Origin of the sequence: Rathayibacter sp. AY2B9, assembly GCF_002931595.1 — a bacterium.
Classification (GTDB): domain Bacteria; phylum Actinomycetota; class Actinomycetes; order Actinomycetales; family Microbacteriaceae; genus Rathayibacter.
This window is the reverse complement of the sequence record NZ_PSUB01000002.1, coordinates 1-57,671: the sequence shown is the minus strand read 5'-3', so window position 1 is coordinate 57,671 and position 57,671 is coordinate 1. Positions and strand designations below refer to the sequence as shown.

Here is a 57,671-nt window from a genome sequence, read left to right as displayed (position 1 = left end):
GGGCTCGACGGGGAGCTCTCGGTCGCGTCGACCGCGGGCTGGGGGTCGACCCTGTCGATCCGCCTCCCCCTCGATCCGCCGGCGCAGCCCGACGGGCTCGACCTCGCCGAGCTCAGCGCCCGCGAGCGGGAGGTGCTGAACCTGATCACGCTCGGCGCCTCGAACCAGCGGATCGCGGACGACCTCGGCATCAGCGGCAACACCGTGAAGTTCCACGTGTCGAACCTGCTGCGCAAGGCCGGGGCCCGCACCCGGGCGGAGCTGGCGGCGCTGGCGCGCTGATCGATCGGGGTGCCCCGCCCGGCAGCACGGCCCTGACAGACCCCCCGGATGCACGGACGGGCCGCGGCGGCCGCCGAGGGTCCCCCCTCTGTGGCGCCGCGGCCCGTCCGGCCGATCAGCGCGTCCCGATCACTCGCTCCGGAGCAGCCCGAAGCGGAACCGGCCGGAGCCGTCGAGCGTGTCGTCGATGCCCGAGATCGTGGAGGAGGCGATGACGGTCTCCGTGCCCTCGAGGAGCGGCACGGTGATCGCCTTCTCCGCCGCGAGGCGCTGCGCCTCCTCGATCGCCGCGGTGCGCTCGTCGCCGGGGGCCAGGCTCCGCTCGCGCAGCACGACCTCGTTGTAGGCGTCGTCCTTCACGGCGGCGCCGAGGATGGAGGGGGCCTCGTCGGTGCCGTAGAGCAGGTTCAGGTAGTTGTCCGAGTCCGGGTAGTCCGCGAACCAGCCCTGCTGGTAGAGCGGGTAGGAGGTCGACTTCTCCTTCACGTACTGCGTCCACTCCGTCGACTGCAGGTCGACCGTGAACAGCCCGCTGCGCTCGAGCTGGTTCTTGATGAGCGCGTACTCGTCCGAGGTGCTGGAGCCGTAGTGGTCGGTGTTGTACTGCAGCTTGAGATCGACGGGACCGGTGATCCCGGCCGCCTGGAGCGCGGCGGCGGCCTCGTCCGCGCTGGGACCGCCGCTCCCGTCGCCGAAGGCCTCCTCGTACGCCGGCGTCGATCCGGTCAGAGCGCTGGGGACGATCGAGTAGACCGGCGCGTAGGTGCCCTTGTAGACCTGGTCCGACAGCTCGTCGCGGTCGATCAGGTCGGCGACGGCGGTGCGGACGGCGAGCGCCTTGTCGGCGTCGGCCTCGGAGGTCGCGGAGCCGTAGGGCATGGTCTCGGGGTTGAAGACCAGGAAGCGCATCTCGGCACCGGGACCGGAGTGCACCGTCAGGCCCTCCTCGCCGCGGAGGTCCTCCGTGTCGGTCGCGTTCAGCGTGCGGTAGGCGACCGCGATCTCGCCGCGCTGGATGTCGAGCTTGAGGTTGCTCTCGTCCGCCTAGTAGCGGACGATCACGGACTCGTTGGCGGCGGCGCCGAGGAGGCCGTCGTAGGAGTCGTTGCGGGTGAGCTGCACGAGCGAGTTCAGCGTGTAGCTCGTGATGGAGTACTGCCCGTTGAAGGCGTCGCCGGCGACGATGTCGTCGTCGGTGGTGAGGGAGTCGGCCGAGAAGACGTCCTCGTCGACGATCGCGGCGGCGGGGCTGGTGAGGATCTGGGGCCAGAGGGCGTTGTCCGGGGTGGCCAGTGTGAAGACGACGGTGGAGTCGTCCTCCGCCTCGACCGAGACCATGTCCGAGAGCAGCGACGAGGGGCCGTTCGGAGCGGCGATCGCCACCTGGCGCTCGAAGGTGAAGACCACGTCCGAGGCGGTGAGCGGATTGCCGTTGGCGAAGGCGGCGTCCTCGCGCAGGGCGACGCGGTAGTGGGTCGGGTCGGTGAACTCGGCCGAGGCCGCGAGGTCCGGCACGGGATCCGTCGATCCGGGGGCGGAGGTCAGCAGCCAGGAGAAGACCTGGTTCTGCAGCGTCGCCGAGCCGAGGTCCCAGGAGCCGGCGGGATCCAGGGCGGTGACCTTGTCCGTGGTCCCCAGGAGGATCCCGGGGGGCGCCTGGGCGCCGGTGGTGCCCGGCGAGCAGGCGGTGAGGGCGACCGGCGTCGTGCCGTCGCGGTTCCGGCTACTCGAGCAGCTTGCCCGCGGTGGCGACCTCGCCGCTGATCAGCGCCTGGATCTCCTCCGGCACCGCGGGGATCTCCTCGCGCGTGATCCCCGCGGAGGGCGACCAGACGAGGTTCACCTGGAGGGCCGGGTCGATGTCCGGGTAGTCGCTGCGGTTGTGGCAGCCGCGGCTCTCCCGGCGCTCGAGCGCTGCGTCGAGGGTGGCCCGCGCGGCCATCGCGGCCGACTTGAGGTCGAAGGCGTGGGCGAGGTCCTGGAAGCCGGCGATGTCCGGGTGCACGCCGATGTCGGCGATGCGCGCCTCGATCGCGTCCAGCTCGGCGAGCCCGGCGAGCAGGCCCTCCTCGTCGCGGACGACTCCGGCGTGCTCGGTCATCGTGTTGCGGATCGCGCGCTGCAGAGCGCGGACGTTCTCGGTGCCGTCGGCCGCGAGCAGGCCGGCGATCTCGTCGCGGGCGACCTGAACGGACGCGGCCGAGCGCGTCTGGGCGGTCAGTGAGGCGGAGTACTCCGCCGCCGCCTGCCCGACGATCCGGCCGAACACCAGCAGCTCGATCAGCGAGTTGCCGCCGAGGCGGTTGGCGCCGTGCAGTCCGCTGGAGGCCTCTCCGATCGCGTAGAGCCCGGGGACGTCGGTGCTGTGGTCGTCCGAGCGCACCCAGACCCCGCCCATCGAGTAGTGCGCCGTGGGCGCGATCTCGATCGGGTCCTTCGTGATGTCGAGCATCTGCAGCTCGAGCATCGTCTGGTACACCCGCGGCAGCCGGGTCATGATCGTCTCGCGCGGCAGGTGCGAGACGTCGAGCCAGACCCCGCCGTTGGGCGTGCCGCGACCCTCCTTGATCTCGGTGTAGCAGGCGAGGGCGACGCGGTCGCGGGTCGAGAGCTCGAGGCGCTCGGCGTCGTACTTGCCCATGAAGCGCTCGCCGAGGCCGTTGCGGAGGATGCCGCCCTCGCCGCGCGCGGCCTCGGAGATCAGCGTGCCGGCCGCGTTCTCGGGCTCGATGATGCCCGACGGGTGGAACTGGACGAGCTCGGGGTCGCGCAGGCGGCCGCCGGCCTCGACGGCCAGGCGGAACGAGTCGCCCGTGTTCTCGTCGCGGCGGGAGGAGGTGCGGCGCCAGATGCGGTTGTGCCCGCCCGCGGCGAGGATCACCGCATCCGCGTGGATCAGGTAGCGGGTGCCGTCGACGAGGTCGAAGCCGTAGGCGCCGAACACGGCTCCGTCCTCGTTGACGAGGATGCGCGTGACGTACACGGTGTCCAGGATCGGGATCTCGAGCTGGGCGGCCCGGTTGACGAGCGTGCGCTGGATCTCGAGGCCGGTGTAGTCGCCCGCGAAGGCGGTCCGGCGGTAGGTGTGCGCGCCGAAGAAGCGCTGCGAGATGCGGCCGTCGCCCTCGCGGGCGAACGGCATGCCGTAGCGCTCGAGGTCCTGGATGCCGCGGGCGGCGTTGGAGGTGACGATCTCGACCGTGCGCGGGTTGGCGAGCTGGTAGGACTCGGTGATGGTGTCGGCCGCGTGCTGCTGCCAGCTGTCGTCGGGGTCCATCGTGGCGAGGGCGGCGTTGATGCCGCCGGCGGCGAGGGAGGTGTGCGCGTCCGACTTCGAGCGCTTGCCGAGCGCGAGGACGTCGACGCCCGCCTCGGCGAGCTCGATCGCGGCGCGCAGGCCCGATCCGCCGGTGCCGATGACGAGGACGGAGGTGGAGATCCGGCGCTCCGGTGCGGTGGTCTCTGAAGTGGTCATGCTTCCACGCTAGGCACGGCGCTTCGATTACTCCAATGCATAATGCTGGGCACAGCCATGCGCATAGGGTATGCATGTGGATCTCGAGCAGCTGACCGGATTCGTCGAGGTCGCCCGCCTCGGCAGCTTCACCCGCGCCGCCGAGGAGCTGCACCTCGCGCAGCCCTCGCTGAGCCGCCGGATCGCCGCGCTGGAGCAGGACCTCGGCTCCGAGCTCTTCCACCGGGCGCGTTCCGGCAGCACCCTCACACCGGCCGGCGAGCTGCTGCTGCCGCTCGCCCGGCGCATGCTCGCCGACGCCGGATCGGTGCGCCGCGAGCTGGCCGAGCTGGCCGGACTCGAGCGCGGCCGGGTGCGGTTCGGCGCGACGCCGACGCTCTGCATCAGCCTCGTCGCGGAGGTGCTGCACGCCTTCCACTCCGCGCATCCCGCCGTGGAGCTGCACCTCGCCGAGGACGGGTCGCGGAGCCTCTTCGACCGGCTGGCACGGGGCGAGCTCGACCTGGCGCTGGTGACGACCTCGACCGCGGCCGCTCCCGGCGCCTTCACGGTGACGCCGCTGCTCGTCGAGGAGCTCGTCGTGGTCTCCTCCGCCGCGGAGCCTCCCCTCGCCGCGACCGGCGCGCTCGACCTGGCGGCGGTCGCCCGCCTCCCGCAGATCGTCTTCAACTCCAGCTACGACCTGCGCCGCACGACCGACGCCGCGTTCGCCGCCGCGGGCCTGGAGCCGGACGTGGTGCTGGAGGGCGCCGAGATGGACGCGGTTCTGCGCTTCGCCGAGCGGGGCCTCGGCGTCGCGATCGTCCCGGCGATGGTGCTGCAGGGGCGCCCGGGCCTGCGCTCGATCCGCCTCGAGGAGCCGACGCTCGAGAAGCCCACGCTGACCCGGACGATCAGCCTCGCGCGCCCGGCGGACCTCGCGCCGACCGCCGCGGCGCGGGTCATGCAGGGCACCGTCGCGGCGACCGCCCGCGCCTTCGCCGCCCAGGCCGGCGGCACGATGCGCCTGGCCGGCGCCCGCTGACCGAGCTGGGGTCTCGAGGCGCCGCTGCTCGACCAGCAGTACGGCGAACATGCTGATCGAGCGGCCCCGGAGGGGCGCATCGAGATCCCCGCACGCGCAGGAGCGCCCCCGGCCCCGCTGGGCCGGGGGCGCTCCCCGGTGGTTCAGCCGTGCGCTACGAGCACGGGCGCGCCGCGTACGGAGCGCTCACCTCCGTCTCGACGGGGGCGCCGTTCATCGTGGCCGTGGCCTCGACGGTCACCGCACCGGCGGGCAGGTTCGCCTGACGGGTGGTGAAGGCGTGCGACACGGTCTTGCCGGGCGCCACCGAGGTGAACGACTTCGTGCCGGACGTCGACGTGAAGGTCACGCCGACGGGGACGTCGGAGCCGTTGCTCGCCTGGACGGTGACGATCGCCTTGCCCGCGATGCAGCGGGTCGCCGCGCTCGCCGTGATGTCGAGCGCCGGAGCAGCCTCGCCCTCGGTGAAGGCGAAGGTGTCGAGCTCGAACAGGTCGCCCGAGGGTCCGGAGTAGCTGAAGTACACGTCGTGCACTCCCGTCGCTCCGGTCAGCGCGGCGCTGACGTCGGTCCACTCACCGGTCGTCCCGTTCACCGCGACGGTGCCCGCGACGGGCCCGGTCTCGGAGTCGAGGCGGACGGTGACGGTGCCGCCGGCCTGCAGCGCCTTGGCCTTCGCGGTGAACGTCGCGGCTCCGGTGTCCCCGAAGTCGACGGCCGACAGCGCGGTCCAGTCGCCGTTGTCGAGGTCCTTCAGCACGAGGTTCTGGGTCGCGCCCGCGGCGGGGGTGCCGAGCGGCGCCGTCGCGATGCCCTTGCTCCAGCCGATGGTCTCGGCCGGGAAGGTGCGGTACGGATCGAAGTCCTTCACCTGGTCGACGCCCTTGTAGTCGCCGACCACCTGCTGCACCGTGCCGTCGGCGTTGAACTGCAGCTCCTGGATGTGCGGGCTGCGGTACCCCTGGGTGGTGTCGCCGTTGATCCGCTTGTTGAGCGTCGGCGCGTGGTAGGTGAAGTAGTACTTGCCGCCCAGCTCGAAGACCGACTGGTGGTTGTTGCCGCCGGTGCCGGCTCCGAAGAAGCGGCTCTGGTTCGGGAACATCACGCCGGCGTAGTTCTCCTTGGGCCAGGACATCGGGTCGTCCGAGATCATGTAGCCGATCTCACCGCCGCCCGGGTAGCCGGGCTCGCGGGTCTGGTTGCCGCCGAAGTCGTTGCCGCCGAAGTGGGACGAGTACGAGAGGTAGTACTTGTCCTGGCGCTTGAACACCTGGGCCGCCTCGAACGCGACGGGCGCGTCCACGACGGCCGAGGTGCCCTGGGTCGAGATCATGTCGTCGCCGAGCTCGATCACGCGGATGTTCTTCGGGTTGTTGAAGCGCTCGGCCGCGGGGAGCGCGGTCGAGGCGGGTCCGCCTCCGAAGAACAGGTAGCCCTGGCCGTCGTCGTCGACGAGCGGTGCCGGGTCGAACTTCCACGCGACCGCCTCGGCGCCCGGGGTGGACGCGTTGATGAGCGTGGAGGTGCGCTGGCTGGTCCACGGGCCCACCGGCGAGTCGCCGGTGATCACGTTGCTGGAGCCGCCGCCGTTGGCGTAGTAGAGGAAGTACTTGTCGACGCCGTTCACGGTCTTCTTCGCCATGCCGGGAGCCCACGAGTTGCCGGTGTAGGGCGCGACTCCGGTGGAGCCGGCGACCTGGATCTCGCCGTGGTCGGTCCAGTTGACGAGGTCGTCCGAGGAGATCACGGTGATCTGGTTGATCTTGCCGTAGTCGATGCCCGCCGAGACGCCCGTGGCGGGGTTCGGAGCGTAGCCCTGGGTGTCGTTCGTCATGTACATGTACACGCGGCCGTTCTCGACGAAGCCGAAGCCGTCGGCGCCGAATTTCCAGCCCATGAGCGGGTTGTGGTCGCCCGGGATCTTGCCCACGACCTCGATGGTGCGCGAGGCGGGCGCGGGCGGCGCCGCTCCGACCAGCGAGACGTCGTCGAGCTTGTAGTCCATGAGGTGCGTCTCGGGCGCGGCCGACGGAGTCGCGGTCCACGGCGTCTCGAAGAAGAGGCGCGCGGTGGCGACGCTCTGCCCGGCGGGGATGGTGAACGATCCGTTGATCGTCGCCCACTGCCCCTTCGTGGCGGTGACGCTCGCGAGGTTCGTGTAGGTGCCTCCGCCGTAGTGCATGGTGGCGAAGAACTGCTTGGTCGCGGGGCTCGCGGCGTTCTCGTACTTGATCTGCGCCTTGACCTGGTAGGTCTGGCCGGCGACGACCTTGCCGCTGAGGTCCTGCATGGCGCCCGCGCCGGTGGTCGTGCGGCCGGTGACGAGCGCTGCGGCGGTGCCGGTGCGCGCATCCGTGGTCGTCGCGATGGTGCCGGCGTCGGCGGCGTTGCCGTTGTTGACGAACCAGCTGCTGATGCCGCTCTCGAAGCCGCCGTTGACGATGAGCTCCGCCTCAGCGGCGGACGAGGTCTGGGCGGCGAAGGGGGCCACCAGGAGCGCGGTCAGCGCGGCCGTGGCCAGCAGCCTCAGCCGCAACCGCCCCTTCGGAGCGGCTTCTCGTTGTGGTGATCTCACGGATCCTCCTTGATCGTGTCGTGCAGGAGATCGTCGGCGACGGGTGCCGCTGACGCGTTCGGGGGCGGGGGCGGCCGCGCGGGCCGCCCCCGGAGTGCTCAGCCGCAGGACGCGGCCGGATGGGGCGCTCTCACCGTGGTCGTCACCGGCTCGCCGTCGAGGGTGGCGGTCGCGGTCACGACCACCTCGGCGGCGGGGACCGAGGCCGCCCGCGTGGTGAAGGCGTGGCTCGTCGTGGCGCCGGGTGCGAGCGCGGCGACCGTCTTCGTGCCGGATGTGCTCTCCATCCGGAGGGCGACGGGCACGTCGTCGGCGTTGGTCGCCCGCACGGTCACGACGACCTTCCCGGCGATGCAGCGGGTCGCGGCGGCGGCGGTCACGTCGAGCGACGCCTCCTTCAGCGTCCCGAGGCGGGCCAGCTGGTAGCTGAGCGCGCGCTCCGGGGCGTCGATCTGGTTCTGCGTTCCCGCGGTGCCGACCGCCTGCGCCTTCGCGAGGACCGACTGGAGGTCGGACCAGGCGTCGGCCGGGTAGTCGTCGGAGCGGAGCGTCGCCGCGTGGGCGACGGCCGCGTCGAGCTGCGAGCGGTCGAGCGCCTTCCCCTCCGAGGAGAGGGTGTCGCTCAGGAGGAACTCGTCGACGTCGACGTGGCCGCCGGCGGTCTTCGTCGCGTAGCTGAACAGCCCGAGGCGGTGGCCCATGAAGTGCGTGAGCTGACCGTCGAGGGTCTGCGGGCCGACGCGACTGCCGAGCTTCGTCCAGCTCGTCCCGTCGAGGCTGTACGAGAACGTCGTCCAGAGCTGTCCGGCCGGAGCCGAGAGCTCGAGATCGGCCTTCAGGCGCACCTGCGAGGCGTCGCCGAGGGCGGCGGTGGTGCCGGGGAGGAAGGACTCCACGGCCGCCTGGTCGAACGTGGTCGCGAACGGCTGACTGCGGTTCACGACGCCGACGGTGGTGACGCCGTCCACGCGCTTGACCGCGACGTAGGAGAAGCCGCGGTTGTAGGCCGCGAGGCCGGCGACGTCGCCGTCCTTCATCCCGGAGACGTCGAACGCCGCCTCCGCCGACTGCTTCGGAGCCACGATGCGTTGGGAGAGCGTGTTGCGCGCCTCCTCCAGGTACGTCATCTCGGGCGAGCCCGAGAGACGCGTGTGCGCGGCCGTTCCGCTGAGCACCTTCCCGTTGGTGAGGCGGAGCCAGCCCTCGCGCTCGGTCAGCGACCAGTAGCGGTTGTCGGGGGCGTGGTTCCACTGCCAGGGGAGGGCGAGGGTCGAGCCGTTCGGCTCGATCTCGGCGGCCGTCGGGCGCTCGAGGGTGGGAGCGGCGCCGACGAGCGAGACGTCGTCGAGCAGGTACTCGGTGCTCGAGGACGCCGGCTGCGGATTGCCCCACGGCGTCTCGACGGCGAACTTCACGCTGCCGACGTTCGCGGTCTCGGGCACCGTGTAGGTCCCCGTGATCGTCGTCCACTGCCCCTGCGTGACGGCGGCGGAGGCCATCGTCACGGGTCCCGCGCCGAAGTCGGCGCAGAGGTTGAAGCGGACCGACGCGGGGCCGGTCGTGTACTTCACCTTCGCGGACACGGTGTAGGTCACGCCGCGCTGCAGCTTGTTCGCGAGCACCTGGCTCGGGCCTGAGCCGTTGAGCGTGCGGGTGCCCACGCGGAGCGCGGCGGTGCCGGACGCCGGGTCGGTCGTGTCGGCCGACAGCGTCGCGCCGAACTGGCCTGCCCACGGCGCCGTCCCCGACTCCGCTCCCGGGTTCTGGAGCAGCTGCACGCCGAGCAGCGACGCGTCGTAGGAGGGCGCGGGCGGGATCGTCCACGACTCGTCCTGGTAGGCCTTCGCCGGGGCGTCGTTGTCGAAGTCGTCCGAGACGACGATGCTCTTCTGCCGCTCGAACAGCTCCTCCTCGGGGCTGAGGCGGATCGGCTTCGGGAAGCTCCCGCCCACCGGCACCGAGCCGTTCGTCCCGAACGTCGGCCAGCCGTCCTTCCACGTCGCCGGGATGAGCCCGGGGATGCGGCCGGTCGGGAAGCTGTCGCGGAAGAACATGCCGTGCCAGGCGGTCGAGCCGTCCTCCTTCGCGATCGGCACGAGGCTCCCCTGGGCGAACCCGCTGGAGTTCAGCACGCCCTTGCCCTCGTAGGGGTTGCTGCCGTCGGCGGTCGCGTAGCGGCCCAGCAGCTCGGACGAGCGGAACAGCGCCACCTGGCGGCCCTGGCCCGAGGGCCAGGTGATGATGACGATGTAGTACTGCCCGTCGATGTACTGCACCTGCGCGCCCTCGAACAGGCCGCCGAGGTAGCCGGCTCCCGGGTAGTCCGAGGTGCGGAGGATGTTCGGGTACTCGGCGACGACGGTCGTCAGGTCCTCGCTCAGCTTCACGGCGCTGGTGGATCCGGAGCCGTAGAAGATGTACGGCGTGCCGCCGTCCGCGTCGTCGAAGAAGAGCGACGGGTCGTGGAAGGCGCGGCCGAGGGCCGTGCGGGTCCAGGCTCCGTCCTCGATGTCGTCGGTCGAGTAGAGGTAGGAGCCGCCGAGGTTGTTGGTGTTGAAGACCGCGTAGTAGCGGCCGTCGTGGTACCGGAGCGACGAGGCCCACTGGCCGTTGCCGTAGGAGTTCTGCCCGTTCCGGAGCGAGAAGCGGTCGCCGATCTCGAGCCGGTCGAAGACGTAGTTGACGATCTCCCAGTTGACGAGGTCGTAGGACTTCATGATCGGGGCGCCCGGGCTGAGGTGCATCGTGGTGCTGATCATGTAGTAGATGTCGCGGCCCTCGTCGTTCTCGGCCGCGGGCACGCGCTCGACGCTGACGTCGGGCACGTCGGCGTTCAGCAGCGGCACGGAGTAGGTGCCGTCGCCGCGGTCCGTCGACGTGTAGGAGGCCTTCGGCGACCAGGCGCCGGCCGCGGTCGCCGGAGCCGCGCCGGAGGCGAGCAGGCCCGCCGCGAGGAGGGCGCCGATCGCCGTGGAGGCGACTGCGCGCATCGGGGTCATTCGAACAGCGACAGCGTCAGGACGGAGGAGTAGTCGCCGGGGGCGACGTCGGCCTCGGTCTTCAGGGTGAGGCCCGCGGACACGGTCCAGGACCCGTCCGTCGCGGTCTCCTGCGAGTCGAGCGACAGCGCGAGCAGCTCCTGGTCGAACAGGCCCACGGCGTCGGCGCCCTCGTCGAGGATCGTGTCGACCGGGTCGCCCTCGGACACGAGGCCCGACTCGCCGCCGTCCACGAGGACCGGCGTCCAGCCGAGGTGGTCGGAGGAGATGTCCTCCTGGTCCGCGTCGCCGGTGAAGGCGCTCGCCGAGCCGAGGACGTACCAGCCGGCTCCGGCCGGGATCTCGTCGACGGTCCGGGTGTCCGTCACGGTCACGTCGGGCAGCTGCCCCGTGAAGGCGCGCACGGTCGGGGTGGAGCCCTCCTCGGCGAGCGTGGCGGAGGTGCCGTCGATCGACATCGAGAGGGCGCCGGGCTGCTCCAGCTCCTCGATGCTGACGTTCACGTCGACGTCGTCGGAGCCGTACTCGGTGTCGGCGGCCGCGGCCGCGGCGGCGACGCCGGACAGGAGCAGGCAGCCGGCGAGAGCGGCGCCCGAGCGGACGAGCCAGAGGGGTCGGGGGGTGCGTCGCGTGGACATGGTGTTCCTCACTCGATCGGCATCGTCACCGATCAGGTCGAGCGCCGGACGGCGCGGAGTGGTGGCGCGGCCCGAGGCCGCGAGAGGACGGAGCGCGGCGCAGCCCGAGGGGCGTTCGGCCGCGCCTGGAGCGCAGGACGCGCGGAGAGCGGCGGACGGCTCGTGCGCGGCGGCTTCCACAGCGTGGCCACGCGAGCTCCAGCTCTCGACCCCCTCAGCACTGAGGGGAGAAAGGCTGCCCGATACTCGTCTCTCTCGACTGCTGAGCTTTCCCTCAGCTAGTCTTGCGGGCAATGTTACCGGGAACATTCCCGATTGCAAGGACGTGTTCTCAACCGTCCGGAGCAGCGCAGCGAGGCGATCACCGCGTTCCGCCGCGGCCGGGCGGGGACGGCGGGAGGGGACGAGGATGTCCGCAGGGGCGGCGACGGCGGAGGCCGAGCAGGAGGTCGTGACGACGGAGTGCGCGGAGCGCTCAGGCGTCATCGGCGTGCTCCTGGGCGACTTCGAGCCGTTCGGCACGGAGGTGCTGCAGGGAGTGGCGACGGCGCTCCGGGGGACCCGGTTCGACCTCCTCGCCGGCAGCGGGGCGAGCCGCCGGGGCCGGGCGGGATGGGAGCAGGAGTCCCTGCGGCGCCTCACCGAGGCGCACGTAGCGGGAGCGATCCTGGTGACTCCCTCCGGCGTGATCCCCCCGTCGGACCTGCCGCTCGTCGTCGTGGATCCGCTGACCGCGCAGACCGAGCTGCACTCGGTGGCGACCGACGACTTCGGCGGAGCGCAGCTGGCGACCAGCCACCTGATCGGGCTCGGCCACCGCCGCATCGGCTTCGTCGCGGGCCGCCCCGACCTGGAGTCGTCGCACCGGCGCGGCGCCGGCTACCAGCGGGCGCTCGCGGACGCCGGCCTCCCCTACGACCCCGCGCTCGTACGGGTCGGCTACTACCGGCACGACCCCTCCCTCGCCGCCGCCCACGAGCTGCTGCTGCTGCCCGACCGCCCGACGGCGGTCCTCGCCGCGAACGACGCCTCCGCCATCGCCGTGATCGAGGCGGCCCGGGCGCTGGGCCTCTCGGTGCCGGGGCAGCTTTCGGTCGTGGGCTACGACGACGTGCCCGACGCCTCCCGGGTGGTCCCCGCGCTCACGACGGTGAGGCAGCCGCTGCACCGCGTGGGGCGCGCGGCCGCCCGGGCGCTCCTGACGCTGATCGACGGCGGGAGCGTGGCCGAGCAGCACGTGCGGCTGCGCAACAAGCTCGTGCTCCGCGGGTCGACGGCGCCTCCCGCCGAGGGCCCGCCGTCCGGCTGACTCCTCCCCCTCCCCCAGCCGGCGGGAATACGCTCGGCGCATGAACCAGCAGCGCACTCCGGTCACGGTCACGGTCACGGGAGCCGGAGGCGCCATCGGCTACGCGCTCCTTTTCCGCATCGCCTCGGGTCAGCTCCTCGGGCCGGACGTCCCCGTCCGCCTGAACCTGCTCGAGATCCCCTCCGGCCTCCGCGCGGCCGCGGGCACGGCGCTCGAGCTGCAGGACGGCGCCTTCCCCCTCCTCCGCGGGATCGAGGCGACGGACGACCCGGCCGCCGCGTTCGACGGCGCGAGCGTCGCCCTCCTCGTGGGCGCCCGGCCGCGCAGCGCGGGCATGGAGCGCGCCGACCTGCTCGCCGCGAACGCGGGCATCTTCGGACCTCAGGGTGCCGCGCTGAACGCGCACGCCGCCTCCGACATCCGCGTGCTGGTCGTCGGCAACCCGGCCAACACCAACGCCTGGATCGCGCGGCGCAGCGCCCCGGACATCCCCGCCGGCCGCTTCACCGCGATGACGCGACTCGACCACAACCGGGCGGTCGCGCAGCTCGCCGCGAAGCTCGACGCCCCCGTCGACGCGATCGAGGGCGTCGCGATCTGGGGCAACCACTCCGCCTCGCAGTACCCCGACGCGACGCACGCCACCGTCGGCGGACGGCCGGTGCCCGAGCTGGTCGACGCCGAGTGGCTGCACACGGAGTTCGAGCCGCGGGTCGCCAAGCGCGGCGCCGAGATCATCGAGGTCCGCGGAGCCTCCTCGGCCGCGTCCGCCGCCTCCGCCGCGATCGACCACGTGCGCGACTGGGTCGACGGCACGTCGTGGACCTCGGCCGCCGTCGAGTCGGACGGCTCCTACGGGGTGGAGGAGGGGCTGATCTCCTCGTTCCCGGTCCGCTCCGTCGACGGCGAGTGGCGGATCGTCGAGGCGCTCGAGATCGACGCGCACTCCCGCGCGCGGATCGACGAGTCCGTGCTCGAGCTGCGCGCCGAGCGCGACCAGGCGCTGGCGTTCCTCGCGTCCTGACGCGCCCCTCCCCGTCCTGTCGCCACGGGATGCCACTCCGGTACGCCTCGCGCGACGTGTCGCGTACCGGAGCGGCATCTCGAGGAGGGGCTCAGCGGCGCTTCTCCGGAGTGGGGAGGGCGCCGGAGGCGCGGGCGGCCTCGTACCAGGCGTGCGCCTCCTCCTGGCGCTCCGCCTCGGCGCCGGTCGCGATCGCCGCGCGCACGTGCTCGGGCCCGTAGCCGAACGACGCGACCAGGTCGGCGGCGTGCGGGCGGATGCGCGCGAGCAGGCGGTCGATGTAGGACGTCACCGCGACCGCTCGCTGCGACGACAGGCGCCCGTGGATGAGGTACCAGTCGAGGTGCTTCTCGATCAGGCCTAGGCCGAACAGGTCGCGGAGCCAGGTGAGGACGGTGCGCGTGCCCGCGTCCTCGACGCCGGCGAGCGCCTCCGTGAACGCCTCCCACTGCAGCAGCTCGGCGTGCGCGCGCGCCGCCTCGATGAGCTCGCTCTGGTGTGCGTTGAACAGGCGGGCCGCCTCGTCGGAGGGCAGCTTCGACGCCGGGCGCAGCCGTGAGGCGATCCCCGCGACCATGCTCTCGACGCGGCCGGTGAGCAGCTCGCGCTGGTCCTCCCGCAGCTGGCCGACCGAGCGGGCCGTCGATCCGCGATCGGCGACCACCTGGGCCAGACGGCGCAGACCCGAGTTGTCGACGGTCGCCCCCGCGACCTGCGAGGCGGCGTAGCGCGCCAGCTCCGCGGGCTGGGCGCCCTTGAAGCGGCGGCCGACGTCGGTCAGGAGCCGCTTGGCGACCAGCTGGAGGAGCACGGTGTTGTCGCCCTCGAAGGTCGCGTACACGTCGAGGTCGGCGCGCAGCTGCGTGAGCCGGTTCTCCGCGAGGAAGCCCGCGCCTCCGCAGGCCTCGCGCGCCTCCTGCAGCGTGTCGAGAGCGTGCCAGGTCGAGAGCGCCTTCAGCCCCGCGGCGAGGGTCTCGAGGTCCTGCCGCGACTGCTCGGTGTCGTTCGCGCCGGAGAACACCTCGTCGAACGCCGTCAGCAGCTTCTCGTGCGCGAAGGCGGCGGCGTAGGTGGTGGCCAGGCGCGGCAGGAGGCGGCGCTGGTGCCGCTGGTAGTCGAGCAGCACCTCCTCCCGCTCGCCGCCGCCGGTGAACTGGCGGCGCTGATCGCCGTAGGTGACGGCGACCGTCAGCGCGATCTTCGCCGCGGCGACCGAGGCTCCGTCGAGCGAGACACGGCCCTGCACGAGCGTGCCGAGCATGGTGAAGAAGCGGCGGCCCGGGCTCGCGATCGGCGAGGAGTAGGTGCCGTCGGCGGCGACGTCGCCGTAGCGGTTCAGCAGGTTCTCGCGCGGGACGCGGACGCCGTCGAAGTGGAGGCGGCCGTTGTCGATCCCGTTCAGACCGCCCTTGAGGCCGTCGTCCTCCCCGCCGACGCCGGGCAGGAACGCGCCCTGCTCGTCGCGGATCGGGACGAAGAAGGCGTGGACGCCGTGGTTCACGCCCCGGGTGACCAGCTGCGCGAAGACGACCGCCGCGCGCCCGTCCACCGCCGCGTTGCCGAGGTAGTCCTTCCAGGCCGCGCGGAACGGCGTCCGCAGCACGAACTCGCCGTCCTCGTAGGTGGCGGTCGTGGCGATCGACGCGACGTCGGAGCCGTGCCCGGTCTCGGTCATCGCGAAGGCGCCCGGGATCTCGAGGCTCATGATCCCCGGCAGCCACTTCTCGTGGTGCGGGCGCGTGCCCAGGTGCAGGACCGCGGCGCCGAAGAGCCCCCACTGCACGCCGGACTTGATCTGCAGCGAGGGGTCGGCGGTGACCAGCTCCTCGAAGCCGGCGATGTTGCCGCCGTGGTCGGCCTCGCCGCCGAGGTCGACCGGGAAGGCGCGGTGCACGCCGCCCTCGGCCGCGAGCACGCGCATCTGCTCCGAGACGCGGAGGCGGTGCTCCTTCATCGGGAGGCCGTCGGTGCGGTGCAGCTCGGGGCGGGCGGTCAGGGCGCGGCTGGCGAGGCGCTGCTCGCGCCAGGCGCCGAGCAGGGTCTCGCCGAGGGCGGCGACGTCGACGGAGGGGGCGCCGTCCTCGTCCAGGCGCGCGTCGACCTCGGAGCCGAGGGAGTCCACCGGCGGCGTGGGCGCGATGGAGCCCGAGCGGGAGCGCCGGGCCCGCGTGCGCCCGGTGGCCGCCCGGTCGGCGGCGTCGGCGGCGGAGCGGGGGTGGGGAGCGGTGCTGACCATGGTGTTCGTGTCCCTTCGACCGTCTGCGGTTCGGGCCGCTCCCGGTGCGTCGTGCGCCGACGGGCGCGGCAGCGGAGGCGGTCCTCGCACGGTAGGTCGCGCGGCGGCGCGGCGGAAACGTTCCGTCGCCCGGGCACAAACGGCGCCGGGCGGAGGAGGAAGCGCGTTGTCGGAACCGACCAGGCGGGGGCGGGGCGCCTCGTCTGCGCGCTGGACGGGCTGTCCCTGCCGACAGGAGCGGAGGAGGGGGCGGCTCGTCCGTGTGCTGAACGGGCTGTCCCTACGGGCTGCTTCTGCGGAGGAGGGACGCCGCACCGGAGGCCGCCTCGCTAGTCTCTCGGCATGAGCGAGCCGCCGCTGCCTCCCCCTCCGCCCGCCCGACAGCCGGCGGCCGGGCCGCCCGCGGACGTCGCGGCAGCGCCTCCCCGGACTCCGGGTGCGCCGCCCTCGGACGTCGCGGCAGCGCCTCCCGGGCCTCCGGCCGCGCCGGGATCCGGGGTGCCGCATCGCCGTCCGGTCCGCGTCTGGGATCTGGTGCTGACGATCGTGCTGATCCTCGTGGCCTCCGCGGTGACGCTGCTGCTGTCGTTCTTCGGGCTGTTCTTCGCGATGGCCAGCGACTCGTGCGGCGGATCGAACGCCTGCGACATCGGCCTGATCGAGGGCGGGATGGTCCTCGCCGCGGGAGGAGTGTGGGTCCCGTTCGTCGCGGCGCTGGTCGTCTCGATCGTGCTGCTGGTGCGGCGGCGCATCGCGTTCTGGGTGCCGGTGGCGGGTCTCGCGGCGTCGTTCTGCTGCACGCTGCTCGGCGGGTGGATGGCGTCGACGGGCGCGGGCGGCTGAGGGCGCCCGCCGGCGCCTCGGACCGAGGACGCTCGCGTCGCTGACGAGATGGGCCCGATCGCCGACGCGGACGCCGGAACACGATCGCCCGCGCCGGCGCCCGCCTCCGTCGCGGGCGGTGAACCGCGCGCCTCAGCGACGGATCAGTAGCTGTCCCAGCCGGGCTCCCAGTCGGGCTCGTCCGGCGGCACCCAGTCGTCCTCCGGCGGCTGAGCGGCGGACACCGGCGGACCGGACGACTCGCGGCCGAACGAGGGCTTCGCCCCTTGTGAGCGGGACGACCCGCCACGGGCGGCCGGCGCGCGGCGGGGAGCGGGAGCCTCCTCACCGGGTTCCGGGACGGCGATCTCGGGGCTCTCCCCCGCGACGACGGCGAGCACGGCCTCGCCGTAGGTGAGCAGCTTCTTCTGGCCGACGCCGCCGATGATGCTGAGCGCGTCCATCGTCGCCGGCTCGGCGGTCGCGATCTCGCGGAGGGTCGCGTCGTTGAAGACGATGTAGGCCGGGACCGCCTGCGCGCGGGCCTGCGCGGCGCGCCACTCCCGGAGCCGCTCGAACAGCGGCTGAGCCTCGCCCGACAACTCGGCGACCGTGGACCGCCCGGAGCGGGAGGATCCGCTGGAGCGGGCCGGCTTCTCCGGCTCCTGTCGCAGCTCGACCTTCCGCTCGCCGCCGAGGACGGAGCCGGACGCGGGCGTGAGCACGAGCGTGCCGAAGCCGTCGTCGTTCACGCCGAGAAGGCCCTGCGCGAGGAGCTGGCGGGCGACTCCGCGCCACTGGGTGTCGCTGAGCTCGGCGCCGATGCCCCAGGTGGCGAGGCCGTCGTGCTGGTGCTGGGTGGTGCGCGGCGTGGTCTTGCCGCGGAGGACGTCGATGATGTGTCCGGCGCCGAACTGCTGATTGCGCTCGCGCTTGAGGCGGACGACCGTCGACAGGAACTTCTGCGCCGCGACCGTGCCGTCCCAGGAGGCGGGCGGCTCGAGGCAGGTGTCGCAGTTGCCGCAGGCGGTGCTCTCCTGGCCGAAGTAGGCGAGCAGGTTCACCCGGCGGCACTGGACCGTCTCGGAGAGCGCGAGCATCGCGTCCAGGTGCGCGGACATCCGCCGACGGTGCGCCAGGTCTCCCGGCGACTCGTCGATCATCCGGCGCTGCTGCACCACGTCCTGCAGGCCGTAGGCGAGCCAGGCGGTGGACGGCAGTCCGTCGCGGCCGGCGCGACCCGTCTCCTGGTAGTAGCCCTCGACCGACTTGGGCAGGTCGATGTGCGCGACGAACCGCACGTCCGGCTTGTCGATCCCCATGCCGAAGGCGATGGTCGCGCAGACGATGACGCCCTCCTCGCGGAGGAACCGCGACTGGGCGGCGGCGCGCACCCGCGAGTCGAGGCCCGCGTGGTACGCGACGGCGTCGAAGCCCGCCGAGCGCAGCGCCTCGGCCGTCGCCTCGACGCTCTTGCGGGAGAGGGCGTAGACGATGCCCGCGTCGTGCGCGTGCTCGCGCCGCAGGAAGTCGATCAGCTGCTTGCGCGGCTCGACCTTGTTGACGATCCGGTACTGGATGTTCGGGCGGTCGAAGCTCGAGACGAAGTGGCGGGCGGCGCCGAGGTGCAGGCGCGACGTGATCTCGCGGTGCGTCGCCTCGGTGGCGGTCGCGGTGAGGGCGATGCGCGGGACGTCGGGCCAGCGCTCGGCGAGCTCGCCCAGTGCGAGGTAGTCGGGGCGGAAGTCGTGGCCCCACTGGCTGACGCAGTGGGCCTCGTCGATCGCGAAGAGGGCGATCCGGCCGCGGGCGAGGAACTGCTTCATGCCCTCGTTGCCCAGGCGCTCCGGAGCGACGTAGAGCAGGTCGAGCTCGCCGTCGAGGTAGGCGCGCTCGACGCGGCTGCGCTCGCCCGCGTCCTGGGTGGAGTTGAGGAACTCGGCGCGGACGCCGTTCGCGCGGAGGGCGTCGACCTGGTCCTGCATCAGCGCGATGAGCGGGGACACGACCACGCCGGTGCCGGGGCGCACGATGGCGGGGATCTGGTAGCAGAGCGACTTGCCGCCGCCGGTGGGCATGAGGACGACGGCGTCGCCGCCTCCGATGACCTGCTCGACGATGGCCTGCTGCTCGCCGCGGAAGGAGCCGTAGCCGAAGACCTTCTCGAGGATCGCCTGCGCCTCGGAGGATCCGGAGCCCGCAGCGCCGCTCGCCGCGTCGCTCCGGACGCCGCCGCGGGACTCCGCCGGGGGGTCGGCAAGCGGCGGGGCGGGGAGGGCTGTCGAGGTGGGCTCTGTCACCCGGGGAACTCTACCCGCCGCCTCCGACGCCGCCCCGGGGGTGCGGGGAACTGTGGAGAAGGGCCGCAGGGAGCGAGCTGGGGAGGCGGCTGCGGGGAGGTCGGGGGTCTTCTGCGGCGCCCGGATCAGAGGTCGGTGAGGGTGCGGGTGTCGCCGTCCCAGAAGCGGACGCCCGCGAGGCCGACGGTGAACGGCTCGCCGAGGAGGGGGACGGCGTCGCCGAGCTGCTCGGCGCGGAGGCGGCGAGAGACGCTGATGTGCGGCGTCCAGGCGTCCGGGAGCGAGGTGTCGACGCCGCCCGGCACGAGGCGCGTGGCCCGGTCGTGCAGAGCGTCGAGGGCGGGCGAGCGGACCACTCCCCAGGCGAGGACGAAGCGCCCGGCGTGCGGGAAGAGGAGGACGGCACCGAGGTCGGCCGTCGCCGGAAGCGGACCGAGCGCGCCCGGCTCCGGGGCGGTCAGCTCGGGCCCGGCGACCAGGGTGAGGTGCGGGCGGTTGCTGGCGGACGTGTGCAGCGCGAGGCTCGGGATGCCGGCCGCCTCGAGCGCCTCCCACTGGCTGCGGACGCGAGCCTCCGACTCCGGATCGAGGAGGACTTCGAGGCTGCGCATGTCCACATTCTGCCGCGGGCAATGTGTGCTGGCTTTCGCGGACGCGCGGCCACTCGCGGGTGCGCGCGATCCTCGCCGGCTCCCGCGAGTGTGCAGGAGTCGTCGCACTCGCAAGCACGCAGGAGTTGTCGCACTCGCCCTCGACTGCGACGACTCTTGGAGACTCGACGCTCGTCCACTCGAGCGACCCTCGAGTGCTCAGAAGTCATCGTGCTCGCGCTCGACTGCGACGACTCTTGAGTACTCGGCACTCGGCGCTCGGCGCTCCCGCGAGTGTGCAGGAGTCGTCGCACTCGAGCTCGAGTGCGACGACTTCCGCGCACTCGCGGGGGCGGGGAGCGGGGCGGAGACGGGCAGCGGGCGGGCACCGCCCACCCGCGCCCCGCCACCCGCGTCAGCCGATCGTCACGAGGGCGGCGAACAGCTCCGGCGCTCGGCGGTCGACGATCCGACCGCCGACGCGGATGCCGACCAGCGCGAAGACGGTGCCCAGCACGAGGGCGGCCGCCAGTCCGATCAGGCCGAAGGCCGGGTCGCCGCCGATGAGCGAGATCGCGCCGAGGACGATCGACGGGAGCGCCAGCAGGCCGGTCGCGGCCATGCTCCCCAGCATCACGACGCTCGAGATCATCCCGGAGCCCGGCGGCGTCTTCAGCGGGCTGTCCCCCGGCCCGGGCACGGGGTAGACGACGAGCGACGAGGCGACGCTCGACACTCCGAACCCGCTGAGCACGAGGGCCAGCGCCATGCCCAGCACGGCCGGGATCGCGTCGGCGCGTCCCGCGTACAGCGCGGTGCCCACCGCCACGACGACGACCGCAGGGATGCCGATGATCGCGGCGGCGACGACGCGACCGGCGCGGTCGGCCGACCCCGTCACTCCGGAGCTGACGTGCGCCGCCCAGGCGGTGCCGTCGTACGACACGTCGGCGCAGAGGGTCACGCCGAAGATCAGGCCGACGAGCACGGCCGAGAGCAGCACGAAGGTGTCGCCCCCGCTGCCGATCGCGGAGTAGAAGACCGCGAGGACGACGACGGCGGGGATGACGAGGAGCCCGCGGCTGTAGCGCGGGTCGCGCCACCAGTAGCCGAGGGCACGCGCGGCGACGGCGCCGGTCGGGGTGCCGGGGAAGCGCCCGAACAGGCCGAGGCCCGCGGATCCGGAGGCGGAGTGCGCGCCGGACGCGGCGGGCTCCGCGAGCGCGTGCCGCAGCGCCCGGGCCCACGCCCAGACGAGGACGGCCAGCGTCGCGAGCCCGATCAGCAGGCGCGCGATCGCCGCGACCCAGTCGCCCGCGACGACGGATCCGGGGACGGCCCAGATCGCGCCGAGCGGCGACCAGCCGAGGGCGCCCGCGATCACGGGCAGGACGTCCAGGCCGTCGCGGATCACGTTCGTCAGGCCGAAGAAGAGCGGTCCGAGCAGGATGACGACGACGAGCACGACGCCGCCGATCACCTCGCGGTAGCGGCGGCTCGAGCCCAGGCCCGTGGTGAGCGCGCCGATCAGGCGGGACGCGAACACGCAGGTCGCGACGCCGATCACCGCGGCGACGAGGCCGGGCAGGATGCCGATCGGACGGCTCCACCAGGCGGCGGCGGAGGCGAGCGCCCCGAGCGTGGTCACCACGCCGGGGATGCCCGCGAGGCCCGCGGCGGCGAGCCCGAGGAGGAGGGTCCGCAGCGGGATCGGGAACGTCGCGAGGGTGGGCAGGTCGAGGCTCTGGTCGGAGCCGGACAGGAAGATCGGCCCGAGCACCCAGCCGAGGATCAGAGCGGATCCGCCGAGGACGATCGCGACGTTCGCGAACGCCGGGTCCGTGCCTCCGAGCGCGACCAGGCCGGCCGCGACCAGGCCGAGCACCGCGATCGCGTAGAGACCGCCGAGGATCACGCCGATCAGCTGCCACACGTTCCGCGTCAGCGAGTTGCGGAGCAGGAGCAGCCGCAGCCTCAGGAGATGCGCAACCATGCCGGTCCCTCCTGGTGGGTGCGGCCGCCGACCAGCTCGACGAAGCGCTCCTCGAGGCTGGAGCCGGCGCGGACCTCCTCGAGGGTGCCGGAGGCGAGCACGCGGCCGTCGGCGATGACGGCGACGCGGTCGCACATCCGCTCGACGAGGTCCATGGAGTGGGACGAGACGATGACCGTGCCGCCCGACGCGACGAAGCCGGTGAGGATGTCGCGGATGTTCGCCGCCGAGACCGGGTCGACCGACTCGAACGGCTCGTCGAGCACCAGGAGGCGCGGGGCGCGCACGAGCGCGCAGGCGAGCGCGATCTTCTTGGTCATGCCCGCGGAGTAGTCCACGACGAGCGTGCGGTCGGCCGGATCGAGGCCGAGCAGGGCGAGGAGGTCGTCGGTCCGCTCGACGACGACGGAGCGCTCGAGCCCGCAGAGCAGGCCGTAGTAGGTGACGAGCTGGAGACCGGTGAGGCGGTCGAACAGCTTGACGCCGTCGGCGAGGACGCCGATCAGCCGCTTCGCCTCGAGGGTGTCCTTCCAGACGTCGACCTCGTGGATCGTGACGATGCCGCTGTCGGGGCGGAGCAGGGCCGTGGCCATCGAGAGGGTCGTCGTCTTGCCCGCGCCGTTGGGGCCGACGAGCCCGAAGAAGGAGCCGGCGGGGACGTCGAGGTCGATGTCCTTCACGGCCTCCTTGTCGCCGAAGCGCTTGCGGAGGCCGCGGATCCGCAGGGCGACCTCGCCGTGGCGGCCGGAGGCCTCGGGGGCGGCCCACGCGGGGGTCGCGGAGTCGGTGTGCGCGGAGTCGGTGCCGTCGGCGGCGGTGCGCGCGGCGGGGCTCTCGGTGTCCGTGCCGTCCTGGGGAATGCCGGGGGGCGTCGTCCCGTCCATGTGTGTCCCTTCCGGGCCGCGGTGGGCGGCCGCTCCTCCACCCTAGGCAGGCGCTGCGGTCGGGGCATCCGTCCCGCGATGGAGTCGCGCGGAACGTGCCGGTGCGGCCCCGGCAGCTCGACGGGGCGGGGCGGGAGCACGGCCGCCTACGCTGGCCCCATGCCCACGCTCCTCCTCGTCCGGCACGGACGCACCACCGCGAACACCGCGGGGATCCTCGCCGGACGCACCGCCGGAGTGCGGCTCGACGACGTCGGACGCACGCAGGCGGCGCGCACCGGGGAGCGGCTGGCGGCGGTCGAGCTCGCGACCGTGGTGTCGAGCCCGCTCGAGCGGTGCCGGCAGACCACGCGCTTCGTCCTCGAGCGGCAGACGGGATCGCCGGCGACGGTGATCGACAAGGGCATCACCGAGTGCGACTACGGCGACTGGTCGGGGCGCTCGCTGCGGGATCTCGCGACGGAGCCGCTCTGGGCGACGGTGCAGAACCAGCCCTCCGCGGTGGTGTTCCCCGGCGGCGAGGGGATGCTCGCGATGCAGGCCCGGGCCGTGTCCGCGATCCGCCGGCACGACGCGGCGGTGGCGGAGGAGCACGGGGCCGGCGCGGTGTGGGCGGCGGTCAGCCACGGAGACACGATCAAGGCGATCCTCGCGGACGCGCTCGGCATGCACCTCGACCTGTTCCAGAGGCTCAGCGTCGGACCGGCGTCGGTGTCGATCATCCGCTACGGCGCGGGGCGGCCCGAGGTCGTCTCGATGAACACGGACGCCGGGGACCTGGGCTGGCTGCGGAAGGCGGCCCCCGTGGCGGACGCCGCCGTGGGGGGCGGGGCGGGGCACGAGTAGGCGGGGTTCCGGAGGGCCGCTTCAGGGCTCGATCGAGCGGCAGGGATGCGGGTGCTCGGCGGCTGCGGATCTCGATGCGTCCGCTTCGCGGAGGGCTCGGTCAGCAGAAGAGACGGCGACTCGATCAGCAGGCCGCCCGAGCCCGACGCGCGCAGCCACTGCGGAGGCGGGCGCTCGTAGACTGAGGGCATGCCTCCGATCGTGCACGGATTCGACTGGCCCGATCGCGTCGTCGTGGGGACCGTCGGCTCACCCGGCTCGCGCTCCTTCTACCTCCAGGCCAAGACCGGGCCCCGCGTGGTCAGCGTCGGCCTCGAGAAGCAGCAGTCGGCCCTCCTCGCCGAGAAGATCGACGAGATCCTCGACCAGCTGATGACCGCCCAGGGCAACCCGGTCAGCGTCCCCGCCGGCACTCCCCCGGAGCTCGTCGACAACGACCCGCTCGACCAGCCCGTGGAGCCCGAGTTCCGCGTCGGCGGTCTCAGCCTCGGCTGGGACCCGTCCACCGCGCAGATCGTGATCGAGGCCTACCCGCTGACCGAGGCGGAGGACGACTCCGAGGAGGAGCCCGAGCCCACCGAGATGCTGCAGGTGAAGATCCCGGTCGGCACGGCGCGCGCCTTCGCGAAGCGCACCCTCGAGGTCGTCGGCGCCGGACGTCCGCTCTGCCCCCGCTGCGGCGAGCCGATGGATCCCGACGGGCACGACTGCCCGCTCGCATGAGCGACCCGGGCGGGCTCGACGGCGAGCTGGAGCTGGCCGGCCGGATCACGATCGCCTCGAACGCGACGTTCCTCGCGCAGCTCGGCGAGACGTCCGTCGTCTACAAGCCGATCTCGGGCGAGAAGCCGCTGTGGGACTTCCCGGACGGCGTGCTCGCGGGCCGCGAGGTCGCCGCGTACCTCGTCTCGGAGGCGCTCGGCTGGAACGTGGTGCCGCGCACGTGGCTCCGCGACGGTCCGCTCGGGCCGGGCATGGTCCAGCTCTGGCAGGACATCGATCCGGACCAGGACGCGGTCGACCTGGTGCCCGCCGACGCCGTGCCCGACGGATGGCGGCACGTCCTCGACGGCAGCGACGAGGAGGACCGCGACATCTCCCTCGTGCACGAGGACTCGACGGCGCTGCGCCGGATGGCCGTGTTCGACGTGGTCGCCAACAACGCGGACCGGAAGGGCGGGCACGTGCTCGCGCTGCCCGACGGCCACCGCTACGGCGTCGACCACGGCCTCACCTTCCACTCCGAGCACAAGCTGCGCACGGTCCTCTGGGGCTGGATCGGCGAACCGCTGCTCGAGGAGGAGCTGACGGCGCTGGCGCTCCTGCGCGCGCAGATCGACGGACCGCTCGGCGAGGCGCTCTCGGAGCTGCTCACCGAGGACGAGGTCGCCGCGTTCGCGAAGCGCTGCGAGCGGCTCGGCTCCTTCGGACGCTTCCCGGGCCCGCGGGGCGGGATGCCCGCGGTGCCCTGGCCGCTGTTCTGAGCCGGGCGCGGTCGGAACTCAGGACGAACGCCTCCGGAGCGGCGGAGACGCGCTGATCCTCAGGCGCGGGAGCGGATCCCTCCTGCATCCTGAGCGGCTCAGAACCTCCAGCCGCGGCCGAACAGCTCCTCGCCCGGCGTCCCGCCGCCTCCCGGACCCGCGCCGCGAGCGCCGAGGTAGGAGGAGACGACGGCCGCTCCCAGGTCCTCCGCCTCCGGGTTCACCACCGAGCCGCCGACCCGGCGGGCGAGCGAGTCGATGAAGCGCGCGAGGCCCGGGTCGTCGCCCAGGCGGAAGAACGTGGTGTGCGCGCCGAGGCGGAGCGACGCGTCGAGCTCGCGGACCGAGACGGCGACCGTCAGCGGGTCCGGCGGGTAGTCGAAGAAGACGCCGCCGTCGGGCTCGAGGTGCGCGGTCGGCTCGCCGTCGGTGACGATGAGCAGCACCGGCTGCGCGTTCGGGTGCTTGCGGAAGTGCCGGTTTGCCAGCAGCAGCGCGTGGTGCAGGTTCGTGCCCTTGTCCCACTCGGCGTCCAGGCCCACCAGCTGCTCGACGTCCATCACCTCGGCGCGTCGGCCGAAGGCGACGAGCTGCAGCGCGTCTCCGCGGAACCGGCTGCTGATCAGGGTGTGCAGGGCGAGCGCGGTGCGCTTCATCGGCACCCAGCGGCCGTCCATCGCCATCGAGAACGAGGTGTCGACGAGGAGCGCGACACAGGCCTGCGTGCGCGCCTCCGTCTCCTGCACCTCGACGTCGTCGATCAGGATGCGCACCCCCGAGCCGACCGGCCGGCCCTCGCCGGCGGTGCGGGTGAGGGCGTTGGTCACCGTGCGGGGGATGTCCCAGGCCTCGGTGTCGCCGAACTCCCACGAGCGCGTCGCTCCGGAGCGCTCGCCCGCCGCGCCCGCGCGCCGGACGTCGCGGGCGCCCTGACGGCCGGAGACGGTCTCGGCGATGTCGCGCAGGAGCGCCTTGCCGAGCTGGCGCATGGCCTTCGGGCTGAGGGCGAGGCGGCCGTCGGAGCCGCGGCGCAGGGTCCCGGAGTCGCGCAGGGCCCGCTCCAGGCGCTTCAGCGTCTGCGCGTCGACGGAGGCGTCCTCGCCGAGGCGCTTCGCCAGCAGGTCGAGGTCGAGGTCGTCGAGGGAGGAGCGGTCCGTCTGCGCGAGCTGGTCGGCGAGGGCGTCGAGGTCGGCCAGCTCCTGGAACACGCCCGTCCCGTCGCCGAGGCCGAGCCCCTGCTCGCCGTCCATCCGCTCGGAGCCGCCCCAGTCCTCGCCGGGACGGAGCCCCCGCAGGGTCTCGTCGAGGCGGCCGAGGGACTGCATGAGCTCCGGCGTGCCGAAGGCCTCCTGGGCGAGGGCGTCGAGCTCGGCGCGCTGCTCGGCGGTCATCGAGTTGCGCATCCGCTGAGCCGCGGCCGCGCGGGCGGCGAGCGCGTCGATCAGCTCGTCCACCGACTCCGGGCCCTCGGGGAAGTACTCGCCGTGCTGCTCCATGAAGGCGTCGAACTGCTCGGGGGTGTCCTCCCCGCGCGCGTGCGCCTCGAGCAGCTCGTTCAGGTCGCGGAGCATCGCGTCGATCGCGGCGCGGTCCTCGTCGCTCGCGTTCTCGAGGGCCTGCTTCATCCCCTCGAAGCGCTGATCGAGCATCTCGCGGCCCAGGAGCTCGCGGATCCGCTCGAAGTCGGCGCGCGCCTCGGGGCTCTGCCAGCGGTAGTCGCGGAGCTCCGAGACGGCCGCGGCCGGCGAGGGCGGGAGGCTGTCGAGCTGGATCTCTGCGAGCGCGCGGTCGCCGTCGTCCATCTGCGTGTCGCGGGCGAGCTGCTTGCGCTCGGCGAGGACGGCCTTGTCGAGGAGCTCGCGGATCTCGCGGAGCGTGCCGTCGAGGTTGTTCCTCTGCGTGAGCTCGCGACGCCGCTCGGCGACGCGGGCGGCCAGGTCGTCCAGGCCCTCGCGGTCGCGGGTGCCCCGGCGGAGGAACTCGCGCAGGGCGCGCTCGGGCGAGGTGCCGCCCATCACGTCCTCGCCGATCGCGTCGAGGGCCTCCTTCAGGTCGACCGGAGGAGCGAGCGGATCGGGTCCCCCGTCGTACTTCGCGTAGCGCGCGTCGCGCTTCAGCCGCCGGTTGCCGCGCGGAGCATCAGCCATAGACGGCCTCGCCCCCGCCCGTCTCCTTGCTCAGCTTGCGCGAGAGGTAGAGGCCCTCGAGGGCGAGCTCGACCGCTCCGGCGCGGCGCCCCTCCCCCACGGCGTCGAGGCGCTCGGCGACCTCGTCGTACACGCGGGCCTCGCCCAGCAGCGGCAGGCCGGCCAGGAACTCGCGGGCGGTCACCTGCTCGCCGGTCGTGATCATCGCGCCGTTCTCGACCGCCTCGACGAGCGGCCCGAGGTCGACGCCGCGCAGGTGGGCGCGGACGGTCTCGGCGGTGGCCTGGCGGAGCAGGTGGTCGAGGATCTCGTCCTCGCGGCCCTCCTCCCCCGACTCGAACTCGATCTTGCCGCCGAGCACGTCGACGGCGGTCTCGAGGTCGATGGGGCGGGCGACCGCCTCCTCCTCGCCGCGGCGGGTGGCGCGGTGCAGGGCGGCGGCGGCGATGGTCTCGGCGCCGGCGATGGCGAAGCGGGCACTGACACCGCTGCGCTGATCGACGGAGCTCGACTCGCGCAGGGCCCGCGTGAAGCGGGCGAGGATCTCGATGAGCGCGTCGGGCACGGTCGCGACGAGGTCCGCCTCCTGCCGGATGACGGCGACCTCGTCGACGAGAGCCGTCGGGTAGTGGGTGCGGATCTCGGCGCCGAAGCGGTCCTTCAGCGGCGTGATGATCCGGCCGCGGTTCGTGTAGTCCTCCGGGTTCGCGCTCGCGACGACGAGGACGTCGAGGGGGAGGCGGAGGACGTAGCCGCGGATCTGGATGTCGCGCTCCTCCATCACGTTGAGCATGGCGACCTGGATCCGCTCGGCCAGGTCCGGCAGCTCGTTGATCGCGACGATGCCGCGGTGGCTGCGCGGGATGAGGCCGAAGTGGATGGTCTCCGGGTCGCCCAGGCTGCGGCCCTCGGCCACCTTCATCGGGTCGACGTCGCCGATGAGGTCGGCGACGCTGGTGTCGGGGGTGGCCAGCTTCTCGACGTAGCGCTCCTCGCGGGGCTTCCACCCGACGGGCAGGTCCTCGCCCAGCTCCTCCGCGCGGCGGCGGCTCTCCGTGGTGATCGGCTCGTAGGGGTGCTCGCCGAGCTCGGACCCCTCGATGACGGGCGTCCACTCGTCGAGCAGGCCGACGAGGGTGCGCAGGAGGCGGGTCTTGCCCTGGCCGCGCTCGCCCAGCAGGACGATGTCGTGGCCGGCGATGACGGCGCGCTCGACCTGCGGGATGACCGTCTCGGCGAAGCCGTGCAGGCCCGGCCAGGGATCGCGGCCCTCGCGCAGGGCGTCGAGCAGGTTGTCGCGGATCTCGGTGCGGAGGCTCTTCTGCACGTGCCCGGAGGCACGGAGCTGGCCGAGGGTCTGGGTCGTCGGGCGCATCACCTCGGCAACGCTACGCCGCAGGTCCGACACGTGGTGGAGGTGCGGCGGATTCGCGGCGCGGGCTTGCGCGGGGGCGCTTCGAGACACCGCTGCGCTCGAGGGACACCGCTGCTGAGACGGTGTCCCGGCGGGCAGCGCGGCGCCTCGGTGGTGCGGGCGGGCGCCGCGCCACGGACGGCTCAGCGCTCGAGGCGAGGGGCGGCGGCGAGCAGGCGGCGCGTGTACTCCTCCTGCGGTGCGGCGAGGAGCGACGCGGCCGGCCCCGCCTCGACGATCCGGCCCTCGCGCATCACCGCGATGCGATCGCTCATGTGCGCGATCACGCCGAGGTCGTGCGAGATGAGGAGGAGGGCGAGGCCGTGACGTCGCTGCAGGTCGTCGAGCAGGTCGAGGATCTGCGCCTGCACCGACACGTCGAGGGCCGAGACGGGCTCGTCGCAGATCAGCACGTCGGGGCGCGTCGCCAGCGCCCGGGCGATCGAGACGCGCTGGCGCTGACCGCCGGAGAGGGTCCGCGGCGAGCGCCGCTCCAGCGCGGGGTCGAGCCCCACGCTCTCGAGCAGCGCGGGCACGGAGGCGGCGCCGGCGTCGCGGAGGAGGCGGCCGACGCTCCAGCGCGGGTCGAACGAGGAGAGGCTGTCCTGGTAGACGGCGCCGATCCGCGGGCGGCGGGGACGGCGGGAGCGCTCGGTCGCTGCCGACCACGGCTCGCCGAACAGCTCGACGGCGCCCGCGTCCGGACGCCGCAGCGCCAGCACGAGCCGGGCCACCGTGCTCTTGCCCGACCCGGACTCGCCGACGAGCCCCACGGTCTCGCCGCGCCGCAGCCGGAGGTCGACGTCGTCGACCGCGACCCGCACTCCTCCGCCGGGCAGCGGGAAGCGGGCGGCGAGTCCGCGGGCCGCGACCACGACCTCGCCGGCGGTCTCGGGCGGGGTCGCCGGTGCGGTCGGGTCGGTGAGCCGGGAGCCGCGCGGGCGCCCGGCGGGGACAGCGGCCACGAGCGCGCGGGCCTCGGGGCTGCGGGGCGCGCGCAGCACCTCGGCCGCGGTCCCCTCCTCCACCACGCGGCCGTCGGCGAGCACGAGGATGCGGTCCGCGAGGCCCGCCACCACCGCGAGGTCGTGCGAGACCAGGACGAGCGCCCGGCCGCGCGCCTTCTGCTCGGCGAAGAGCTCGAGCACGCGGGCCTGGACGGTGACGTCGAGCGCGGTGGTCGGCTCGTCGGCGACGAGCAGCGGCGGATCGAGTGCCACGGCCGCCGCGAGGAGGGCGCGCTGGCGGAGCCCGCCGGAGAGGTCGCCGGAGCGCTCCCGCATCCGCTCGGCCGGCTCCGGCATGCCGACGCTCGCCAGGGCCTCGACCGTCCGCTGCGCGCGCTCGGCCGCGGGGAGGCGGCCGTGGAGGCGGAGCACGTCGCCGATCTCGCGGCCGATCGGGCGCAGCGGGTCGAGCGAGAGCAGCGCGTCCTGCGGGACGAAGCCGACGGATCCGCCGCGCAGCCGCCGCAGCTCCCGCTCGCCCGCTCCGACCACCTCGGTCCCGCCGACGCGGACGCTCCCGGTCACGGCGCCTCCGCTCAGCCCCAGCAGCGCTCGCGCGGTGACGCTCTTGCCCGACCCGGACTCGCCGACGATCGCGACGCACTCCCCCGGCTCCACGCGGAACGAGACCCCGTGCACCACCTCGACTCCGTCGAAGGCGACCCGGAGCCCCTCGACGACGACCGCGCTCACCGCGCACCCCGCAGACGCCCGCCGAGGACCGTCGTCGCGATCGTGGTCAGCACGATCGCCAGCCCCGGGAACACGGTCAGCCACCACGCGCTCGCGAGGTAGGTGCGGCCCGCCGAGAGCATCGCGCCCCACTCCGGCGCGGGCGGCTCGGCGCCCAGGCCCAGGTAGCTGAGGGCCGAGGCCCAGACGATCGCCTGGCCGACGCCGAGGGTCGCCAGCACGGCGAGCGGCCCGAAGGTGTTGGGGAGGACGTGCCGGACGAGGATGCGGACGGGTCCGTGCCCCAGCACGCGCGCCGCCTCGACGTAGCCGGAGTCGCGGATGCCGAGCAGCTGCGTGCGCAGGATGCGGGCGTACCCCGGCGCGGTCGAGAGGCCGACCGCGATGGTGGCGGGGACGACTCCGGGACCCGTGACCACGATCACGAGCAGCGCGAGCAGGAGCGCGGGGAAGGCGAAGAGCACCTCGAGCACGCGGCCGATCACGCCGTCGACGACGCGGCCGCCGAACGCCGCGACCACCCCGAGCACCGCGCCGAGGACGAGGCCGATCGCGGTGGCGCTGGCGCCGATCAGGAGGGATGCGCCGGCCCCCGCGATGAGGCGGCTGAGGACGTCGCGACCGGACTCGTCGGTGCCGAGCAGGTGCGCGGCACCCGGTGGGGTGAAGGCGTCGCGCGGGGCGACGGCGAGCGGATCGGAGGGGGCGAGCAGGCCGGGCGCGACGGCGGCGAGCAGGAGCAGCACCACGAAGACCGCGGCCAGCACCTCGCCGGCGCGGAGGCGGGAGGGACCCCGGCGGAGCGGGCGGGCGGCGCGCAGCTCGAGCTCGCTCACGCGACCGCCTCCCGCCGGGCCAGCCGCGGGTCGATCACGCGGGTCAGCAGATCGGTGGCGAGCGTCACGACGATGTACGCCAGCGCCGTGACCAGCACGACACCCGTCACCACCGGCACGTCACGGACCGTCACCGCCGCGAGCAGAGTCCGGCCGAGCCCCGGCCTCGCGAAGATCGTCTCGACCACCACGGCCCCGCCGATCAGGTAGCCGAACGCCCAGCCCGAGAGCGAGACCCCTGGCAGCACCGCGTGGCGCAGGGCGTGGCGGGCGCGGACGCCGAGCTCGCCCTCGCCGCGCGCCCGAGCGGCGAGCACGAACGGCGACTCCAGCGCGTCGAGGAGGGAGCGGCGCATCACCTGGCCGAGGAAGCCCGCCAGCGGGATCGCGAGGGTGAGCGTCGGCAGCACCAGCCCGGCGGGCGACCCGGTGCTGACCGGGGGCAGCCAGCGCAGCGCGGTCGCGAAGACGGCGATCAGCACGGTCGCCAGCCAGAAGTGCGGGAGCGCGGCCGCCGTGAGCTCGAGGCCGGACCCGATCGCGGCGGCGAGCCGGCCGCCCCGGGTCGACCAGAGGGCGGTCGCCAACGCGAGGATCCATGCGGCGGTGAGCGCGAGCACGGCGAGCAGGAGGGTGCCGGGCAGCTGCTCGCCGAGGATCTGCGCGACCGGGGTGCGCAGAGAGTAGGAGGTGCCGAGGTCGCCGCGCGCGAGCCTGCCGAGCTGCACCAGGTACTGCACGAGGAGCGGCTGGTCGAGGCCGTACTGCTCCCGCACCGCGGCGAGCGCCTCCGGCGACGCCTGCGAGCCCGGACCGCCGAGGATCGCCTGCGCCGGATCGCCGGGGACGAGGCGGATGAGGACGAAGACGGCGGTCGCGACGGCCCACAGCACCACGAGGGCGCCACCGAGGCGGAGGAGCACGCGACGGATCATGCGGGCGGGCGTCCTCTCTGGTCGGGGCGGTGGAGGGGGGCGTCGTCGAGGTCCGTTCCCTCCGGAGCACGCGATGCGCGACCGACGGCGGCTACCCGACCAGCATGGAGGACGGACCCCTGCTGATCGAGCAGCCCGCGGAGCGGACCTATCGAGATCCGCCCGTCCCGATCGCAGGGTCTCGATGCGCCGCAGCGGCGGCTACGCGACCGGCGTGCGTCCGCTCTTCGATCGGTGCAGGCGGCTCTCCGGAGCCGGGTCAGACCCAGGCGTCGGCGAACCAGGGGGTCGACACGGTGTCGAGGGCGACGAGGCCCTGGACGGCCGACCGGTGCAGGTAGTGGTTCTGCTGGTCGTAGAGCGGCAGGATCCAGTAGCCCTCGAGGACGATCCGCTGCGCCTGCTCGTACAGGTCGGCGCGGGCGTCCTCGTCGGTCGTGGCGCTCGCCTGCTCGAGCAGCGAGTCGAGCGCGGGGTCGGCGATCTGCGCGTGGTTGGCGAAGTAGCCGCTCGGCGCGGGGGTGATGCCCGAGGAGGAGTAGAGGATCCGCAGCACGTCGGGTCCGACCTTCGTGTACGGGGCGCTCACCAGCTCGTACTCGTTCGACGCGAGCGCGGTGTACCAGCTCGACAGGTCGAGCAGGCTGATCCGCACGTCGAAGCCGAGGGTCTTCGCCGAGGCCTGGATCTGCTCGAACAGCGACTGCTCGGCCGGGATCGACTGGTTGGTGCTGACGGGGAAGCGCAGCGTCAGCGGCGTGCCGTCCTTCTCGCGGATGCCGTCGCCGTCCGAGTCCACCCAGCCGGCCTTCTCGAGCAGATCCTCGGCGGCGGCCGTCTCGGAGTCGGACCCGGCGTCCTCGAAGAGCGACGGGTCGGAGTACGCGGTCGCCTCGCGGCTGGACAGCGGGGAGTAGGAGCGCTCGGCGGTGCCGAAGAAGAGGGAGTCGATCGCGTCGTTCACGCCGACGCCGCGGACGAACGCCTCGCGGACGGACTCGTCGTCGAACGGCGCCTGGCCGGAGTTGAGCTCGAGGCGGTTGACCGAGCCGGGCCGGGGCGCGTCGAGCTCGACGAGGTCGGAGGCTCCGGTCGCGGCCTTCAGAGTGTCGGGCTGGGCGTTGTCGAGCACGTCGACCTCGCCCGACTGCAGCGCCGCGTAGCGGGTGGCGGAGTCGGGGATGAAGCGCCAGGTGATGCTCGCCAGGTGCGCGGGGCCCTCATGGCCGTCCCCGGTCGGGCCGGTCGACGCGTCGTAGGCCTCGTTGCGGGTGAGGGTCACGTGGTCCTGCTTGATCCACTCCGAGACGGTGAAGGGGCCGGTGCCGACGGGCGCCTCGCAGTTGGCCTCCTCGCCGCGAGCGATGCCGGCGGGCGACTCGATCGCGGTCCACGGCTGCGCGAGCGACTCGAGCAGCGCGCTGTCCGGCGCGGTCAGGGTGAAGCGGGCCACGGTCGGCGAGACCGCGGTGACGGAGGCGACCTTCGCCACGGCGAGGTAGCCGGTGGAGGACTTGGTCGCCGGGTCCTGCAGGTGCGCGATGTTCGCGGCGACCGCCTCCGCGTCGAGGGCGGTGCCGTCGGTGAAGGTCGCGCCCTCGCGCAGGGTGAAGTCGTAGCTGAGCGCGTCGTCCGAGACGGTCCACGACTCGGCCAGCCAGGGCGTGATGGTGCCGTCGGCGTCGCGCGAGACGAGCGACTCGAGCACCTGCGTCGCGAGGAGCGCCTGCGGGTAGTTGCCGCCGACGTGCGGGTCGAGGCAGGTGGGCTCGGCGTCGCCGGACGCGTAGGTCAGCGTCCCGCCGTCGACGGGGGTGCTGGAGGCGTCCGGCGTCTCGGCGGTGCAGCCGCTGAGCAGGAGCGCGGCGGCCGCGACGGCGGCGGGGAGGGCGAGGAGGCGGGAGCGCAGCGGCATGACGTCTTTCGTGGAGGGGTCGGGGGTGCACGCGTTTCTTGGACGCGACCCAGGAAACGCTAGCAGGGCGTGGAGGCGGCGGACGGGGATCGCTCGGATCCGTGGAGGAGCGCCCGGATCCCGCGCTGGGGAGGGACGAATCGCGCTGGCGGAGATCCCCGACGCGCCTGTCGGTGGGGATCGGCCTCCGCTCTCCTACTGTCGACGCATGACCTCCGCCGTGCTCGCCCTCCTGTTCGGCTCCGCCGTCGCCCTCGTGGGCCTCGTGCCCTGGGCCGCCCTGCAGTACCGGCGCCGCGGTGTCCTCGGGATCGGCAACGCGGTGCTGGCCTTCGCCGCCGTGGTCTACGCGCTCGCCCTCGTCACCTACACGCTCCTCCCCCTGCCCGACGAGGCGACGGTCGCCGCCGCCTGCCGCACCGGATCGGGTCCGCAGCTGCGCCTGTTCGCCTTCGTCGGCGACATCGCGAAGGAGGGCGGGATCGACGGGCCCCGCGCGCTGCTGACGAACCCCGCGTCCGCGCAGGTGCTCCTGAACGTGGTCTTCTTCGTCCCCCTCGGGATGCTCGTCCGCCACCTCGCTCTGCGCGGGCGCCTCGTCGCCGGGCTGATCGGCGGCACCGTCGTCGGCTTCGCCGTCTCGCTCCTCATCGAGGTCACGCAGCTCACCGGCGACTGGTTCCTCTACCCGTGCGCCTACCGGCTCTTCGACGTCGACGACCTGCTGGCCAACACGGCCGGCGCCCTGCTCGGCACCCTCCTCTCCCCCGTCCTCCTCCTCTTCACCCGCCGGACCGAGGGCGCGGTGCCGGAGCTGGCGCGCCCGGTCACGATCCGCCGCCGCGCGTTCGGCATGTTCTGCGACGTTCTCGCGCTGAGCCTCATCACGGGCGCGCTCGTCTCGATCACCGGGGTCGGCCTCGTGCTCGCGGGGGTGGACACGCGCTCGAGCCCCGGGGACGTGGTTCTCGGAGCCCTGCCGTTCGTCGCTCCGCTGCTCCAGCTCGTGATCGTGCTGCGGTCCGGACGGACCCTCGGCGAGACGGTGGTGCGCCTGCGTCCCGAGCCGCGACCGCTCCTCTGGCAGCGGCTCGTGCGCTGGGCGGCGGGATCGGGCGGCTGGTCGACCCTGCTCGCCGTCGAGGGCGGCTTCTGGTCGCTGCTCGCCTTCGTCCTCGCGGCGGCCGCGATGATCGGCCTGGTCGCGACACGGGGCCGCCGGGGGACGGCGAACGCGCTGGCTCGCCTCGACGTCGTGGACGAGCGGGCGGAGGCGCCGTCCGCCATACGGAAGACGGACTGAGAGGAGCCTGCCGGACGCCTGGGCCGGCCGGTGGTCAGACCGCCGCGCGGAGCCCCTCGACCAGGTCGTGCTGCGCCTCGCGGCCGGCCCGCGTGGGCACGAGCGGGTACACGTGGACCTGCCCGACGGCCTCGTGGAGCTCGAACGGGACCCCGGCGGCCGCCGCCCGCTCGGCCAGCACGTGGGCGTCCGGATTGAGGACGTCACGCGTGCCGCTGAAGACGGTGAGGGGGCCGAGGCCCGCCAGGTCGCCGAACAGCGGGCTGACCGCGGGATCGAGCAGGTCGAGGGCGCCGCGCCAGCTCTCGGCGAGGACGCGACCGCCCGGGGTGCCGAGCCAGGGATCGGTCGGCTGCACCTCGGGGATCCGCGGGTTGCTCCAGGAGAGGTCGAGCGCGGGCGAGACGAGGGTCGTGCGCGGCAGGACCACCCCCTCGTCGCGCAGGGCGAGGGCCGTCGAGAGGGCGATCTGGCCGCCCGCAGAGTCGCCGGCGAGGCAGGTCGCCCCGTGCCGCTCAAGACTCCGCAGCACCAGGGCGCGGACACCGTCGCGCGCCTCGAGCGCCGTGCCGAAGGGCACGAGCGGGTAGATCGGGAGGGTCACCGCGACGGAGGCCTCGTCGGCGATGCGGGCGGCGAGCCACCAGTGCTGGGGCGCGATCTCGTTCACCCAGCCGCCGCCGTGGACGTAGACGACGCCGCCGCGGATCACCCGCGGGCGGATCGTGTAGACCGGCCAGGAGCCGACCTGCTCCACGTCGACGCGCACGCCGGGCCGGAGGCGGGGCGGCGGGCCGTAGGAGGCGGGACGGAGCGCGCGCTCCCGGATGCGGCGACGGGCTCCCTCCGCGCTGACGAAGGTGCGGTTCGCACGGGCGAGCCGGAGCGCGAGCGGGACGAGGGTATCGGGGACGACGAGCGGCATCGCCCGAGCATCGCGCACCCCGGTGCGCGGCGGCTGGGCGGCGACGGGCTGCGCGGCTGCCGACTCTGAGGCGACGGACTCGGCCGCCACCGACGCGGCGTCGACGGACTCGGCCGCCGATCCACGGAGGTCGGAGGACGCGGCGCGGGCTCCGCGGACGGAGCGTCGGAACCCGCGGACGCAGCGTCGGAGACCGCGGTCGACGCCCGGGCACCCCGCGGACAGCACGACGGCCCGGCCCGTGGAGGGAGCCGGGCCGGGGCCGCCGGTCAGCGTGGTGCCTGCACGCCCGCGGAGGGCGGGTCGGCAGCGACCTCGCTGTCGCCGTGCGCTGCGGGTCAGCGTCGCGCGGCGGAGCGGCCGGCGAAGCGGGTGTAGACGAGCAGGACGATGATCGCTCCGATGATCGAGCCGATGATGCCGGCGGGCTGGAAGAAGCCGTCCATCGGGTCGTGCTGGAAGATCAGGAAGCCGAGGAAGCCGCCGACGAACGAGCCGACGATGCCGAGCACGATGGTCATGCCGATGCTGATGCTCTGCTTCCCGGGGACGATGAGCCGGGCCAGCGCTCCTGCGATGAGTCCGACGACGATGAGGCTGATGATGAGACCGAGCATGGCGGTCGTCCTTCCGTTGTGCGGGCGGGGGCCCGCTGGTCGGTTCCGCGGTTGCGGGACCGGTGGCTACGCAACCACCCCGGAGGAGGCGGCGGTACACCCCTGGGGGTGTGCTCGCCCCGACGAGCCGTGCGGTAGCGTCCGACCATGACCCGCCGTGCGCCCCTCACCGTCGCGCTCGTCGACGACTACGACGTCGTCCTCACGGGCCTCGCGCACATGTTCGACCACTACCGCGATCGGGTGGTCGTCGCCGAGATCGACGCGAACGCCTCCCTCTCCGACCGGATCGACGTCGTCCTCTACGACTCGTTCGCCCAGCCGGAGTCGGACCACCACGAGATCGCGGAGCTGGTGCGCAACGAGCGGGCCGAGCACGTGGTCGTCTACACCTGGAACGTCGCGCCGACGCTCATCGCGGACGCCCTCGAGCAGGGCGTCCACGGCTACCTCTCCAAGACCCTGCCGGCGCGGGAGCTGGTGGCCGCGCTCGAGCGGGTGGCCGCGGGCGAGGTCGTCGTCAGCGATCCTCCGCGGCGGGCGGGCAGCGCACCGGGCCTCGACTGGCCGGGCCGCCACGAGGGCATCACCGACCGGGAGTCGGAGATCCTCGCGCTCATCACGCAGGGCAAGAGCAACGCCGACGTCGCCGCGCTCACCTACCTCAGCCCCAACACGGTGAAGTCCTACATCCGCAGCGTCTACGGCAAGATCGGCGCGACCAGCCGCACGCAGGCCGTCCTCTGGGGCGTCGACCACGGCTTCACCCCCGACCACCACCGCATCGACCACTGGCTCGGCGGCCCCTGACCCGCGCCCGCGGCACGCCGCTCCGGTACGCGACCCGCCGACGAACACGGACCGGAGCGGCATCTCGTGGGAGGGGACGGGGGCGCACGCACCGCTACGGTGTGGCCATGCCCCTCGACCGCGCGCCGACCATCCGCGACGTCGCGGTGCGGGCCGGAGTGTCGTACCAGACGGTCTCGCGGGTGCTCAACGACAGCCCCCAGCTGCGGCCGCGCACCCGGGAGCGCGTGCTCGCCGCGATCGAGGACCTCGGCTTCCGCCCCAGCGCCGCCGCCCGCGCCCTGGCGACGAGCCGCTCCGGCCTGATCGGGATCCTCGCCGCCGAGAGCCACAGCTTCTACGGCACCGCCACCGCGATGGCCGCGATCGAGCAGGCGGCGCGCGACGCGGGCTACCGGGTCCCGGTCGTGAACGCGGCGCCGGACGCGGAGTCGCTGGCCGACGGTCTCGCCCACCTGCAGCGGGAGTCGGTGGAGGCGATCGTGGTCCTCGCCCCGCAGGAGCGCGCGCTGGAGGCGATCAAGAGCCTCGCGATCGGCGTCCCCTCGGTGACGCTCGGCGCGACGGACCGCGGCGCCGACTCCCTGCTCCTCGTCGACCAGGCGGCCGGAGCACGACTGGCCACCGAGCACCTCGTCGGCCTCGGCCACACCCGCATCGCGCACCTCGCCGGTCCGCAGCACTGGGTGGAGGCGCAGGCGCGGCTCGAGGGCTTCGGCGCCGGGATGAGCGCGGCCGGCCTCGACCCCGTCGCCGTCGTGGAGGGCGACTGGAGCGCCGAGTCCGGCTACCGCGCCGGCCTCCGCCTCCTCGACTCCTCGCCCCGGCCGACCGCGGTGTTCGCCGGCAACGACCAGATGGCCCTCGGACTCCTGCACGCCTGCACCGAGCGGGGACTGCGCGTGCCCGAGGACCTCAGCGTCGTCGGCTTCGACGACGTCCCCGAGGCGGCGCACTACCAGCCGCCGCTGACCACCATCCGCCAGGACTTCGCGGAAGTCGGCCGCCGCACGATCGGCGTCGTGCTCGCGGAGCTGCGCGGCGAGGAGCCCGCCGTCGACCGCCCGGTGCCGCCGGTGCTGGTGGAGCGGGCGTCGACGGCTCAGGCCTGAGCAGCACCGGCCCCCGCCTCACCCCGCGTGCGGCAGCAGCACCTCCACGCGCCCCTCGCGCACCCGCGTCTCGAACCGCGGCTGCGGCGAGGTGGCCGGCCCCCGCAGCACCTCGCCGGTCTCGAGCGAGAAGGCGCTGCCGTGCCACGGGCAGGCGACGCACGCCTCCCCCGAGCCGTCCGCCGAGACCTCGCCCTCGTCGAGCGGGCCGGAGAGGTGGCTGCAGACGTTCGAGAGCACGTCGATCCGCTCGCCCCGCCGGAAGGCGAGCAGGGGGAGGCCCGCGACCTCCCTCCTCACCGGCGTGCGCTCGGGCAGGTCCGCCAGGGCGCCGAGCTCCTGCCAGCCCGAGGGGAAGCGGTGCGGCACGTCCTCCGCGTGGTTCGCCCCCGCCGCCTGCCGGTAGCTGAGGTGGCCGCCCAGGTAGCCGCCTCCCGAGACGACGGCGAGCCCGAGCATCCCGAGCACCTTCCCGCTCGTGGTGCGCCCGCGGCGGCGCTGCACCCACGACGCGGCGTAGAGGCCCGTCGCGACCACGTTGGCCGCCGAGTGCACCAGCCCGACGCGGGTCTGCTGCTCGTGCAGCTCCGACCAGTCGGTGAAGCCGGAAGCGGCGGTCGGCAGGACGCTGATCACGCCGACGCCGACGAGGGTCCTCGCCGCGCGCTGGTTCCCCGGCAGCAGGTCGAGCACCGCCGCCGACACCCAGGCGCCGGTGGGCACGAGGACGAGCAGCGGATGGACGGGGTGGCCGACCGGGACGCCGTGCAGCACGTCCCGCACCGGCTGCGGCCGGACCACCGCGTTCACGGCCCGCTTCACCCGGCCGACGAGCGGATCGAGGGCGGCGGCGTTCTCGAGGCGGGTGACGAGTCTGACGAGTCTGATCTCACGCATGCCTCATGCGACCAAGCGGGCGGCCCCGGCGGAAGGGGCTTGCGGCGGAGGAGGAGCAGTCGGACCCCGTCGGGCGGCCCCTCGCTTGCCGACCCCGAGCCGTTTCGCCTACGCTGACCCGGGGCTTTGTGAACGGTCACATCGCCCGAGCGAGGAGCATGATGGACCAGCGCAGGCCCACCCCCGCCGACGTGATCACGAGCGGCGCCACCGCCCTCGGCATCGAGCTCGGCTCCACCCGGATCAAGGCGTGCCTGGTCGACGCGGCCGACCCGTCCGTGGTCCTCGCCGTCGGCAGCCACGAGTGGGAGAACCAGTTCGTCGACCGCCGCTGGACCTACTCCCTCGACGCCGTCCACGCGGGCCTCCAGGCCGCCTACGCGGACCTCGTCGCCGACGCCTCGTCGCGACACGGCGTGCAGCTCTCCTCCGTCGGGGCGCTCGGCGTCTCGGCGATGATGCACGGCTACCTCCCCTTCGATGCGGACGGCGGGCTGCTCGTCCCCTTCCGCACCTGGCGCAACACCAGCACCGGGCCCGCGTCGGCCGAGCTCACCGAGCTGTTCGGCGCCAACATCCCCCTGCGCTGGTCGCTCGCGCACCTGCACCAGGCGGTCCTCGACTCCGAGCCGCACGTCGAGCGGATCGACTTCCTCACCACCCTCGCCGGATACGTGCACTGGCGCCTCACCGGCGAGAAGGTCCTCGGAGTCGGCGACGCCTCCGGCATGGTCCCGACCGACCCGGCGACCCGCGACTACGACCAGCGCGTCGTCGACCTCTACGACGAGCGCGCGGCCGGCGCCGTGAAGCCGCTGCGCGAGCTGCTGCCCGCCGTGCTCCCCGCGGGCGCCGACGCCGGCTCGCTCACCGCCGAGGGCGCGCTCCTGCTCGACCCCACCGGCTCCCTCCGACCCGGCGCCCCCGCCTGCCCGCCCGAGGGCGACGCCGGCACCGGCATGGTGGCGACCAACTCCGTCGCCCCGCGCACCGGCAACGTCAGCGCCGGCACCAGCATCTTCGCCATGGTCGTCCTCGAGGGCCCGCTGGAGAGCGTGCACCACGAGCTCGACCTCGTCGCGACCCCCGCCGGCGACCTCGTCGCGATGGTCCACTGCAACAACGGAGCCAGCGAGCTCGCCGGCTGGGTCGGCCTGTTCTCGCGGTTCGCCGCCGCGTCCGGCGGACCCTCCGACAGCGACGCCGTCTACGGCACCCTCTTCGCCGAGGCGCTCGAGGGCGAGGCGGACGCGGGCGGACTGCTCGCCTACAACCACCTCGCGGGCGAGCCGATCGCCGGGCTCGTCGAGGGCCGCCCGCTCGTCGTGCGCACCCCCGACTCGCGCCTCACGCTCGCCAACTTCATGCGCGCGCAGCTCTACGGCGTGTTCGGCACCCTGGCGCTGGGCATGCGCGTCCTCGCGGGCGAGGGCGTCCGGATCGACGAGATGTTCGCGCACGGAGGCATGTTCCGCACCGCAGGGGTCGCCCAGCGCTTCCTCGCCGGCGCGCTCGACGCCCCCGTCTCGGTCGCCGCGACCGCCTCCGAGGGCGGCCCGTGGGGCATGGCGGTGCTCGCCGCCTACCGCCTGCAGAGCGGCGTCGCGCTCGACGCGTACCTCACCGATCAGGTCTTCGGCGACTCCGGCTTCGAGACCGTCGCCCCCGACGCGGACGACGTCGCCGGCTTCTCCGCCTACCTCGAGCGCTACCGCGCCGGCCTCGCCGTCGAGCAGACCGCCGTCGAGACCCTCACCGACCCGCAGAACCAGGGAGCCACCGCATGACCACCCAGACCCCCGCCGTCGAGGAGGCGATCGCCCGCGTCCGCGAGGACGTCGCGCGGCTGCACTCCGAGCTCGTCCGCTACGGCCTCGTCATCTGGACCGGCGGCAACATCTCGGGCCGCGTGCCCGGCGCCGACCTCTTCGTGATCAAGCCCAGCGGCGTCTCCTACGACGACCTCGCGCCCGAGAACATGATCCTCTGCGACCTCGACGGGAACGTCGTCCCCGGCACCCCCGGCAGCGACCGCAGCCCCTCCAGCGACACCGCGGCGCACGCCTACGTGTACCGCGAGATGCCCGAGGTCGGCGGAGTCGTGCACACGCACTCCACCTACGCGACCGCGTGGGCGGCCCGCGCCGAGTCGATCCCCTGCGTCATCACCGCGATGGCCGACGAGTTCGGCGGGGAGATCCCCATCGGCCCGTTCGCGATCATCGGCGACGACTCCATCGGCCGCGGCATCGTCGCGACCCTCAGCGGGCACCGCTCGCGGGCGGTCCTGATGCAGAACCACGGCGTCTTCACCATCGGCAAGGACGCGAAGGACGCCGTCAAGGCGGCCGTCATGGCCGAGGACGTCGCCCGCACCGTGCACCTCGCGCGCCAGGGCGGCGAGCTCGTCCCCATCCCGCAGGAGTCGATCGACGCCCTGTTCGACCGCTACCAGAACGTCTACGGACAGAACCCCACCGGAGCCATCGCATGAGCGTGTACCAGAGCATCATCCCCGACCTCGCCACCCGCACCGTCTGGTTCCTGACCGGCAGCCAGGACCTCTACGGCGAGGACACCCTCCGCCAGGTCGCCGAGCAGTCGCAGGCCGTCGTCGCGCAGCTGAACGAGGCGGGCGCGATCCCCGTGACCGTCGAGTGGAAGCCGGTGCTGAAGAGCTCCGACGCCATCCGCCGCACCATGATCGAGGCGAACTCCGACGACTCCGTGGTGGGCGTCATCACCTGGATGCACACCTTCAGCCCCTCGAAGATGTGGATCCACGGCTTCGACGCGCTCGCCAAGCCGCTGCTGCACTTCCACACCCAGGCGAACGTCGCCCTGCCGTGGCAGGACATCGACTTCGACTTCATGAACCTCAACCAGGCCGCGCACGGCGACCGCGAGCACGGCTACATCCTCAGCCGGATGAGCGTGCCCCGGAAGACGGTCGTCGGCCACGCGAGCGACGCCCGCGTCACCGAGGCCATCGGCACCTGGTCGCGCGCGGCCGCCGGCTGGTCCGCCTCGCAGAGCATGAAGGTCGCCCGCTTCGGCGACAACATGCGCAACGTCGCCGTCACCGAGGGCGACAAGACCGAGGCCGAGATCCGCCTCGGCGTCAGCGTCAACACCTGGGGCGTGAACGAGCTCGTCGAGCGCGTCGACGCCGCCACCTCCGAGCAGATCGACGCCCTCGTCGCGGAGTACCTCGAGAGCTACGACGTGGTCCCCGAGCTGCTCCCCGGCGGCGAGCGCCACGAGTCGCTCCGCTACGGCGCCGCGGTCGAGATCGGCCTGCGCTCGTTCCTGGAGGAGGGCGGCTTCGAGGCGTTCACCGACAGCTTCGAGGACCTCGGCGGGCTCCGCCAGCTCCCCGGACTCGCCGTGCAGCGCCTCATGGCGGACGGCTACGGCTTCGGCGGCGAGGGCGACTGGAAGACGGCCGTCCTCATCCGCATCGCCGCCGTCATGGGCGCCGGCCTCCCCGGCGGCACCAGCCTGATGGAGGACTACACCTACGACATGACGCCCGGCGAGGAGCTCATCCTCGGCGCGCACATGCTCGAGGTGTCGCCGTCCCTGTCGTCGAAGCGCGCCTCGCTCGAGATCCACCCGCTGGGCATCGGCGGCCGCGAGGACCCGGTGCGCCTGGTCTTCACCGCCGACGCCGGCCCCGCCGTGGTGGTCGCCCTGAGCGACGTCCGCGAGCGCTTCCGCCTGGTCGCGAACAAGGTCCAGAACGTCGAGCCGCCCCAGACGCTGCCGCACCTGCCCGTCGGCCGCGCCGTCTGGCAGCCCGCTCCGGACTTCGGCACCAGCGCCGCCGCCTGGATCACCGCCGGTGCCGCGCACCACACGGTGATGACGACGCAGATCGGCCTGGAGGCGTGGGAGGACTTCGCCCGCATCGCCGGCGTCGAGCTCCTCGTGATCGACGAGTCGACCACCCTCCGCGGCTTCGAGTCCGACATCCGCTCGAACGCGGCGTACTACCGCCTCTCCCAGGGCCTGTAGATCCTGCGAGGCCGGACGGCCGGCTCCCTGCGGGGGGCCGGCCGTCCGTCGTTCCCGGCGAGCCGCCGGGTCGGGGCGGGGCCCGCCGCCGTGACCGGCCTGAATCGGGTCAGCGATCGAGGGCGGATCGCCCTCTGCGGCCCGTTCGGCGCCCGCTGCAGCGTCCCGGCCCCGGTTGCGGACGCGCTCGCAGCACGACGGAGGCCGGGAGGCCCGGACGGCCCTCCCGGGCAGTCGGTCCTTCCGGCCTCCGGGATGCAGGCGTGCGGCGGGCGGTCAGTCGCGCGAGGTCGAGAACGCCGCGTCGAAGGCGTCGGCCGGCGGCGTGATCGCGTTGAGCTTCCTCACGAAGGCCAGGGCCTCGGGGGCGCCGTCGAGGCGGTCCATGCCGGCGTCCTCCCACTCGACGCTGGTCGGGCCGGTGTAGCCGATCGCGTTGAGCGCGCGGAACACCGGCTCCCACGGGACGGCGCCGTGCCCGGTCGAGACGAAGGTCCACCCTCGGCGCGGGTTCGCCCACGGCAGGTGCGAGCCGAGGACGCCGTTGCGGCCGTCGAGGTTGGTGACCGACTCCTTCACGTGCACGTGGAAGATGTGGTCGGCGAAGTCGAGCACGAACGCGACGCTGTCGAGCTGCTGCCAGACGAAGTGCGACGGGTCGAAGTTGAAGCCGAACGAGGCGCGGTGGCCGATCGCCTCTAGGGTGCGCTTAGCGGTCCAGTAGTCGTAGGCGATCTCGCTCGGGTGCACCTCGAGCGCGTAGCGGACGCCGACCTCCTCGAAGACGTCGAGGATCGGGTTCCAGCGGTCGGCGAAGTCCTGGTAGCCGGCGGCGATCCACTCGTCGGAGGCGGGCGGGAACATGGCCACGCCCTTCCAGATCGACGAGCCGGAGAAGCCGTTGACCTGCGTCACGCCGAGCGCGGCGGCGAAGCGCGCGGTGTCCTTGAGGTCCTGGGCGGCGCGCTGCCGGACGCCCTCGGGGTCGCCGTCGCCCCAGACGCGGTCGCTGAGGATGTCGCGGTGGCGCTCGTCGATCGGGTCGTCGCAGACCGCCTGGCCGGTGAGGTGGTTCGAGATGGCGAAGACCTGGAGGCCGTTGCGCTCGAGGATGTCCTTGCGGCTCTGCACGTACTCCGCGTCGTCCCAGCGGGCGACGTCGATGTGGTCGCCCCAGCACGCGATCTCGAGGCCGTCGTAGCCCCACTCCCCCGCGAGGCGGGCCACCTCCTCGAAGGGGAGGTCCGCCCACTGGCCGGTGAAGAGGGTGATCGGTCGCGTCATCGCGGATTCCTAACTCTCGACTCCCGCGCGCCGTCGCACCGGGAGAGGTAATTTGAGGGTCCACGCAACATATCAGGCACTCCCGCGAGCCCGAAAGGAACCGATCATCGCCCCGATCGCCGGCGCACTGTCGCGCACGCCCACCCTCGTCACCGCCACTGCGGCCCCGACCTGGGAGGAGGGCCTGATCGTCGGCAGCGGCCGCGTCGGCGCCGTGGTGCACGGCCCGGCCGACTCCCTGACCGTCCCGCTCGCCCACGAGCGCTGGTTCCTCCCCGTCAATCCGCGCCCGGACGCGCCCGACCTCGCCGGCGTCCGCGACGAGCTGCGCGGCGCCCTGCTGGCCGGCGACTCCGACACCGCCACCGCCCTGCTCGCCCGCGCCGCCCGCGACAGCGGCTACGACGGCGGCCTGATCTGGACCGACCCGCTCGGCCTCTGCGCGACCGTCACGCTGCGTACCCCCGGCGGTGTCGCCTCCGCGGTCCGCCTGATCGATCCGCTCGGCGGCGAGGCCGCGGTGGAGTGGACCGACGAGGACGGCGGCCGCCACGCCGTGCGCCTGCTCGCCCCGCACGGCGGCGAGGGCGTCCGGCTGGCTCTGGAGTCCTCCGCGGACACCGTCGTCACCGTCGAGCTCGCGCTCGGGGCCGGCGAGGCGACCTCCTTCGACACCGGCGTGCCCGACGCCTCGGTCGTGGTCTCGTCGCACGTCGAGGGCGGCGCCTCCGCGGTGCTCACGGCCGAGGCGGGCGAGGGCCCGACCGCGATCCGCGCCGTGACGCGGGCGACGAGCGGAGCGACGTGGCGCGTGGCCGGGGGCGCCGCCGTCTCGGACGTGGAGATCTCCGCGGGGGTCGCCCGCGTGCTCCGGCTGGACGTCGCGATCGGCGTGGCTCCCGACGCCTCCGCCGACCTCTCCTGGGCGGAGCTGCGCGAGGCCCAGCGCGAGGGGCACGGCCGGCTGGTCGGCGCCTCCGTGCTGGATCTCGACGGCGCCTCCGACGCCGAGCTGACCGAGGACCTGTGGGACGCCGCCCGCGCCGGCGACGAGGGCGCGCGCCGCCGCGTCGTCGAGCTCGCGTACCTCAGCGGCCGCGCGAACATCGTCGCGTCGACCGGCGAGCTGCCGCCGACGCTGCAGGGCGTCTGGCAGGGCACCTGGCGGCCGGCCTGGTCGGCCGACTACACGCTGAACGGCAACGTGCAGAACGGCGCGATGGCGGGGATGATCCCGACCGGCACGCCCGAGCTGGCGCTGTCGATCCTGGAGCTGGTGCTGCCGCACCTCGACGACTACCGCGAGAACGCGCGCCTCGTCTACGGGGCGGAGGGGATGCTCCTGCCGTCGCGGATGTCGACGCACGGCCGCGCCGACCACTTCGCGGCGAGCTACCCGCACCTGTTCTGGACCGGCTGCGGCGGCTGGGTGCTGCGCCTCGCCGCCGACGCCGTCGCCGCGACGGGCGACCGCGGCATCGTGGACGACCGGCTGTGGGAGCTGGCCGAGGGCGTGCTCCGCTTCGCCGAGACCGGGACGACCGTGGTCGACGGGGTGCGCCGGATCGTCCCCTCCTACTCCCCCGAGAACACACCGGGTGGTGCGCGCTCGCCGATAGCGGTCGATGCGACGATCGACGTCGCCGTGCTGCGGGACGCCGCGCGGGCGACGGCGCTGCTCGGCCGGGCCCGCGGCGACGACTCGCTCGACGAGCGCTGGGCGCGGGTGGTCGCGGAGCTGCCGGAGTACCGGGTCGCCGAGGACGGCACGCTGGCGGAGTGGATCGACCCGCGGTTCGCGGAGGAGATCGCGCACCGGCACGCGTCGCAGCTGTACCCGCTCTGGTACGCGGGCGACGCGGCCTTCGAGGGCCCCGGCGCCTCCGCGGTGCGGATGCGGGCCGCCGCGGCGGCGACGGTGGCGGCGAAGATCGCGTGGCGGGCCGAGGCGCCGACCGCTCCTCCCGGGCGGATGGAGATGGCGTTCGGGCTGGTGCAGGTGGGCGTCGCGGCGGCGGCGCTGGGTGACGGGGAGGCGGCGCTGACCTGCGCGGAGTGGCTCGCGGTCGAGCACTGGTCACCGACGCTGACGACCCTGCACGACGCGGGGCGGATCTTCAACCTCGACGCCAGTGGCGGACTGCCGGGGCTCGTGGCGGCGATGCTGCTGGGATCGGATGACGAGACGCTGACGGTGCTGCCGGCACTGCCGTCCGCGTGGGCGCGGGGTGCCGTGACGGGGCTGCGCGCGCGCGGCGGGGTGGTCGTGGACCGGCTGGAGTGGTCGCCGGGGCGGGCGACGCTGTGGGTGCGGCGGGTGCCGAGCGCGGAGTGGCTGGCACCGGCGGGCGGGACGCGGGTGCGCACGCTGCGCGACGCGGTGCTGCGCGTCGACGGGCGCGAGGTGTCGGGCGGGCTGGAGCTCGGTGCGGAGGCGGTGCGCGTCGACGTGGAGTGGCGCGGCTGAGGGCGCTGCGGAGGGTCCGGCTGCGGCACGCGGAACGAGCTCCGGTCCGCCGACGGAGGCGGAGCAGCGCACCGGGTGTCGTCCCGGCTGGCCGCCGGACCCGCCGTGCGGCTGCGTCGACGTGAGGACGAGACGCGAGCCGGATGCGGTGGGTGGGGTCAGCTCCGCGAGTGCCCGTAGCGGTCGTAGACGCGGTTGCGGGCCGCCCGCTCGGCGGCGGGCAGGCGCTGCGCGTCGGCGATCTCGTAGACGCCGAAGGTGTCGCGCAGACGCGAGGCCGGGTCGACCTCGACGAAGGTGCACCAGGGCAGCCAGTGGTGGTGGCTGCGCAGGGTCTGGGTCGCGAAGTCGCCGCTCTCGTGGCCGAGGCCGGGCATCGCGTAGCCGATGCTGCCGTCGACGTCGGTCGACTGGCGGGTGTTGCGGTGCAGGAACTCGGCGAAATCGAGGTAGTGCTCGTCGCCCGTGATCAGGTGCAGTCGGTAGTAGCTGTACGAGCAGGCCGCCATGTAGACGTCGGCGCCGCCGCCGAGGGTGATGATGCTCTGTCCGCTGATCGAGTACCGGTTGAAGGGATGCGCCCAGGGCGCGCGGACCGGGAAGGACCACGCGTAGGTCCAGGTCTCCGTGTAGTCGGCGGCGCGGACGGCGCCCTCCAGCCAGCGCGGCTCCTCCGTCAGGTCGTACAGCGCGAGGAAGCCGAACAGCCCGTAGATGCCCGCCTCCTTGTCCTGGATGTCGGCGTTGTCGCAGGTGCCGCCGCGGTACTCCAGCGTGCGGTGGATGTTCGCGAACGACCACTCGCCGGCGCGCACGGCGGACGCGCGGTAGCGCCCCTCCCCCGTCACGAGGTGCAGCTGCACGAGGAAGCGGATCACGCTCGGGGTGTTCGAGCGCGAGTCCATCCGCACCGAGCCGTCGGCGTTGTAGGCGCGGTGGAAGCTGCCGTCGGCGTCCTGAACGACGAGCAGCCAGTCGGCGGTCCGCCGGCAGAACTCGAGCCAGAGCGGGCGCTCGTCGCCGAGGTCGCGCAGGTGCAGGTAGGCGTCGAGGATCGCCTCGACGCCGTCGGCGAGCATCCGCAGGTAGTGCGGGTACGGCTCGAAGCCGCCGAGCGAGGGGTTGAAGCACATCCGCGGCGGGCCCGACTCGGGCAGCGCGGTCCGCGCCCAGAAGTCGACGATGCCGACGCCCTGCTCGAACGCCTCCGGCACGCCCTCGCGGTCGCCGTAGCGCAGCAGCTGGTAGCCGATGCCGGGCTGCTGTCCGACGAAGCCGAACTGGAAGGAGACGCTCGAGACGTCGAGGTCCGGCAGCTGGCAGGCGAACGGCAGGCCCCAGGAGTCGCCGTAGCGGCGGGTGAGGCGCTGGAGGATCGCCATGCCGTGGTGGAAGTGCCGCTCGTTGTCGACCTCGAACAGGTCGTCGCGGAGCCGGGCGTAGGTGGTGCGCCAGGTGGCGCGCATCATCGTCGCGAAGTCGTCGTACCGGCCGAGGTCGACCGCGACGGCGTAGCGCTGGCGGAAGCCGACCTCGACCGGGTGGTTCACCCGCTGCAGGGCCTTCGGGGCGGCGTCGTAGTCGAGGCCGGAGTAGGGGTTGTCGATCGGGCGCTCGCCGTCGGCGCCCGGGTGGACGTAGTCGATCGACAGGCCCGCGGGCGGCACGTCGAGCGGGGTCCGCACGCCGAAGCCGTAGTAGAGGTAGTTCAGCGTCGTGCCCTGCGGGCGGCTCAGGCCGATCGAGCCGACGGTGCACTCCGGGTCGGTGAAGTTCTCCGAGCGGACCACGTCCAGGCGCGGCAGCGTCGCGTCGGCCGCCCAGCGCGAGAGCGCCACGGTCTCGCCGGTCGCGAGGCTCTGCGCGGCGAACAGAGGCAGCGCGTAGTGCGTCTCGGTGCGCCAGAAGTACTCGCTGCCGGGGTCGCGGCCCATCGCGTCGGCGGGCCCGAAGGCGTTGTCGCGGTACCAGGCGCCGGGGGCGAAGCACTCGTAGTCGCGGAGGTCGTCGGACCCGGTCAGCCCGAGCGAGACGGCGGTGGAGAAGCCGAGGTCGCCGCCGGCCGCCAGCACCTCGACGTCGCGGTGCACGGAGAAGCCGTCGCCCGCGACGCGCCAGACGTCGGTGACGGCGAAGGCCGACCCGGAGCGGACGGTGATCGTCCCGCTCGCGGTGATCGCCCCCTCCGACAGCGAGACGGCGTCGTAGGGCGCGCCGGAGTACTCGCTGATCGCGGCGACGGTCTTGACCGTGACGCGCAGCGGCCGGTCGTTCGCGTAGAGGACGCGCTCGCCCGCGAGCACCTCGAGGCCGCCCGCCTCGACGCGGAGGGTGTAGTCGCCGGAGCGCAGTTCCACGGTGGTCCCTTCCCGGAGGGTCATCTCAGCTCTTCTCGTCGTGCGCGCGGGGGCCGGCCGATGGGGCGGCCCCCGCCGGCTCGTCCTCGAGCCGCTGCGCCCCGGGATCGAAGCGCCGCGAGCCCGGCCGGAACAGCAGCGCGACGCCGCCCTCGACCAGGCCCGCGAGCAGCAGCAGGATCGCGAACGGGATCAGCGAGATCTCGGCCCACGCGCCCATCACCGGCATCACCAGTCCGGCCGCCGTGAAGCTGACCGTGCCGAGGATCGCTGTGACGCTGCCCGCCTCGCTCGACGGGCCCTGCAGCGAGAGGTACTGCACCGGGGCGAAGCCGAGCGAGCGGCCGGCCAGCGCGAACGTCAGCGCGCCGACGACGACGAGCAGCGGCTGCGTGCCGGTGAGCGCGAGCACCGCGACCACGACGGCGCCGAGCGCCGTGACGATCGCCGAGGCGGACATCGCGAACCGGGGTCCGAACCGGGGCACGATCACCCGTCCCGTCGTCTGCCCGACCGCGATCGTCACGAGCGAGGTGACCAGGAACAGCAGCCCGTACAGGTCGGGCCCGACCGCGTAGACGTTCGTGTAGAGGAAGGGAGCGGTCGCGAGATACGCGAAGCCGACCGACCAGCCCGCGGCCGAGGCGGCGGCGAGCGCCAGCACGCGCGGCCGGCGGAGCATCCCGAAGGAGTTGCGCAGCGACGGGCCGAGCCCGCCCTGGTGCCGCCGCTCGCGGGGCAGCGTCTCGGGCAGCACCAGGAGCGCGATCACGGTCGCGAGCGCTCCCCAGGCGGCGACCGCGAGGAAGGAGCCGCGCCAGTCGATCACCTTGGTCAGCTGCGCGCCGACGGAAGGCACCAGGATCGGGAAGACCGAGACGATCACGGCGAGGTTCGCGAGCATCGTGACGAGCCGCTTGCCGCTGTAGAGGTCGCGGACGATGGCGGTGACGACGACACCCGCGGCGGTGCAGGCGGCGCCCTGGACGAAGCGGGCCGAGAGCAGCACGGCGGTGTCGGAGGTCATCGCCGCGACGAGGCTCGCCGCGATGTGCAGCGCCGCCGAGACGCCGAGCGGCCACTTGCGGCCGACCGCGTCGCTGAGCGGTCCTGAGACGAGCTGGCCGGCCGCGAAGCCGAAGGTGGCGCCGGTGACGACCAGCTGGGCGGTCGCCACCGAGACGCCGAGATCGTCCTGCAGCGTCGGCAGGAACGGCAGCACCAGGTCGATGGTGAGCGGCCCGAAGCCGACGAGCATCGCGAAGATCGGCAGCAGGAGGCGGCCGCGAGGCATCGCCCGGACGGCGGGGGAGGCGGTGGAGGCGGTCATGAGCGCGGAGCGCAGGTCACGGAGGGGATCCTGTCCATCAGCTCCCGGCCGAGACCGGGAAGTAGAGCGAGAAGGGTTCGTCGACGACCTCGTGCAGAGGCCGGAAGCGGACGGCGGCGGGCTGGCCGACGGCGCGGTAGCCGCGCAGCCACTGGGTCCACTGCCGCTCGTTGTCGGGGGCGAGCAGGGCGGGGGCGTCCTCGAGGCGCCCCCGCAGCGCGATCTCGCGGTCGACGAGGCCGGCCAGCACGATCGGGCCCTCGACGAAGGCGACCGTGCCCGGCTCGTCCGGGATCGGCACGGCGCGGATCTCGGTGCCGAAGGCGAGGTCGACGCTCGTGCGGCCGCCGGGGTGCTCGATCAGGAGCGCGCCGTCGCCCGCCCGGACGCGCTCGGCGTCGCCCGCGACCCCCGGCTCGCCGACGGTCCACTCCGGCACCCGCAGCCGCACGTGCAGCGCGACCCCCTCCTCCGAGACGATCTCGACCCGGATCCGCGAGGCGGTGGGGCGGTGCACGTCGCCCGCGGCACCCGCGTTGGCGTCCGGGCCGACGTAGCCGGCGGTGTCGAGCACCTCGACCCGCACCGCCGCGTCGCCGGCGGCGGTCGGCAGGCGCAGACTCGCGTCGACGTGCTGCGCGATCGTCAGCTCGGCGTCGCCGCCGCGGTAGAAGACGAGCCCGGAGTGGCGCGTGTGCGCCTGCACCAGCGTGCCGTGGCAGCACCAGAAGTCCTCGGTCGGGCTGCCCCAGTCCTTGCGGGCGCCGCCCTCGAGCGGCAGGAAGTAGGCGACCATCCCGGTCCGCGGGTTCTGCTGGGCGAGGAGGCCGTTCCAGAGGTTCCGCTCGATGTAGTCGGCGTAGGCGAGGTCGCCGGTCCAGCGCAGCAGCACGTCGGCCAGCCGGATCATGTTGTAGACGACGCAGTGCTCCTGCGTCTTCTCGCCGCGGCGAGCGGCGAACGCGAAGGGCGGCGTCCAGATCTCGCCGGAGGTCTGACCGCCCGTGCAGAAAGTGCCGCGGAGGGTGACCGCCTGCTCCCAGTAGGCCTCGACGATCCTCCGCCAGCGCTCGTCGCCGGTGACCTCGTAGGCGCGGGCGGCGCCGAGGACCTCGGGGATCGTGGTGTTGGCGTGCATGTTGGTCAGCACGTCGCGGCCCTCGAGCAGGCCCTCGAAGAGGGAGCGGCGGTCGTAGCGGCCGAGCAGCTCGGTGTAGACGGGGTCGCCGGTGATCGCGAGGAGGTCGGCCCAGACCTCGAGCATGCCGCCGGTCTCGACCTCGAGGATCTCCTGGAACGCGGCGTCGTCGAATCCGCGGACCCACTCCAGCAGCGGGACCGTGGCGGCCCGCGCCATCCGCAGCGCCCGCTCGTCGCCGAGGTCGAGGTGCAGGTCGACGAGGCCCATCAGCAGCTTGTGCATCGCGTACTGCGGCGCCCAGACGGGGCGGCCGGTCGCGAGGCGGTCGAGGTAGCCGCGCGGGATCGCCCAGATCCAGCCGCCGCCGTTCTCCTCCTGGCAGCGCTCGAGTCCGTCGAGCACGGAGTCGATCCGGACGCGCAGCAGCGGGTCGCCGGTGACCGCCACCTCGCGGGCCGCTGCGGAGAGCCAGTGGCCGAGGAAGTGCCCGCGCAGCTGCGAGCCCGGCGTCTCCCAGCCCCAGTGCCGGTCGAGGCCGCGGGCCTCGCGCGAGTCCCGCGAGGGGTGCAGGTGCCAGCCCTGGTCGCCGATCCCGGCCTCGATCAGGAAGTTCTGCAGCAGCCCCTCGTCGGTGAGCGAGAGGAGGTAGTCGCGGTTGAGCCGCCGTCGCGCGTCGAGCACCCCGCGCTCCAGGCGGGTCTCGTGCGGGGCCGGGTGGGTCAGCGGCATGGGTGCTCCTCGTCGAGGCCGTGGGTGGTGGGGGTGAGCGGTGCGAGCGGTGGTCGATCGGCGCGGGTCGATCCGCGCGGTGGTCCATCCGACCGAGGGTCGAGATCGATCTCTCGCTGTACTCAGACCAGGATCGACGATAGGAATGGGGACATGCAATCCCCGAGAGTGATCCATCTCGTCGCCGATGACGTGTCCGCCCTCCTCACTCAGTCGGGAGGCGACCTGCCCGTGCTGCTGCACTGGGGTCCGCGACTCGACGCGAGCGACGACGATCTCGCAGCTTTCGCAAGAACTCCCGTGCGGACGGGGATCGAGGGCTCCTCCGACGTCCCCTACGAGCCCGGGATCCTGCCCGAGCACACCTTCGGCTGGGCCGGCCTGCCGGGTCTCCGGGTGCACCGGGAGGGCGCCGGCTGGTCGCCGAGGCTGACCGTGGACACCGTCTCGGTGGACGGGGAGGCCCTCGCGGAGGGCGCGGTCGCGCAGGCCGGCAGCGCCGCCGTGACCGTCGAGGCGCACGACGCGCAAGCCCGGATCGGGGTCGTCCTAGAGATCGTTCTCTCCCCTGCCGGACTGCTCAGGACCCGCGTCTCTGTCCGCAACGACGGCGCCGGGCACCTCGAGGTGATCGGCGTCGACCCCGCCCTCCGGATCCCGACCGAGGCCCGCGAGATCCTGGACTTCTCCGGCCGCTGGGGCACCGAGAAGATCCCCCAGCGCCACCCCGTCGTCACCGGCACCCACTCCCGCTCCTCGCGGCGCGGCCGCACCGGCCTGGACGCGACGACGGTCGTCGCGGTCGGCACCCCCGGCTTCGACTCCGCCGACGGGCGGGTCTGGCTCTGCCACGTCGGCATCGGCGGCAACCACGAGCACGCGGTGGAGCGCGGCGACGGCTGGCTCGCCTTCCGGGGCGGCGAGCTGCTCCTGCCCGGCGAGGTGCGCCTCGCGAGCGGCGAGAGCTACTCCTCCCCCTGGATCTCCGGCAGCTTCGGCCACGGCCTCGACGCCGCGGCCGCGCGCTTCCACGCCCACCTCCGCGGGGTCTCCCGCTCCTCGCGCCGGCCGCGCCCGGTGACGCTCAACGTCTGGGAGGCGGTCTACTTCGACCAGGACCTCGCCGTCCTCGCCGAGCTGGCCGACCGCGCCGCCGCCCTCGGGGTCGAGCGCTACGTGCTCGACGACGGCTGGTTCCTCGGCCGCAGCGACGACCGCGCCGGCCTCGGCGACTGGACGCCCGACCCCGTCGCCTGGCCCGACGGCCTCCTCCCCCTCGCCGAGCACGTCCGCGGCCTGGGCATGGAGTTCGGCCTCTGGGTCGAGCCCGAGATGATCAACGAGGACTCCGACCTCGCCCGCGCGCACCCCGACTGGATCCTGCGGGCCCGCGAGGAGCTGCCGCCGCGGTTCCGCTTCCAGCAGGTGCTCGACCTGACGAACCCCGACGCGTTCGCGCACATCCTCGGCGTGCTCGACGGCCTGGTCGCCGACCTCGGCGTCGCGTACCTCAAGTGGGACCACAACCGCGACCTGATCGACGCGGGCCACCCCGCCACCGGGACGGCCGCGGTGCACGAGCAGACGCTCGCGCTGTACCGGCTGATCGACGAGCTGCGCGCCCGGCACCCGGAGCTCGAGATCGAGAGCTGTGCCTCCGGCGGCGGCCGGGTCGACCTGGGGATCCTCGAGCGCACCGACCGCGTGCACACCTCCGACAACCAGGACCCGCTGGACCGCTCGCGGATGCTGCGCTGGACCGGGCTGCTCGTGCCGCCGGAGATGCTCGGCTCGCACGTCGCCTCGCCGGTCAACTCCGTCACCGGTCGCACCAGCGACCTGCACACCCGCTGCGCGATCGCCTTCCTCGGCCACTTCGGGATCGAGTGGGACCTCCGCGAGCTGGACGCGGAGGAGGAGCCCGTGCTGGCGGGCTGGATCGCGGCGTACCGCGAGCACCGCGGCCTGATCGCGACCGGCCGGGTCGTCGGGGGCGACGACTCCGACCCCGACGCGCCGTCGCTGCGCGGCGTCGTCGCGCCGGACGGCTCGGAGGCGCTGTACACGCTGGTCACGCCCGCGCTGACCGCGGACTCGCGCCGCCGCACCCGCCTCCCGGGCCTGGATCCGCGGGCGCGCTACCGGATCGAGACCGCGCGCCCCGGCTCGCTCGGCCCGCCCTGGCAGAGCCCGCACTGGCTGGAGTCGACGGTGCCGCTGGACTCCGACGCCCCGGCCCCCGCCTACCCGGGGAGCCTGCTGGGCGAGGCGGGCCTGGACCTGCCGACCTTCCACGCCGACCGCGCGATCGTCCTGCGGCTCGTCCGCGAGACCGCGTGAGCACCGCCGCCGACCCCGGCGTCCTCGACACCGCCGCCGCCGGAACCACCGCCGCCGACCCGTCCGCCACCACCCCGGAGCACCCCGTGAACAGCACCGTCACCGTCGACCTCGACCGCCCCGGCGCCACCATCAGCCGCCACCTCTACGGCCACTTCGCCGAGCACCTCGGCCGGTGCATCTACGACGGCTTCTGGGTCGGCGAGGACTCGCCCGTCCCGAACGAGGGCGGGATCCGCCTGGACGTCGTCGAGGCCCTCCGCGCCCTCGACATCCCCAACCTCCGCTGGCCCGGCGGCTGCTTCGCCGACCGCTACCACTGGACCAACGGCATCGGCCCGCGCGAGGAGCGCCCCGGCCTGATCAACACCCAGTGGGGCGGAGTCGCGGAGGACAACTCCTTCGGCACCCACGAGTTCATGGCGCTCTGCGAGCTGCTCGGCGCCGACGCCTACATCTCGGGCAACATCGGATCCGGCACCGTGCAGGAGATGGCGGACTGGGCCGAGTACCTCACCGGCGCGGGCAAGTCGCCGATGGCCGATCTGCGCCGCTCCCACGGCCGGGAGGAGCCGTGGACCGTCCGCTTCTGGGGGCTCGGCAACGAGACCTGGGGCTGCGGCGGCAACATGCGCGCCGGCGCCTACGCCGACCTGGCGCGGCAGTTCGGGACCTTCGTGCAGAGCGGCAACGACACTCCGCTCTACCGCGTGGCCGCCGGAGCCGACGGCGCCGACACCCACTGGACGCAGACGCTGATGGAGGTGATCCCCGAGATCGAGGGGCACCCCTTCTCCTCCGTGCCGTGGGAGTCGGTCTCGGTGCACTACTACACGATCGGCGGCAGCTGGCACGCGAAGGGCAGCGCGACCGACTTCGACGCCGACACCTACTGGAGCACGATCGTGGCCGCGCAGGGGATCGAGGAGCTGCTCCGCTCGCACGCCGCGGTGATGGACGTCCACGACCCCGAGAAGAAGTACGGGATGGTGCTCGACGAGTGGGGCACCTGGTGGGACGTGGAGCCGGGGACCCACCCGGGCTTCCTCTTCCAGCAGAACACGATCCGCGACGCGATGGTCGCGGCCTGGCACTTCGACGTCTTCCACGGCTTCGCCGACCGCCTGACGATGGCGAACATCGCGCAGACGGTGAACGTGCTGCAGGCGATGCTGCTGACGGACCCGGACGGCGGCGAGATGGTCCGCACGCCGACCTACCACGTGTTCGAGATGAACAAGGGGCACCACGACGCGACGGTGCTGCCGACCACGGTCGCCGGCCCGACGCACGCGGTCGACGGCCGCGAGATCCCCGTCGCCTCCGCCTCCGCCTCCACGAAGGACGGCCGCGTCCTGGTCTCGCTGACGAACGTCGACCTGGAGGAGCCGCTCGAGGTCTCCCTCGACTTCCGCGGTGGGACCGTGACCGGCGCGACCGGCCGCCTCCTCACCGCCGACCGCCCCGACGCGCACAACCGGCCCGGCGCCGCCGACGAGGTGAGCCCCGTCGCCCTCGAGGGCATCGAGACCACGGCGACAGGCCTGCGCGTCACGCTGCCCCCGCACTCCTTCGCGACCGTGACGCTGGAGCTGTCGTGATCGCCGCGCGCACGGAGGCCGCCCGCCGCCCGCCGATGGGCTGGAACAGCTGGGACTGCTTCGGCGCCTCGGTGACGGAGGAGGAGGTGCTCGCGAACGCCGAGTACCTCGCCGAGCACCTCCTGCCGCACGGCTGGGACACGGTCGTCGTCGACATCCAGTGGTACGAGCCCGATCCCGGCACGAGCGACTACCAGGAGGTGTCGGAGCCGGTGCTCGACGACTGGGGACGCCCGCAGCCCGCCGTCGGCCGCTTCCCCTCCGCGGCGACGGGCGGATTCACGGCGCTGGCCGCGCGCGTGCACGCCCTCGGCCTCCGCTTCGGCGTGCACCTGATGCGCGGCGTCCCCCGCCGAGCGGCCGAGCTCGGCCTGCCGGTGCTCGGGGCGGAGGCGACCTGCGCCGACATCGCCGACCGCGGGAACGTCTGCCCGTGGAACCCCGACAACTACGGAGTCGACATGAGCGCGCCCGGCGCGCAGCAGTACTGCGACTCCGTGATGGCGCAGCTGGCCTCGTGGGGCGTCGACTTCGTGAAGCTCGACGACGTGCTCTACCCGCCGATCCAGGCGGAGGAGATCGCCGCCCTCTCCCGCGCGATCGACGCGACCGGCCGCCCGATGGTGCTGAGCCTCTCCCCCGGCAAGCAGCTCTCGCTCGAGAACCTCGAGCTGCTGCGCTCGACCGCGCAGATGTGGCGGATCTCGGACGACTTCTGGGACGACTGGGCGCACCTGCACGAGCAGTTCCAGCGGGCCGCGCGCTGGGCGCCGCACCAGCGCCCCGGCGCGTGGGCCGACGCCGACATGCTGCCGCTGGGGCGGATCGGCGTGCGCGCGCACGTGGGCGAGGACCGGCTCTCGCGGTTCACGCCCGCGGAGCAGCGGACGCTCGTGACGCTGTGGTGCCTGCTCCGCTCGCCGCTGATCATGGGCGGGCACCTCCCGGACACGCCCGCCGACACCCTGGCGCTGCTGACGAACGACGACGTCCTCGCGCTGCTCGGCAGCGACGGCAGCCGCGAGATCGTCCGCGACGGCGACCTGGTGGTGTGGTCGGCGTGGCGCGGCGACGAGCAGTGGCGCGGAGTGTTCTGGCTGGGCTCGTCGGCGCGGTCCTACTCCGCTCATCTGGCCGACCTGGGCTGCTCCGGCGCGACCTCGGCCGTCGATGTGTGGAGCGGCGCCGAGCTGCCGATCGTCGGCGGCGCCGTCGAACTCGAGCTCGAGCCGCACGGCTGCCGCCTGCTGCGCCTGGCCTGACGCGCGGGCGCCGGCCGGGCGTCAGGCCAGGCGCAGCAGGCGGCAGCCGTG

General features: G+C 73.6%; 40 protein-coding genes and 1 pseudogene (1 of these 41 running past the window's edge). 18 read left to right on the top strand and 23 right to left on the bottom strand.

Annotated features, from left to right (window positions below; genetic code table 11):
- Positions 1-282 carry the final stretch of a response regulator transcription factor family protein gene (locus tag C5C25_RS02940; RefSeq protein ID WP_104239653.1) on the top strand. It extends 534 nt beyond the left edge of the window, so 282 of the gene's 816 nt are visible here — the last part of the coding sequence; its start codon lies off the left edge, out of view; its stop codon occupies positions 280-282.
- Between the two features lie 129 nt (positions 283-411).
- Here the strand turns inward: C5C25_RS02940 and C5C25_RS16735 are convergent.
- Together C5C25_RS16735 and C5C25_RS02925 are read right to left on the bottom strand one after the other, a co-directional pair.
- Positions 412-1,797: pseudogene (locus C5C25_RS16735) on the bottom strand (ABC transporter substrate-binding protein).
- A 208-nt stretch (positions 1,798-2,005) separates the two neighbouring features.
- Positions 2,006-3,757 (bottom strand): L-aspartate oxidase, encoded by a 1,752-nt coding sequence (locus tag C5C25_RS02925; protein ID WP_104249682.1) that lies wholly within the window; start codon positions 3,755-3,757, stop codon positions 2,006-2,008.
- Positions 3,758-3,827: 70 nt separating this feature from the next.
- Here C5C25_RS02925 and C5C25_RS02920 point away from each other — a divergent pair, with 70 nt between their 5' ends.
- Positions 3,828-4,781 carry a LysR family transcriptional regulator gene (locus C5C25_RS02920; RefSeq protein WP_104249681.1) on the top strand — a complete coding sequence of 318 codons (954 nt, stop codon included), beginning with the start codon at positions 3,828-3,830 and terminating at the stop codon, positions 4,779-4,781.
- A 154-nt stretch (positions 4,782-4,935) separates the two neighbouring features.
- On the opposite strand, the gene C5C25_RS02915 is transcribed toward C5C25_RS02920, so the two are convergent.
- The 3 genes from C5C25_RS02915 to C5C25_RS02905 form a co-directional block, all read right to left on the bottom strand.
- The gene (locus C5C25_RS02915; protein ID WP_219812141.1) at positions 4,936-7,356 is read right to left on the bottom strand and encodes a family 43 glycosylhydrolase; all 2,421 of its coding nucleotides are present in this window, start codon (positions 7,354-7,356) and stop codon (positions 4,936-4,938) included.
- 98 nt (positions 7,357-7,454) lie between these two features.
- On the bottom strand, positions 7,455-10,346 hold the full coding sequence (locus tag C5C25_RS02910; protein WP_258069320.1) for a family 43 glycosylhydrolase: 2,892 nt from the start codon (positions 10,344-10,346) through the stop codon (positions 7,455-7,457).
- Between the two features lie 5 nt (positions 10,347-10,351).
- On the bottom strand, positions 10,352-10,993 hold the full coding sequence (locus C5C25_RS02905) for a hypothetical protein (RefSeq protein ID WP_104233676.1): 642 nt from the start codon (positions 10,991-10,993) through the stop codon (positions 10,352-10,354).
- 409 nt (positions 10,994-11,402) lie between these two features.
- On the opposite strand from C5C25_RS02905, the gene C5C25_RS02900 reads away from it, so the two are divergent.
- Positions 11,403-12,302 (top strand): LacI family DNA-binding transcriptional regulator, encoded by a 900-nt coding sequence (locus C5C25_RS02900; RefSeq protein WP_104224380.1) that lies wholly within the window; start codon positions 11,403-11,405, stop codon positions 12,300-12,302.
- Between the two features lie 40 nt (positions 12,303-12,342).
- The gene (locus C5C25_RS02895) at positions 12,343-13,326 is read left to right on the top strand and encodes a malate dehydrogenase (RefSeq protein ID WP_104249679.1); all 984 of its coding nucleotides are present in this window, start codon (positions 12,343-12,345) and stop codon (positions 13,324-13,326) included.
- Between the two features lie 91 nt (positions 13,327-13,417).
- On the opposite strand, the gene C5C25_RS02890 is transcribed toward C5C25_RS02895, so the two are convergent.
- Complete coding sequence (locus C5C25_RS02890) at positions 13,418-15,562, bottom strand: acyl-CoA dehydrogenase (RefSeq protein ID WP_104249678.1); 2,145 nt, start codon at positions 15,560-15,562, stop codon at positions 13,418-13,420.
- Positions 15,563-15,904: 342 nt separating this feature from the next.
- Between C5C25_RS02890 and C5C25_RS02885 the strand changes: the two genes are divergently transcribed.
- Positions 15,905-16,405 (top strand): DUF6264 family protein, encoded by a 501-nt coding sequence (locus C5C25_RS02885; RefSeq protein ID WP_219814373.1) that lies wholly within the window; start codon positions 15,905-15,907, stop codon positions 16,403-16,405.
- Between the two features lie 143 nt (positions 16,406-16,548).
- On the opposite strand, the gene recQ is transcribed toward C5C25_RS02885, so the two are convergent.
- The 4 genes from recQ to C5C25_RS02865 all read right to left on the bottom strand — a co-directional run bounded on the left by recQ (position 16,549) and on the right by C5C25_RS02865 (position 22,151).
- Positions 16,549-18,684 (bottom strand): DNA helicase RecQ, encoded by a 2,136-nt coding sequence (gene recQ, locus C5C25_RS02880; protein WP_104249676.1) that lies wholly within the window; start codon positions 18,682-18,684, stop codon positions 16,549-16,551.
- Positions 18,685-18,809: 125 nt separating this feature from the next.
- Positions 18,810-19,295, bottom strand: coding sequence for a 2'-5' RNA ligase family protein (locus tag C5C25_RS02875; RefSeq protein WP_104226039.1), 486 nt, complete (start codon positions 19,293-19,295; stop codon positions 18,810-18,812).
- A gap of 394 nt (positions 19,296-19,689) precedes the next feature.
- Entirely contained in the window at positions 19,690-21,267 is a 1,578-nt protein-coding gene (locus C5C25_RS02870; protein WP_104249675.1) for a transporter, read from the bottom strand.
- A complete protein-coding gene (locus C5C25_RS02865) occupies positions 21,249-22,151 on the bottom strand; it encodes an ABC transporter ATP-binding protein (RefSeq protein ID WP_104249674.1) in 903 nt (300 codons plus the stop codon). The genes C5C25_RS02870 and C5C25_RS02865 overlap by 19 nt, the downstream gene beginning before the upstream one ends.
- 159 nt (positions 22,152-22,310) lie before the next feature.
- On the opposite strand from C5C25_RS02865, the gene C5C25_RS02860 reads away from it, so the two are divergent.
- From C5C25_RS02860 to C5C25_RS02850, 3 genes are all read left to right on the top strand, one after another.
- Complete coding sequence (locus tag C5C25_RS02860; protein ID WP_104238837.1) at positions 22,311-22,997, top strand: histidine phosphatase family protein; 687 nt, start codon at positions 22,311-22,313, stop codon at positions 22,995-22,997.
- Positions 22,998-23,186: 189 nt separating this feature from the next.
- A complete protein-coding gene (locus C5C25_RS02855; RefSeq protein ID WP_104225051.1) occupies positions 23,187-23,720 on the top strand; it encodes a DUF3090 domain-containing protein in 534 nt (177 codons plus the stop codon).
- A complete protein-coding gene (locus tag C5C25_RS02850; protein ID WP_104226043.1) occupies positions 23,717-24,481 on the top strand; it encodes an SCO1664 family protein in 765 nt (254 codons plus the stop codon). The genes C5C25_RS02855 and C5C25_RS02850 overlap by 4 nt, the downstream gene beginning before the upstream one ends.
- A 98-nt stretch (positions 24,482-24,579) precedes the next feature.
- Here C5C25_RS02850 and C5C25_RS02845 read toward each other — a convergent pair whose 3' ends face one another.
- The 6 genes from C5C25_RS02845 to C5C25_RS02820 all read right to left on the bottom strand — a co-directional run bounded on the left by C5C25_RS02845 (position 24,580) and on the right by C5C25_RS02820 (position 33,428).
- Entirely contained in the window at positions 24,580-26,628 is a 2,049-nt protein-coding gene (locus tag C5C25_RS02845; RefSeq protein ID WP_104249673.1) for a VWA domain-containing protein, read from the bottom strand.
- Positions 26,621-28,003 (bottom strand): magnesium chelatase, encoded by a 1,383-nt coding sequence (locus C5C25_RS02840; RefSeq protein ID WP_104249672.1) that lies wholly within the window; start codon positions 28,001-28,003, stop codon positions 26,621-26,623. The genes C5C25_RS02845 and C5C25_RS02840 overlap by 8 nt, the downstream gene beginning before the upstream one ends.
- Positions 28,004-28,185: 182 nt before the next feature.
- Entirely contained in the window at positions 28,186-29,742 is a 1,557-nt protein-coding gene (locus tag C5C25_RS02835) for an ABC transporter ATP-binding protein (protein ID WP_104249671.1), read from the bottom strand.
- Positions 29,739-30,578, bottom strand: coding sequence for an ABC transporter permease (locus tag C5C25_RS02830; protein ID WP_104225046.1), 840 nt, complete (start codon positions 30,576-30,578; stop codon positions 29,739-29,741). Before C5C25_RS02830 ends, C5C25_RS02835 begins: the two co-directional genes overlap by 4 nt.
- A complete protein-coding gene (locus tag C5C25_RS02825) occupies positions 30,575-31,513 on the bottom strand; it encodes an ABC transporter permease (protein ID WP_104249670.1) in 939 nt (312 codons plus the stop codon). The genes C5C25_RS02830 and C5C25_RS02825 overlap by 4 nt, the downstream gene beginning before the upstream one ends.
- Before the next feature lie 259 nt (positions 31,514-31,772).
- Positions 31,773-33,428 carry an ABC transporter substrate-binding protein gene (locus C5C25_RS02820; RefSeq protein WP_104249669.1) on the bottom strand — a complete coding sequence of 552 codons (1,656 nt, stop codon included), beginning with the start codon at positions 33,426-33,428 and terminating at the stop codon, positions 31,773-31,775.
- Positions 33,429-33,636: 208 nt separating this feature from the next.
- Here C5C25_RS02820 and C5C25_RS02815 point away from each other — a divergent pair, with 208 nt between their 5' ends.
- Positions 33,637-34,731 (top strand): VanZ family protein, encoded by a 1,095-nt coding sequence (locus tag C5C25_RS02815; RefSeq protein ID WP_181027251.1) that lies wholly within the window; start codon positions 33,637-33,639, stop codon positions 34,729-34,731.
- A gap of 34 nt (positions 34,732-34,765) precedes the next feature.
- Here the strand turns inward: C5C25_RS02815 and C5C25_RS02810 are convergent, their stop codons facing one another.
- Positions 34,766-35,656, bottom strand: a complete 891-nt coding sequence (locus C5C25_RS02810; protein ID WP_104249821.1) for an alpha/beta hydrolase fold domain-containing protein — start codon at positions 35,654-35,656, stop codon at positions 34,766-34,768.
- Between the two features lie 338 nt (positions 35,657-35,994).
- Positions 35,995-36,273 (bottom strand): GlsB/YeaQ/YmgE family stress response membrane protein, encoded by a 279-nt coding sequence (locus C5C25_RS02805; RefSeq protein ID WP_104225042.1) that lies wholly within the window; start codon positions 36,271-36,273, stop codon positions 35,995-35,997.
- Between the two features lie 147 nt (positions 36,274-36,420).
- Between C5C25_RS02805 and C5C25_RS02800 the strand changes: the two genes are divergently transcribed.
- Positions 36,421-37,083 (top strand): response regulator transcription factor, encoded by a 663-nt coding sequence (locus C5C25_RS02800; RefSeq protein ID WP_104249668.1) that lies wholly within the window; start codon positions 36,421-36,423, stop codon positions 37,081-37,083.
- Between the two features lie 107 nt (positions 37,084-37,190).
- Positions 37,191-38,195: a LacI family DNA-binding transcriptional regulator gene (locus C5C25_RS02795; RefSeq protein WP_104249667.1), complete on the top strand. Its 1,005-nt coding sequence runs from the start codon at positions 37,191-37,193 to the stop codon at positions 38,193-38,195.
- Positions 38,196-38,213: 18 nt separating this feature from the next.
- Here the strand turns inward: C5C25_RS02795 and C5C25_RS02790 are convergent, their stop codons facing one another.
- Entirely contained in the window at positions 38,214-39,092 is an 879-nt protein-coding gene (locus tag C5C25_RS02790) for a Rieske 2Fe-2S domain-containing protein (protein ID WP_104226053.1), read from the bottom strand.
- Positions 39,093-39,253: 161 nt separating this feature from the next.
- On the opposite strand from C5C25_RS02790, the gene C5C25_RS02785 reads away from it, so the two are divergent.
- The 3 genes from C5C25_RS02785 to araA are packed head-to-tail and all read left to right on the top strand — an operon-like array spanning position 39,254 to position 43,109.
- Complete coding sequence (locus tag C5C25_RS02785) at positions 39,254-40,879, top strand: xylulokinase (RefSeq protein ID WP_104248018.1); 1,626 nt, start codon at positions 39,254-39,256, stop codon at positions 40,877-40,879.
- Positions 40,876-41,586: an L-ribulose-5-phosphate 4-epimerase gene (locus C5C25_RS02780; RefSeq protein ID WP_104224687.1), complete on the top strand. Its 711-nt coding sequence runs from the start codon at positions 40,876-40,878 to the stop codon at positions 41,584-41,586. The genes C5C25_RS02785 and C5C25_RS02780 overlap by 4 nt, the downstream gene beginning before the upstream one ends.
- Positions 41,583-43,109, top strand: a complete 1,527-nt coding sequence (araA, locus tag C5C25_RS02775) for an L-arabinose isomerase (RefSeq protein ID WP_104249666.1) — start codon at positions 41,583-41,585, stop codon at positions 43,107-43,109. Before C5C25_RS02780 ends, araA begins: the two co-directional genes overlap by 4 nt.
- A gap of 276 nt (positions 43,110-43,385) precedes the next feature.
- Here the strand turns inward: araA and C5C25_RS02770 are convergent, their stop codons facing one another.
- Positions 43,386-44,393: a sugar phosphate isomerase/epimerase gene (locus C5C25_RS02770; RefSeq protein ID WP_104226056.1), complete on the bottom strand. Its 1,008-nt coding sequence runs from the start codon at positions 44,391-44,393 to the stop codon at positions 43,386-43,388.
- A 52-nt stretch (positions 44,394-44,445) separates the two neighbouring features.
- On the opposite strand from C5C25_RS02770, the gene C5C25_RS02765 reads away from it, so the two are divergent.
- Positions 44,446-46,860 (top strand): glycoside hydrolase family 95-like protein, encoded by a 2,415-nt coding sequence (locus C5C25_RS02765; RefSeq protein WP_146079416.1) that lies wholly within the window; start codon positions 44,446-44,448, stop codon positions 46,858-46,860.
- Positions 46,861-47,018: 158 nt separating this feature from the next.
- Here C5C25_RS02765 and C5C25_RS02760 read toward each other — a convergent pair whose 3' ends face one another.
- The 3 genes from C5C25_RS02760 to C5C25_RS02750 are packed head-to-tail and all read right to left on the bottom strand — an operon-like array spanning position 47,019 to position 52,417.
- On the bottom strand, positions 47,019-49,241 hold the full coding sequence (locus tag C5C25_RS02760; protein ID WP_219814372.1) for a hypothetical protein: 2,223 nt from the start codon (positions 49,239-49,241) through the stop codon (positions 47,019-47,021).
- Position 49,242: 1 nt separating this feature from the next.
- Entirely contained in the window at positions 49,243-50,547 is a 1,305-nt protein-coding gene (locus C5C25_RS02755; protein ID WP_104249664.1) for a multidrug effflux MFS transporter, read from the bottom strand.
- Between the two features lie 37 nt (positions 50,548-50,584).
- On the bottom strand, positions 50,585-52,417 hold the full coding sequence (locus C5C25_RS02750) for a beta-L-arabinofuranosidase domain-containing protein (protein ID WP_181133618.1): 1,833 nt from the start codon (positions 52,415-52,417) through the stop codon (positions 50,585-50,587).
- A 153-nt stretch (positions 52,418-52,570) separates the two neighbouring features.
- On the opposite strand from C5C25_RS02750, the gene C5C25_RS02745 reads away from it, so the two are divergent.
- From C5C25_RS02745 to C5C25_RS02735, 3 genes are read left to right on the top strand one after another with little or no spacing between them, the layout of a single operon-like run.
- Positions 52,571-54,757: an alpha-galactosidase gene (locus C5C25_RS02745; protein WP_104249663.1), complete on the top strand. Its 2,187-nt coding sequence runs from the start codon at positions 52,571-52,573 to the stop codon at positions 54,755-54,757.
- Positions 54,754-56,358, top strand: coding sequence for an alpha-L-arabinofuranosidase C-terminal domain-containing protein (locus tag C5C25_RS02740; RefSeq protein WP_308470782.1), 1,605 nt, complete (start codon positions 54,754-54,756; stop codon positions 56,356-56,358). The genes C5C25_RS02745 and C5C25_RS02740 overlap by 4 nt, the downstream gene beginning before the upstream one ends.
- Positions 56,355-57,620 (top strand): glycoside hydrolase family 27 protein, encoded by a 1,266-nt coding sequence (locus C5C25_RS02735; RefSeq protein WP_258062972.1) that lies wholly within the window; start codon positions 56,355-56,357, stop codon positions 57,618-57,620. Before C5C25_RS02740 ends, C5C25_RS02735 begins: the two co-directional genes overlap by 4 nt.
- Positions 57,621-57,671 lie beyond the last annotated feature (51 nt).

Excerpts from the sequence above, each read along its gene's own strand:
- C5C25_RS02870 (WP_104249675.1), bottom strand. The coding sequence starts at position 21,267 with ATGGTTGCGCATCTCCTGAGGCTGCGGCTGCTCCTGCTCCGCAACTCG.
- C5C25_RS02790 (WP_104226053.1), bottom strand. The coding sequence starts at position 39,092 with ATGCGTGAGATCAGACTCGTCAGACTCGTCACCCGCCTCGAGAACGCC.
- C5C25_RS02855 (WP_104225051.1), top strand. The coding sequence starts at position 23,187 with ATGCCTCCGATCGTGCACGGATTCGACTGGCCCGATCGCGTCGTCGTG.
- araA (WP_104249666.1), top strand. The coding sequence starts at position 41,583 with ATGAGCGTGTACCAGAGCATCATCCCCGACCTCGCCACCCGCACCGTC.
- C5C25_RS02760 (WP_219814372.1), bottom strand. The coding sequence starts at position 49,241 with ATGACCCTCCGGGAAGGGACCACCGTGGAACTGCGCTCCGGCGACTAC.
- C5C25_RS02815 (WP_181027251.1), top strand. The coding sequence starts at position 33,637 with ATGACCTCCGCCGTGCTCGCCCTCCTGTTCGGCTCCGCCGTCGCCCTC.
- C5C25_RS02925 (WP_104249682.1), bottom strand. The coding sequence starts at position 3,757 with ATGACCACTTCAGAGACCACCGCACCGGAGCGCCGGATCTCCACCTCC.
- C5C25_RS02820 (WP_104249669.1), bottom strand. The coding sequence starts at position 33,428 with ATGCCGCTGCGCTCCCGCCTCCTCGCCCTCCCCGCCGCCGTCGCGGCC.
- C5C25_RS02920 (WP_104249681.1), top strand. The coding sequence starts at position 3,828 with ATGCATGTGGATCTCGAGCAGCTGACCGGATTCGTCGAGGTCGCCCGC.
- C5C25_RS02770 (WP_104226056.1), bottom strand. The coding sequence starts at position 44,393 with ATGACGCGACCGATCACCCTCTTCACCGGCCAGTGGGCGGACCTCCCC.
- C5C25_RS02840 (WP_104249672.1), bottom strand. The coding sequence starts at position 28,003 with ATGCGCCCGACGACCCAGACCCTCGGCCAGCTCCGTGCCTCCGGGCAC.
- C5C25_RS02805 (WP_104225042.1), bottom strand. The coding sequence starts at position 36,273 with ATGCTCGGTCTCATCATCAGCCTCATCGTCGTCGGACTCATCGCAGGA.
- C5C25_RS02785 (WP_104248018.1), top strand. The coding sequence starts at position 39,254 with ATGGACCAGCGCAGGCCCACCCCCGCCGACGTGATCACGAGCGGCGCC.
- C5C25_RS02875 (WP_104226039.1), bottom strand. The coding sequence starts at position 19,295 with ATGCGCAGCCTCGAAGTCCTCCTCGATCCGGAGTCGGAGGCTCGCGTC.
- C5C25_RS02890 (WP_104249678.1), bottom strand. The coding sequence starts at position 15,562 with ATGGTCAGCACCGCTCCCCACCCCCGCTCCGCCGCCGACGCCGCCGAC.
- C5C25_RS02885 (WP_219814373.1), top strand. The coding sequence starts at position 15,905 with ATGAGCGAGCCGCCGCTGCCTCCCCCTCCGCCCGCCCGACAGCCGGCG.
- C5C25_RS02895 (WP_104249679.1), top strand. The coding sequence starts at position 12,343 with ATGAACCAGCAGCGCACTCCGGTCACGGTCACGGTCACGGGAGCCGGA.
- C5C25_RS02745 (WP_104249663.1), top strand. The coding sequence starts at position 52,571 with ATGCAATCCCCGAGAGTGATCCATCTCGTCGCCGATGACGTGTCCGCC.
- C5C25_RS02900 (WP_104224380.1), top strand. The coding sequence starts at position 11,403 with ATGTCCGCAGGGGCGGCGACGGCGGAGGCCGAGCAGGAGGTCGTGACG.
- C5C25_RS02755 (WP_104249664.1), bottom strand. The coding sequence starts at position 50,547 with ATGACCGCCTCCACCGCCTCCCCCGCCGTCCGGGCGATGCCTCGCGGC.
- C5C25_RS02860 (WP_104238837.1), top strand. The coding sequence starts at position 22,311 with ATGCCCACGCTCCTCCTCGTCCGGCACGGACGCACCACCGCGAACACC.
- C5C25_RS02845 (WP_104249673.1), bottom strand. The coding sequence starts at position 26,628 with ATGGCTGATGCTCCGCGCGGCAACCGGCGGCTGAAGCGCGACGCGCGC.
- C5C25_RS02865 (WP_104249674.1), bottom strand. The coding sequence starts at position 22,151 with ATGGACGGGACGACGCCCCCCGGCATTCCCCAGGACGGCACGGACACC.
- C5C25_RS02780 (WP_104224687.1), top strand. The coding sequence starts at position 40,876 with ATGACCACCCAGACCCCCGCCGTCGAGGAGGCGATCGCCCGCGTCCGC.
- C5C25_RS02795 (WP_104249667.1), top strand. The coding sequence starts at position 37,191 with ATGCCCCTCGACCGCGCGCCGACCATCCGCGACGTCGCGGTGCGGGCC.
- C5C25_RS02750 (WP_181133618.1), bottom strand. The coding sequence starts at position 52,417 with ATGCCGCTGACCCACCCGGCCCCGCACGAGACCCGCCTGGAGCGCGGG.
- C5C25_RS02825 (WP_104249670.1), bottom strand. The coding sequence starts at position 31,513 with ATGATCCGTCGCGTGCTCCTCCGCCTCGGTGGCGCCCTCGTGGTGCTG.
- C5C25_RS02850 (WP_104226043.1), top strand. The coding sequence starts at position 23,717 with ATGAGCGACCCGGGCGGGCTCGACGGCGAGCTGGAGCTGGCCGGCCGG.
- C5C25_RS02810 (WP_104249821.1), bottom strand. The coding sequence starts at position 35,656 with ATGCCGCTCGTCGTCCCCGATACCCTCGTCCCGCTCGCGCTCCGGCTC.
- C5C25_RS02910 (WP_258069320.1), bottom strand. The coding sequence starts at position 10,346 with ATGCGCGCAGTCGCCTCCACGGCGATCGGCGCCCTCCTCGCGGCGGGC.
- C5C25_RS02800 (WP_104249668.1), top strand. The coding sequence starts at position 36,421 with ATGACCCGCCGTGCGCCCCTCACCGTCGCGCTCGTCGACGACTACGAC.
- C5C25_RS02905 (WP_104233676.1), bottom strand. The coding sequence starts at position 10,993 with ATGTCCACGCGACGCACCCCCCGACCCCTCTGGCTCGTCCGCTCGGGC.